This window comes from Paenibacillus sp. CCS19, assembly GCF_033239625.1.
Classification (GTDB): domain Bacteria; phylum Bacillota; class Bacilli; order Paenibacillales; family Paenibacillaceae; genus Paenibacillus_T.
Genome location: NZ_BTCK01000003.1, coordinates 173,015 through 230,685 on the forward strand (window position 1 = coordinate 173,015; position 57,671 = coordinate 230,685).

A 57,671-nucleotide genomic window follows, 5' to 3' on the forward strand; every position below is an offset into this window, starting at 1 on the left:
CCGATCATCCTGCACGTTCGGTAGCAGCGGTTGGCAGGCATGCCGCATATATAACGCAGGAGCATGACTTATGCAACATTGTCGGGGACGGTTCTCCGCTAGATAAGGTTTATCGACTGGACGGAAAAGTGCTCCTGATCGGCGTTGGCTATGACAAGAACACCTCGCTGCATCTGGCGGAGGCTCGTGCGAATTACGCTTCCAAGAGCATGAGCCAAGAAAGCAGCGCCATGCTGATCGACGGCGAACGGCGGTGGGTAACGTACGAGACGCTCGCCGTGAACGACGAGGATTTCGCACAGCTCGGCGAGGCTTATGATCGGGAGATGGGCACTGTCGTACATCGAATCGGCAATGCCGAAATTCGGCTGATCAGCCAGCGGTCGCTCGTCGATTGGGCTGTTCAGTGGATGGAGCAGCATCGTCTGTAGAATAGCGTTTGACGAGGCCATTTTCCGCAAATGTCACTACCCGCTGGTCCGGAACATCACGCCCAGCCTTGTCGGCAGACTAGACGAGGGGACGTGATGTTTTTTTTATTAATGGCACAGCCTGTTTCCAGCCCCGTAAATGTGTTGCTCACCCTGCACAGTTTGTCCTTGTCGTCCTCCTGTTGGATGCTGTACAGTAAATGGTAACAGCCTCTATCGATCTTTCTTAATTCCGTTGGAAACTTACCAATCCTATTCGGTTAACAAGCGATTCCTCTTACTCCTAATGAAAGCCTTCTCCAATTCGCACAAGAATCAATCACTTACCGACAACGAATCAGCGTATCTCGGCTCTGTACTTCGCTAACGCGTTCAACTCCTACGACGAACACGTTCTGTCATCAAAAATTAATATTAGTATCCTCGCGGCGGACGTTCTATTCGGCTAGGTTTGAAATAGATAGAAGTTATCAAGTTGTGGATTCATTCCAGTGCAAAGGAGTATGGCCGCTATGAGGAACTACCAATGGATTAAGTGGCGCAGATTTCTGATCAGTTTAGCACTAATAGTCGTTCTACTCATCTTCATGTGGGCGGGTGCTCCGACGACCTGGATGGTCGGTTTAAGCATTCTCGGCATCGTCGTAAATCTTCTCTATGCAATGGCGTTCATGATCATTCAATTCGTTGCGCTGTTCTGGTTCCTCGCGCGAGGGCGGACGTATTGGGTACTGCCCGGGGAGACGGGCGCCACATGGGATGATTACCGGGGCAACCCCGAGATTGTAGAAAATGCGAAGCGCATCGTTACCCTTCTGCGGGGCGTGAAGAGCTTCAAGGAGATGGGCGGCGAAGCGATCCGCGGTTTGCTGCTGTGCGGACCGCCGGGTACAGGTAAGTCCTATCTCGCACAGGTTATCGCGAACGAAGCGCAGGTGCCCTTCGCATACGCATCGGCACCGAGCTTCCAGAACATGTTCTTCGGTGTCGGCAACCTGAAGGTCATGCGCATTTACAAGAAGGCCCGCAAGCTGGCCCGCATTTATGGCGCTTGCATCATCTTCATCGACGAAGTGGATGCAATCGGCATGAAACGTCAAGGCAGCGGCGGAGGCGGCGCGATGGGCATGTTCGGCATGGGCGGAGGCTCTGGCCTGCTCAACGAGCTGCTGCTCCAGATGGATCCGCCGAATCTCGACAGCTCGAAGATCGCGAAGCTGCTGCGTCAGCTCGGCTTGCGTCGCAAGAAGGCTGAACGCCCTCCGGTGCTCACGATTGCCGCGACCAACCTGCCGGATGTGCTCGACGAAGCGCTGCTGCGTCCAGGTCGGTTCGACCGTAAGCTATGGGTGGATTCGCCGGACTATGACGGTCGGGTGGATGTTTTCAACTATTACCTCAAGAAGGTGAAGACCGATCCGACGTTCACGTCGGAGAAAGCTGCCCTCGATACGATCGGTTACAGCCCGGCTCAAATTAAGCATATCGTGAACGAGACGGTCGTCATCGCCCACCAGCGGGGTGCGCAGTTAACAAGCTACGAGGATTTCCGCGTTGCAATGGAGACGTACGAATGGGGCCTCAAGCAGCCGCTTCGTTCCATGAGCGCAGATGAGAAGCGGAACGTGGCGTACCATGAGGCGGGCCATGCGGTAGCGCAGTATTTGCTGAAGCCGCATGATCGGGTATGGAAGGTAACGATTGTGCGCCGCGGCGGCGCGCTTGGTCTGGCTGCTACGAAGCCGATGACGGAACGTTACAACCGCAGTGACAGCGAGATACTTGCTGAGATTCAAGTATGCTTAGCGGCACGAGCGGTCGAAGAAGAATTCCTCGGCAAGAAGCTTAACGGCGTCACCTCCGATCTGCAGCAGGCAACGACGCTGGCGGGCGCCTATCTCGGCATCGTCGGCATGGGCGATGAATTATTCAGCTGGATGGCGGTAGGCGGACGTGTAGAAGGATTCCGCGCCCTTCGTCCGAAGATCAACGAGCTGCTCAAGGATCAGATGAATCAGGTGAAGGAGCTCGTGAACAAACACTCCGATTTTGTACATGTGATTGCATCGGAACTTCTCCGCCAGGAGGATCTCACCGGTGAAGAGATCGAAGAGATCTACGTACGGCTGTATGGACAGCTTCGTCCAGAGCCGCCGACGGTGCGGCAGCTGGTGAAGTTCGATAAGCTGCCGGATCGGGAGACGGCGGCAGAGCTGGAGGAAGCGGCTGAGCGTACAGCGACAGCGGAGGAAGATCAGTCAGAAGGCGGATCCGAGGAGCCGGGCGACGGCGGACCGGAATCGTTTGAATCCTTTTATCTGAAATAAACGAAGAAGGGCGGAGACAGCGTGTCGCAAGACAGCTGCTCAGCCCTTCTGTTGTTAGCATGGAATGTTGTAAGTCGGAGGCTTAAACCTGCGTCGGTACCATGCCTGCGGAGACCATCAGGCGGTTCCAGTTGTTGATCGTGTTGATCGCCATAATGATCGTCAGGTACTCTTTCTCAGAGAAATGCTCGCGCGCCTTCCGGGAGACGTCTTCCGGGATGCCGCCCTTGGCGATCAGGGTAACGGCTTCCGTCAGCTCTAATACGGCCCTCTCCCTTGCGCTGTAGAAAGGCACTTCGCGCCATACGCTGATCAGGTCGATCCGCTGGTTCGTCTCGCCTTTGCTGCGCAGGTCTCGCGTATGCATGTCGAGGCAGAACGCGCAGCCGTTAAGCTGGGACGCGCGGATTTTGATGAACTTATACAGGGTGTAATCGAGGCCGGAAGCGGCGATAAAGCCCTCCAGCTTCAACATCATATTGTATACCTCTGGGTTTACCTCTTGGACATTGATTTGTGTAAGTGTGTTCATATTGGTTTCCCTCCACGATTTGTTATCGTCTGCGGCCGGCTGACATTAGTTAAGACACAATAGCCGTTGGATTTGTGACCGCGTAGGAGAGAAACATTCAAAATAATTTTTCGACTGCTTTTACTTGCTTATTGGCGCTGCCCCTTACCGCTAAGCGCGGTCAATTAACTCCGAATTCCCTCCATGAATGTGCTGTAATTTATCGGGATTCATAATGGTGTAGATACATGCAATCGCATGATCGGCAGTATAGCTGAAGCAAAATGCCCGCATATGTCCGTCCGGACGTACGAGCAGAACGCCGGGCTGACCGCTTATGAGCACATGATGGAAGATGCCATTGTAGGAACCTTTGCTGTGCAGCCCAGAGAAGAATGCGAGGATGCGGTCGCGTCCGAGTATCGGATTAACGGCCGTACGAACCTTGCCGCCGCCATCGCTAATGAGCACGGCATTGTCGGTCAGCAGACGAATGAAGGATTCGAATCGTCCGGTCTGGGCGGCCTCGGCGAAGGCTTGCACATAAGGTTCTGCCGTAACTGCTTGATTCGTCGCAACATCATCTTCCGTGCGGCTGTTCGAGCCGATCTTGGCGCTGGCACGGCTGAACAGCTTGCGGCAGGCTGCTTCGTTTTTCTGCAGCATGTGGGCGATTTCGTCGTACGGAAAGCCTAGCGACTCCTTCAAAATATAAACGGCTCGCTCCAGCGGCGACAGCTGCTGCAGCAGCACGAGCAGGGCATAGCCGAAACGCTCGCGCAGCACGAGCTGTTCGGACGGTTCATCCGCTGCAACCGCTGCGGCGAAACGGATGTCCGGCTCCGGCAGCCAGGTGCCGGGATAGACCTCCCGCTGACGGCGGGCGGATCGGATCGTATTGAGCGAACGGTTCGTGACCATTTTCATCAAGTAGGCCTTCGGGTATTCGATCGTATGCCAATCCAGATCGCGGACGGACATGAATACGTCCTGCACGATATCCTCGGCATCCGTTATGGAACCGAGCATGCGGTAAGCATAAGCAAGCAGCACCGGCTTGTAGGTCCGATACAGGGTATCTAGATCCATGGTTGGTTACTCCTTTCGCTTTCGCGGTGAGGCGGATTCAGCATGAAGAGACAGGTAAGTAAGAGGGCAGCTGCGGGCAAGGATGAACGAACGGAATGCTAAAGGCCGCCATAGAGCTTATTCGTTACTTACAGCTGATTGGCAGACGGTAACGGTTCCTATGGGGCTTAATTGCTCAGTAATGAGTCGAAACGCACGTATTTGGATCCAGTAACCGCTGTGTTAACCTTTACAGTTATTAAAAGACTATATACTGTGAAATAAGCTTCGTGACATCCGTTATTCCTACCACTAAACCAATAAATAAAAGTACAAGTACGCAAGGGAGAGTCAACTGATGTGCGCTATAGATAAGGATCAGCTTGTGAGTTCAATCATCCAGGAGGCAGAGAAATTCGCTCGTACCGAACTAGAGAATGACGCAACCGGCCACGACTGGTGGCATGTGCATCGCGTGGTGCGAATGGCAGAGCGTCTTGCTGAGGAAGAGGGCGCAGATCGGTTCATCTGCACCGTATCAGCGCTTCTTCATGATGTTGCCGATGAGAAGCTCAATGATTCCAAGGAGAGCGGGATTCAGAAGGTGCGCAGCTGGCTTGAGGCTCAGCCGATTGCGGAAGAAGACCAAGCCCATATTCTTGAGATTATCGCCACCATGTCCTACAATGCGGGCACGAACCCGCCGATGCGTACGCTGGAGGGGCAGGTCGTGCAGGATGCCGACCGTCTCGATGCGATCGGAGCAATTGCGATTGCGCGTACCTTCGTATATGCAGGCTTCAAAGGAAGTCCCATTCATAACCCGGCAATCCAGCCGCGCGATGCAATGACGGCGAAGGAGTACCGGGATCACCGCAATAATACGGCGCTTAACCATTTCTACGAGAAGCTGTTCAAGCTGAAGGATCTGATCAATACATCGACTGCCCGCAAGATCGCAGAGCAGCGGCATCAGTATATGGAGCAGTATGTTCGGCAGTTTCTGCTGGAGTGGGATAGTGTTCAATAGGCAGGGGTGACCAATTAGCCACAGCCAATTACGGGTTGAAAATCTCCATCCACTTCTCCGCGTGCCGCAGCTGCTCGAAGCCGTATTGGGCGTATAGCCCTTGCGCGTCGCCTGTAATGAGCATGAAGCGGCGCAAGCCCTGCAGGTCGGGATGCTCCTTAATGGTCTGCATCATCGCTTTGGACAAACCCTGTCCGCGGTAATCCTCGTGCACGAACACATCGGTCAAGTAGCCGAATGTCGCGCAATCCGAGACGACGCGCGCGAACCCGACCAGCTTGCCGTCAGCCGACTGATCGTAGGCGCCGACAACGACGGCCGTATTGTCAATCGCCTTCTGCAGACGTTCGCAGGTATAGGACACTGCCCATGGCATCGGACGGAGCTGCTCGTACAGGTCATGTACGTCGAGCAGGCTTCGGTCTGTTGAGATATGAATCGAATCGGATTGGTTAGGGTGTGACATGTTGGGCACGCTCCTTCGACATGAGATAAGGATACAGCAGAATAAGACCGGCTATGTATACGACAAGCACGAAATATGCAGGAAGCAAATGAATGAAATCCGTATAACCGATTGCAAAATGAACGCTCAATCCTGCGACAAATCCAGGTGCGCCGCTCCACAGCAGCGTCCACCACTGCCATCTTGCACCCTGCTGAAGTCCCCATAGAGCGACGATCAGGATACCGACAGCATCGGATAGAAGCGCTCCGCCGAAGCCGGCGCGGTCGTGGGCAATAAGCGGAACAAGCCGCGGATTGGCAACGTCAAGCGCATCGCTAGATGTGCATAGATAGCCGAGATCTGTCGGCACGAATACGTCGGTAATGCCGACGTAAGCGATGACGATGCCGCCTATACATAAGGAAGCTCCAACGACAATAAAGCAGAGCTGGCCCCATAGTCCCCGCCGCCACGCCGTGCTGTTGTGCAGGTTGACGGGCATGCGGTTAGGCCGGTCCGGGTTGTTCCGCATCGCGAGCAGGAACATCGGCAGCAGAATAACGGCGGCCGCGGCATGGAGCGGGTCGAAGAAGCCGTATCCTAAGTACAGGAAGAAGCTCGGAAACCCGACGCCGCACGAGGCCCACACCGCAGTTTTCGCCCAGTGAAGTCCGTGACGGAGTCCATGCCTTGCAAGCTGGCAGTACAAGATCCCGATCGACAGCATCGTGCCGGCGAGCGTAATCCGGTCGTGCGACATGAAATGCAGCAGATTGCCGTTAATCGCTGCCACTTGGCTGCGCGCCATATCGAGGAACGCCTCATCGTAGGGAAGCAGCACCGAGTTGGCCGCAATGATCCATGCGATGACGCCGCCCAGCATCATGCTGATCCCGAGCAGATACATCCATCCCCAGTTGGTCCACCAAGACGGCGAAGGCGGCGCCTCTTCCTTCGCCAGTCTATCGTATAGAATGGCCTCGTTGACCCGCTTAGGCAGGCCGGGTCCGCTATATACGAAGCCGCTGTGCAGCAGCAAATAGTCGGCGCCAGCCTCTATCAGCGCCAGCGCATCAGCCGGTTCATGCACGCCGGCCGATGCGAACAGCACAGGATTTCCCCTCGCATAGGCTCGGATCGTATGCAGCTTGGCGATGCACGCCTGTCGTCCGTCCCGCCCCGTGATGATGGTGCCCTCTTCAGCCCGAACGTAGTCCCCGATAACGAATCCACTCCATACTGAGGGATCTGCTGCCTGCACAATCTCTCGCAATGATGCTTCAGGTAAATCAAGTGGGATGTAAAGGAGCAGTGGTTTTTTAGCTGTGGCCTCTTGCTCGGCGAGGAATGTAGAAATTCGCTTAAGCAAGTGCCGTTCCGCAGCAATTTCTCCGCAGTTGCTCAACGCCTCGATAATAAGAGCGGATACGCCAGACTCGTCCGCGAACTGTTCGTACAGTGCTTGCAGCTCATCAGCCGCTTCGCTCGGGCCGGCTCTTGGTGACGGAGCAATACGTACGAACTGCGGCAGCCGATGCTTCGGATGGCGTATGCAATGCAGGACAGCTTCAGCGCCGGGGTTCTCGTACTCACATGGATAGATGATGCTCTCATTGGCTGGACTAATATGTATAGGCGAATCATTGGCGACAGGTCTGAGTGTAACGGGACCCATCTCTACGAAGCCGAATCCGAACTGGGAGATCGCTTTGACGGCAGTGCCATCAGCGTCGACTGCTCCAGACAAGCCGACAGGCGTGGGCAGATCGACACCCTGGAAGGTGCTTCGAAGAAGCGGAGACGGCTCCACATGGCCAAGTGTCTTGATGACGAAGGTGCCGCCGGGAATCCGGCTCAGGCGACCCATCGCTTGAAGCGTGAATCCGCGCGCGATACGCGCGGGAAGACGGAACAGGATTGGACGGAACAATGTTTGGTAAGACCAGTCGGGCATAGGGCTTCACCGCCTTTTGCAGAGCATGGTGTAGGTTAATCGATTACCAAAATCATACTATTATTCATGGCGCCATACTAGTATTCATTCTTGGAGAATGTCTCATCGGTTGTAAGGGGACAACCTATGTGATATAGCCAAGGAAAGGGATATAAACTAAGTTGATATTACAATCATTTCTATATTTATAATGAATAGTATATTGATTTTAATTAACTTTTAGGTAATTTAGCATATGGAATTATTGAACCATCACATTTTCGGTGGTAAAATTATGCACTATGGCGATAGACTCTGGGGCTAAAGTTCATAGTTTCATAGACTTATTGCAAATTGATCAAGGGGGAAAAATAGGTGAAACGAACGAAGTATGCATTGTCTCTTCTTCTTGCTTTTATGCTCGCATTCGGCGCTATGATGTCTTCTGCATTCGCGGCAGCACCAAAGGATGTCGAGAACCATTGGGCGTCAGATACCGTAACCAAATGGGTAGAGCAGGGCCTTATTAAAGGATATCCGGACGGAACGTTTAAGCCGAATGATCCGGTCAAACGCGGTGAGTTCGCGGCACTTCTGAACCGTGCGTTCAACCTGAGCGACGCAGATACGAATGTTACATTCAAGGATTTGACGGATAAGCACTGGGCATATCAGGACATTGTAATTGGTTATAAAGCTGGTTATTTGCAAGGAACAGGTGACGGCATCGTTGCCCCGAACAGCAATACGTCGCGGCAAGAAGCTGCCGTTATGATCGCGAAAGCACTGCACCTCGATACGACAGGGACAGACGTTTCCCAGTTCAAGGACGCAAATGAGATCGCAAGCTGGAGCAAGGGGGCAATTGCAGCCCTGGCAGCAGCGAAGGTATTCAATGGTGATAACAATGGCAAGATGAACCCGACGAAGCCGATTACGCGTGCCGAGACAGTGGCAGCTATTGATGCAGCGCTCGGACTGTCTTCTTCAGCGAATACGCAAGATAAGGTGTTCGATAAAGCAGGTACATACGGATCGGCTGACAAAACACAGACGATCGAAGGCAATGTCGTCATCTCTGCGGCTGATGTTACGCTGCAGAATATGGTGATTAAAGGAAACCTGACGATTGCGAAAGAAGTTGGTGAAGGCGATGTTACGCTGAACAAGGTGACCGTTGAAGGCACAACGCAAGTGAACGGCGGCGGCGAGCATTCCATTCACATTGAGGACTCTGTGCTTCTGCGCATTATCGTCGATAAAGCATCAGGTAAAGTGCGTATCGTTGCAATCGGTGCAACGACTGTAAATGATGTCATCGTTAATTCGCCAGTTAAGATCGAAGAGTCAAATGTAACGGACAGCGGCTTCTCGAATATCGAGCTGTCGGATGTGCTTCCAGCAGGATCTAATGTTGATCTCATCGGACAATTCGAAGATGTGCGCGTGCTGACGGCTAATATTCAAATCAGTCTGCCAAGCGGCTCGATCGACAATTTATCGGTAGGACAAAACGCGGAAGGCACTGCGATCGACGTAGGCAAAGAAGCGAAAATCGCTGAGCTTGTCCTGAACGCAGTATCCAAGCTGGTCGGTCAAGGCCAGGTAGACAAAGCAACCGTCAACGATGGCGCGAAGGGCTCGTCGTTTGAGACGAAGCCAAGTACGGTTGATGGTTCAGGCAAGGAACAAGATACGATTCCGGCTGGAACGAGCAGCGGTAGCAATAGCGGTAACAACGGCAGTACCGGCGGTTCCGACAATGGTGGCAGCAATGGAGGCGACAACGGCGGTTCCGACAATGGCGGCAATAATGGAGGCAACAACGGCGGTACAGATAATGGTGGTACTGACAATGGCAGCGGTACAGGCGACGAGACAGAGGCTCACCTTAGTTCGCTGAGCGCAGCGCTTGACGGGGAGCTGTCGTTAACGCAGAAGGATAGCTCAGGTAATTCGGTTGGAACGGGCTTTGAAGCCGATACATTCCAATACGAAGTGGCACTCCCTGTTGACTTCAAAGGCGGAGATTTTAAACTAAACGCATTAGCAGTTAATCCGAACGCAACTGTAAACGTAACGTTGTTCAGATCTTCTGAAGGAGTGTACACGAACCTAAAGGCAGATAAGGGAGATTATACGTTCCATCTGAATGCCAAAGAGGATGCGGAAGTCGCTATTTCGGTCAGAAGCCTTGATGGTATACGGACTAAGTATTACAATGTTGAGTTCTTCTACCAACGGAATATCCAAGAAGCATTCCGTATTATTAAGTCTGTCAATGGTGACAATGCTTCGTACTCGCTGAATTCGAACCTCCTTCAGGCTGGAGATGTAGTGACCGTGGATGTGTCCGGGGCGGACTCCAGTAGTTCCTCTGCTTTTACGGCAAAGGGTACGGCATATGGGAAGAGCATTGATATGCAGCTCTCTGACTACAGTGATGGTAATTACAATAGCTTTAAACCGACTGATCTTAAAGGAACCATCAATATCACAGTGATGCGTGGCGAAGAAGAAGTAATGAGCGGCGACTATCATTATGATCTCACACCTGTAACAACCATCACAGATCGCACAGGTATTGTAATTAATCGGATGACGACGGAAGAGCTGCGCAAACTGGATGCATACAACAATGAGGTAAATAGAACCTCGTTCGGCTTTGTAATCACAACCGATGCTTCCGTACAGGCTTATGCATCCACGATGAAATTTAGTTACGACGTAATTAGTAATGCTTCTCAGGCTCCAAGAGTGATGACGATGGAAGACACGAAGATCTCGTACGGCAAATACGAATCACTTCATGGTTTGTTCAAAGTAAATAACAGTTATCCGTACCAGCATACATTCCTGGGCTTCAACCCCGTACATGATATGTACATCTATTTGACGTTCTACGATGCGAATCAGAACGTTGTCGGCTACTATACGGAGAAAGTAACCTTCGATAAAGAGCATATTGGAGAGAACTCACAGTTGGCAGAGTACGCACCAGTTCCGGATGCAGTGCAATAAGCAATTATAAATTCATGCTCAACAAACAAGCCTCGTTGCGGATTCAATCCGCAGCGGGGCTTATTTTTTACATCGAGCCAGACCGTAGTGCCGCCATCGTTCATTTTGGTTGACAAACAATTGCCCTCGAACCCATAATTGATCCGTTCATACCATAAAATAGAATCCATTGTGGGGTCGTTGAATGAGTAAAGGCACATCGTTCGTCCTATTTGCAGTAACCGTTGTTTTATCGGTGGTCATTGGGGTGGCCATGCCGCTGCTGGTGTTCTTCGGAGGGTTTCCGCTCGTATTCGATTCGTACTATGATGCTAGCTCGGATCATGGTTTCGGACATGCGGTCGTCTCCTTCGCTATGGTCGTTGTCAACGCAGTGGCGTTTCCGATCATCAGCATCTTCTTCGTGCGTGGTTGGATCAAACGGCGGAATACCGCTCGGTTTATCATCTCTGTTGCTATCATGCTTCTCGTAAGTATTGTAGTCCAAGTGGCGTTCAGCATGCTCTTCGAGTTACCGGTTATCGAAGAGACGAAGATCTAGTCCGCCATCTATCATCTATGCTCGAACAAAGAAGCCTCGCCGAGGACCTATGGGTCCCAAGCGGGGCTTCCTTGTGTCTGTTACTTGATGCCGAACCGTACGAACGAGTCGACGATCTGGCGGCGCAGCAGCAGATAGATGAGCAGAATCGGCAGGCATGACACCGTGGTTGCCGCCATCAGCGAGCCCCATAGGTTCGTATCCGAGTTGACGAACAGCCGGAGACCGATCTGCAGCGGCGCATGGTCCATCGATTTTGCGATCAGCATGGGCCAGAGATATTCGTTCCATGCGTTGATGAACTGCAGAATGCCGAGCGATGCGATCGTGGAGCGGGTGTTCGGAATAATGAGCCGCGTCAGAATGCTCCAGTCGCTCATGCCGTCGATTTGCGCCGCTTCAATCAGCACGCCGGGGAACGATTGAAACGATTGGTACAGCGACAGAATGGCGAACGTCGAGACGCTGAACGGCAGCACGATGCCGAGCAGACTGTCATTGAGTCCGAGGTCGTTCACGAGCACGTAGTTCGGAATCATGACCGATTGGAACGGAATGAGCCAGGTCAGGCTTAAGATCGAGAAAATCAATCCTTTGCCGCGGAAACGCCAACGCACGAGCGCATAAGCCGCCAGCAGACTGGTCGCCAGCTGGAGCAGCGTCATCATGATCGATACGCCGAACGAGTTGAACGCCATCCGAACGATCGGCATTTCGGTGAACGCATACGTATAATTGCCGAATGTCGGCTTATGCGGGAAGAAGGACGAGGTGAATATTTCCGACTCGTTCTTCAGCGAGGAGTTCACCATCCAATACAGCGGGAACACGGCAAGAATGCACAGCAAGATCAACATCCCGTGCCGAGTGATCGATTGAATCGGGGAACGATGGAACATTTGCGCTCTTCTCCTTCACAGCCTTAATTGTCGTAAAATGCAAACCTGCGGGACAGCATGTTGAGGCCGAGCGCAATGACGCCGAACACAACGAAGAACAGCAGGGCTGCCGCGGAGCTTAAGCCCACGTTCAAACTCGAGAAAGCAAAACGGTACATTTCGTAATAGATGTTCGTTGATGAGCCGTACGGTCCGCCCGTAGTCAGCATGTCGATGTAAGCGAATGTCCATTGGCTGGAGAACAGGATGCTCATCGTGAGCATGAAAATAATCATCGGCGACAGAAGCGGGATCGTAATATGCACGAACTGCCGGAACGATCCGGCACCGTCCTGTGAAGCAGCCTCGTAGTATTCGCGGTTAATGCTCGTCAGTGCGGCGGAGAACATAATGGTGCTGAACCCGATCATTTTCCAACCGGTAATGAGCAGAATGATCCACTTGGCGAAGCTCGGGTCGGAGAAGTACGCAATCGGCTCTGTGATCAAATGCAGCTTCATCAACATATAGTTGACCAACCCGTTGGACGGATGGAACAGCCACCGCCAGATCGCGCTGACCGAGACCGGCGCCAGAATCATCGGAATGAAGAACATGGCACGATAGAAGTTCTTGGACTTGCTCTCCATTCGGTCCGTAACGACCGCCAGGATCATCGGAATGAGGATGGAGAACGGAAGCAGGCCGACCGTATAGAAGACCGTATTGCCGATTGAATCGATGAAGCTCTTGTTATGGAACAGGTGCTGGAAGTTGTCGAGTCCGACGAATGTCGGTGACGTGCCCGGAACCATGCTCCACTTCTGAAAAGCGAGATAGAATGTATACAGCAGCGGCCGGTACATCCAAATGCCAAGCAGTGCGACAGCCGGCAGCAAATACAGATACGGCTTGAAGCGCCGCAGCTTCTTTGCGCTCAGGCGTCTGCGCACGATTATGGACCCCCTCGATAAAGAGGGGGCGATTGTATTGTCCAACGATTGGCTCATAATCGTTCCTTTCTTGTTCTACCTTGCGGTAGTTACGGCATCATGCCGTTGATTTCGTTCTGTGCGGCAGTCAGCGTCGATTTCACATCGTCGTCGGCCATAACGGATTTCACGATCGCGTCGGTGAACACTTTCGCCATTTCCGTTGCGTTGTCGCCTGGCCAGATCGCAACCGGTTGAATGCGCGTCAATTGATCGAGGTTGATACGGTACAGCGGATTCTGCTCGACAAAATCTTTCAGGCCGTTCGGATCGTCAGCCAGAGCCGTACGGAGCGGCAGGTAACCGATCTGCGACGTAATGATCGTATAGCCGCGATCGCCTGTTACGAATTTAACGAACTCCCATACCGCAGCCGTCTTCACGGGATCGTTCGGACGAACCGCAAGCACGCTGCCGGAGTTAACAGGTACTGACGGCGTATCGCCGAATTGCGGCAGGGCTGCGCCATACAGTTTCCAGCCGCCAGCTTCGGAAGCTTTCTTCATCCCGCTGTGCAGGGAGGTCGAAGAGACATACATGCCAAGGTTGCCTGCCATGAACTGCTCCATGAGCTCAGCGTCGGAGCCTGGTGCGGAACCGCCGTTATGGTACAGGTCTTTCCACATGGAAATCGCTGCAACGCTGGCATCCGAACCGAAGTCGGCCGATTTGCGGTCCTTCGCAAGCACTTGGCCGCCGTTGCTTAAGATCAGGCCTTCCGTTACCCAGCCGTTGTTCGGCGCGAGGCCGAAGCCGTCTTTGCCGGTTTTTTGTTTGATCTGGAGCGAATCCGCTTTGATCTCATCCCAAGTCTTAGGCGGGTTCGAAGGGTCCAGACCTGCATCTTCGAACAGCTTGCCGTTGATGAACACGATCGGCGTGCTGAACGTAAAGGCTAGGCCGTACATTTTGCCATCGATTTTGCCAAGCTCGAGCGCGTTGGACGAGATGCCCTTCAGATGCTCGTCCAGCTCTTCTTTCGGGAAGATATCCTCGTAAGCCTTGAAGCCAAGGCTTAAGCGGGAGCTGTCGAGCGTACTGAATGTATGCTGTACGACGTCGACTTCCTTGCCGGCCGAGATGTCGGCTTTGTACTGCTGCATCGTCGTATCTGCAACGCCTTCGACGATGACGCCTTTCTCCTTGCCGATCGTATCGTTGAACTCCTTGATCAGCTGTTCCATGCCCGCCTTCATGGTCGGGTAAGCAAGCGAGTAGGAATAGAACGACACCTTCGTCGGATTGGCTGGATCGAGCGCTCCGAGCTCGGCAGCACCCGTAGATTTGGATTCCGAACCGCAAGCGCTGAGCCATACGATCGAGCTCATGGCCATCAGTGCGAGCGCGCCTTTTGCCAGACGTTTCATAATCAATAGAACCCCCACTTAATGAATGTTATGGTGCCCGATAGGAAAGCTGCATTTTTGACAAAATAGGCTCTCCTATCGGCGGTGAATGTCCTGAACGTGCGAGCGACAGAGGGTGTTATTCGAGGCAGTAGTCTTGAATCCGCGTACGGACTTCCTCGTCGATACCGAACTCCAGTTCCAGGTAACGTTCGAAGCTCCCGTATTCACGCAGGATGCTGTCCATGGACGCATCGAGGTACTTCTCTTGCAGACGCATCGCTTCTTCGAAGGAGCGCAGCTCCTCCACGCTGATGTACGGCGACACCATATCGAACAACGCCTGATGGTAGTCCGTCAGCGTAATGTTCGAGAGCAGGTAGTCTTCCATCACCGTCTCGTACGGTACGCCCAGCGTCAGCAGAATGAGCATGCTGCCTACACCCGTGCGATCACGGCCGCCAGCGCAGTGCTGAACGATCGGCAGGTTCGTCTCCGGCGAGGCGAGAAGCTTCATCAGCTCGCGGTAGGAACGGCTGCCGATCGGCAGGTTCGCATACATCTGGAGCAGCATGTCCTGCGAGAAGTGGTGATGAAGCCCTTTCTGGAACAGCTCGGCAAGGTCGATATGAGGCGCTTGCTCAGCCGCTTCGTTGGCAGGAACACGCGTGTTGACCGCTTGACCGATGACCGGGTCCGGCTTCTGCTCGGCTTCGCCCCGGTTGCGGTAGTCGAACACATGCTTGAGGCCAATCGCCTCAAGCTGGCGATGGTCATTCGGCGTCAAGCCGGTCAGCTCGGCAGCACGGAACAGCAGGCCGTGCTTCACGGTGCGGCCGTCCGTTGTACGGTAGCCGCCCATATCGCGGAAATTGAATGCCCCTTCGAGGGGGATCAAGCAGCTTGGCATGAGTTGATTCGGCATAGTTTCTCTACACTCCCCGATGCGTGATTTAGTGGTTGCTAGTCTCAGCAGCGAGCATCGAGACTGGGAAACGGAAATATTCTTCTTGGGTAGATGGCAGGACAACGGATTGGACCGAGATGCCTTCTTGGTTCACCGATACAAGGTTATAACCGCAGAAGTCGTACATGCGGAAGTTCTCAGCGTCAGCCATTTCGCCGGCGAAAGCAGTGCCCGTAGCAGCGACGCTGCAGATGCCGTGATACGAGCCGACGTTATTGGAGTGAACATGTCCTGCGAGGATGCCGACAACGTCCGTGCCGACAAGCGCATCGCCGAGCTGTTTGCGATTCTCGAGTACATGGTCGTCCGGCATGCCGTTAACGGAGAGCAACGGGTGGTGGAGTGCGACGATCGTGCCGTTCTCAGCAGGGACGCTCAGCGTTTCTTCGAGCCATGCGAGCTGCTGATCGTCGATGCGGCCGTGGTGCTGGCCTGGCACTTGCGAGTTCAGGCCGATCAGGCGCAGGCCGTTGATCGTAATGCTATAGAAATAAGCGTCTACGGAGCCTTCTTGTTGGAGGAAGCCCTCGCGGAAAGGGGTGCGGTGATCGTGGTTGCCCAGTACGACGTACACAGGAGCGCCAATGATCGCGGAGCCTTGATCCAGCACTTGGCGGATGTATGCATAGTCCTCAACATTGCCTTCGTGCGACAAGTCGCCCGTGATGATGACGAAAGCAGGTGCAACGTTCGTGTCGCGCAGGTGCTCGAACAGACGAGTCACTTTGCCGGCGAGATTGAACTTCGAGAACATGTTGTCCGTTTGGGGTGCGTTCATGTGCGTGTCCGTCAGGTGAACAAATTTGATCGTTTCCATCGTTTTTCTTACCTCCAAAGGTTGGGTTGGTTTGGTTGCAGATGACCTCTAGCAGGACAAGTTCATCTTGCATACAAGAAATGTACATCTTGCATGTAAAACCTGTGTCAACGCCATCTTTCGTTTTTATTAATGGTGGGAGGCGTGTTTACGCGGGCTTAATAGGTGAGGGAGAGCGATGGTATGACAAAAAGCCTCCCAACCTGCACGGGGTGCGGTGTGGGAGGCCAGGAGAGATGGCGTAATTTTGAAACTTGCACGGGAATGGGCATGGCGGAGTAGGCGTGCATAGCTAACGAACTGATGGGACGCTGTTCGATCGTAATGAGCTTGTACGAAGGATAACGGACCTTAGTGATGCTATTAGTCGATTTGGCAGCGCGAAATGATGAAATGCTGCACAATAGCGTCATTGAAGTCCGATAAAGAGCGCGTTGGCATGTTTCTCAGCCTAATAGCAGCGGCTTAGTCCGTTAGCCAGACGGGGGCGGGTGCGCTCGGTAAGCAGTTGCGAAAGGTGGATGGTGGCGGCGTCCTTGGGTGTACTGCGTCCAGTTAGACAGTCTCAGTCTAACGAACTGTGCTGATCTTATCCGGTCTGCAGCGGGGCGTTAGGGTTGTAACGAATCGAGCGGACGCTATTGGGCGTCCGCTCGATGGGAAGTGGTCATTTCCGTTGTATTAACGTCGCTGAGGTTCTTAAGTGCTGAATAAGGCGTGAATGTGGCCCAATAGCGTTACTGTGGTTCATTGGCGGTCAAATAGTGGCGGGTACAGAATTCGTTAGCGATTAGTGTAAGTTCTTATGTGGCTGATCGGATCGTTTGTTGAAAGTAGCAGCCAGGAAGCTAACTTCAGATGCATCAATGCATGTCAGGGTCGACGCTTGATGCCGCTGCTTTCAATTCTTGCAGCCAAGTCATATAACGCTCATCATGGGCAAACTCGGCAAATTTGTTTGTTAGTTTATCAATCGCATCTTGGCACGCGTGACCCGGAGTAACTTTGCCCATCTGGCCTTCCGTGCCGTCCATGAATTTGATCGCCGATTGCTCGTAGGAAGGATTAGCATCGAACCGCAGGGCATGATGGACGCCTTTGGCAAGACTGCCCCACATCCCATCGATATCGCCTGCATCACGTTGATCCTCTGCTAATCCTAAGAAGCTCCATACACAAATTAGATCGGCGTAGCTAGATGTTGTGCCTGTAAGACGTTCCATAAGTTCTGCATGAAGCTGTTGCAAGTCTATGCCAAGTGCAGGATTGCCGTCCGCCTTAAAGCATTCATTAAGACTGGCAACGAGGGTACCGAACGTGAAGGCAAAAGTCCACAAGTGCGACTGCAGTTTCGGCTTTGCATCCGAGTATTTTCCCGCCATTATCAAATAGCGGGCAATGTCCACGTTCATTACGCCTCGAACGTTGATCTCTTCGAGAATGGCGATGGCTTGATCGTACTTTCCATTATCGCCATAGGTGTATGCTATTAATATTTTCAATTGTTCGGGCCGAACGGGTGAGTTCGATGGCCTGACCGTCAATGCACGTTGGAAGCGGTCAACCGCCTGCTCGACAAGGCGCTCTTTCTCACCGTCTTCACGGTCGACGGTATTGGCTTTGAACATCTGAAGCTGGGCTGCATGCCGAAGGATATCAAAATCGTTCGGGTACTTCATCAGCGCCTCCTCTGCCAGAGCGAGTCCTGCATCTACCTTGAAAAGGTCGAAATACTGCATCAGTTGCTCCTTATAACGTTCGACTTGGCTGGACTGCACCTGATAACCGAGCAGCGCATCGACAGATACATCGAAGAACGTAGCAATCGCGGGAAGTATCGTAATATCTGGATAGGAGCTCTCGCATTCCCACTTGGATACGGCGGCAATCGATACGCCCACTGCTGCCGCAAGCTGTTCCTGCGTCATGCGTCTCTCCTTCCGAAGCTCTGCAATCATCGTGCCTATTCGAATCGTCATTTCGCTACATCCTTTTATATTGAGATATTTGTGTCAGCGCCGACAAGTTCATCATAGCACGCGCTTCGAAGACGCGTAATGGAGCAGCAAGAGAATAAGGTTGATTCCAAATTCAACTGCCGGTTGAAATGAAGCTAGGGGAGAGTCTAACGAACCGTGCCGACCTTATTCAGCACGTAGCGGTACGGTGTTCCCGTAACGAATCTAGCGGACGCTATTGGGCGTCCGCTAGATGGGAAATGGTCATTTATGACGTAATAGCGCTGCTGGAATTCGTTAGAGCTGTGAATGGAACAATTGAGGCGCGATAGCGTTTCTGTGGTTCGTTAGCCAATCGGTCGGCTGCATGTGTCATTGCATGTAGTTAGGTCGACGTCTGATTGTGGAACAGGTGGTTTGTATACGGGAGCCATCCTTTGCATTTAAGGCAGCATACTATTCCGCAGCAGATCCTCGCGCATGTTGCGCTTATGCTCCATAATCGCTCGTTTCGCCTCTTGGTATTTGCCTTGCGCAAGCCGGTCGTAGATTTCCTCATACAGCTTGCGTCCCGTATATGGCCGGTTGGCGCCTTGCGTCAGCCGGTAAGCCACGACGTAGAATAGCAGCTTGTCCCGATGCAGATTGAACGTCTCAATAATATAGCGGTTGCGGATGGATGCCAGCAGCGTGTGCATAAACATGAGGCCGTTCTCGTAGTATGCGCGGTATTGCCGATTGTCGCTCGCTTCGACAAGCTGATCATAATGCTTGCGCAGCTGCGGCAAATCCAGCTCGTAGTACATCCCTTGGTCGATGCAATCGAGCGCATAGGAGTATAGGGCATTGAGCAGGTCGAATATATGATAAAGGTCTTTGGCTTCGATTCCTCGGACAATGATGCCTCGCTTGTACAGCGTTTGAACGAAGCCTTCCTTCTCAAGCAGCGAGACGGCGGAACGAATAGGCGTGCGGCTCATGCCAAGCTCGCTGGCGAGCTCTGATTCCGTGAACTGATGACCAGGCAGGTAAACACCGTTCAGCAGCTGTGTGCGAATATGTTGGTAGGCAATTTCAACGAGAGGTACGTCCGACATGTTGATTCTCCTCGATCATAGATAGTGGAATTAGAGCAGGGTTTCTTTGCGATACGCATCGGGCGATTGGCCGATGAGCGATTTGAATGTTCGGATAAAATGCGCCTGGTCAAAAAATCCAAGCTGCTGCGACAACGTGATCCAGTCGGTCACACCGCCGTTCTCCATAAGCTCGGCTGCTTCCTGCAGCCGAAAACGTTGAATGACCCACTTCGGGCTTACGCCGACGTATCGGCTGAACAAGCGCTGAAGAGCCCGGGTGCTCATATTGAATTGTACAGCCATTCGCTCAACTTGTGTTAGCTCGCGGGTGCTGATCGCGGCCTCTACGATATCGTTAACGAGCTGTGTATTCGGGTCGGGCTGGGAAGGCAGCCGTGTGAGCAGCCATTGCTCTGCCAGTTGAGCCATCTGTTCGCCGCTGTCCTGTTCCCAGATCTGATCTTCAACATGTGAGATAGACTCTCCGAACAGTTGGTTGGCAGGAACGGTCTGGCCGGTAAGCTGCGAGGCGGGTTGCTGCGAGAATGGATAGAAGCCGCCGGGACGAAACTTGATGCCGAGCACCATGCCTGTATCCTTGAGATGGCGAGTATAGATCGTTCTTGGAACGCCGTATACGCCTGTGAAACGACGACCGCTCTCGTTCTCGAACGATAAATTGATGTTGGGATAGGACAGAACATTCTGGCTGAATGGTGGTTGTCCGCGCAAATCCCATTGAACGGTCCAATAGTGTTCAATATAGGGAGCGAGAGCTGTGGACGGGTTATACCGCATCAGTGCGAAATTGCGCATGCCCATCTCCGCTTTCAGAATGCCCCGATCTGACGTTTGCTCCTTCCGCCGCATTACCCACCTCCATCAATCATTGTCGCGTTTTTACAATACTAGTGAATTTTGCTTCTCTATAATGAGACTATCAGTTCATTGCTAAACGTGCAACGAAGAATGGATGACGAAATGGAGGAAATTTATATGACAGAGCTTCGATTCGAGCTGTATGTAGGAGCGCCGGTAGAGCAAGTGTGGAAGTTGTTTATCGAGCCGGAGGGTACGAAGGCGATTCTATTCGGCAGCGTGCTGGAGTCGACTTTCGAGATTGGATCGCCGTATCGTTATATCGGCCCAGGCAACGATGGAGACGAGACGGTTCATGTTTATGGCACGGTGCTGGCGTTCGAGCCGAACCGGTTCATGAGCTATACGGAGCACCCGGGTCCATCCTATCGGGAGAATCATGCGGAGCTGGAGACGCGCGTATCGCTTACGCTGGAGTCGGTTGGCTCAACTACGAAGCTGACGCTGGTGAACGACCAGTGGCCGGACAACCATCCGTCTTACGAGAGCACGAAGGCAAGCTGGCCGATGATTCTGAGCAATCTGAAGACGCTGGCGGAGACGGGCAAGACGCTGGATTTCGGCTGGTAATGCGCAGGCGAACATGCGCGAAGTTGTACGAAAGAAGGGTGTACACGGAATGCGTACACCCTTTTTGGCGTTTATATATTATGGCACGGAAGGGGAGGTGCGATATCCAAGAATGCAGGGCTAGCGTTTGCGCTTGTAGTCTCTGCCTCTACTTTCGCATGTTGATGGCTTGCACGGAGAAGCATAAGCATGCTCATGCTCCATACGGCGACGGTCAGTTCGAGCTGTTGACGCTGCGGTTTTCTCATCGATTCCTCATTTCCCGCCTACAGCTCGATCGGCCGATGGCGTGACTGTCCGCGACCGCTAATGAGCATCTCGGCGAACAGCAGGTTCGGCATCCAGCACAACCATCCGATGACGGCGAACGAATCGTTCGTATCGAGGCCGAATAGGCCATCGGCAAGCGGGGTATAGATGCGGAGCATAATGGCCGCGCAAGTTAGCGCATAGTTGCGGATAAACCAATGACTGTGTTCGATCTGGTTCCGATCCACTATAATGCTTTTGAGCCCCCGGAACAGGGTGTACAGCCATACAAGCGCGAGCGCAGTGAAGCCGATTCGGCCGCTTATCCCGCCATCGGCATACCATGCGACGTACAACCCCGTAACGCCTCCGACTGCTATGCCAGCGCTATACAGATATCCGACTATTCGATGTACATTCGGATTGCGGCGGCGGATTTTTCTTATGAACTGCAGCCAACCGATTCCGAGTGCCGTACCTGCAGAGATCGCATGCAGCCAGATGAAGGTATACCACAGATCCGGCAGATGATCATCTGCCTTGTTCTCGGCGAAACCACTGTTCTGCGCACTGTCGATCGTGCCGTAGAAGGCGAAAGCGTACAGGCCGATGCCTACCGCCAGAAAAGCAAGCAGTCCGAACAGCCACTTGCGGGCTGCTGCATTGCGAATGAACATGAATTAACCCTCCGTATCCAATCCTTGGATTGTTTCCCTGCCTCTACTGTAGCACTGAAACGAATGGTCCTCCCAGCGGCCGCAGTCGGGTTGCGTGATCATACGTAGGGTCAGCGGAGACTCCGCCTCTAGCTCTTTCTTGTATCCGACTTGAGTCGGGGTATAGGTCGCTGTGTTAATTTTCTTTTGTATAAAATAAGGGGCTGCCGAGTGGCAGCCCCTTATTAGCAAATTTGTTGTTAGCTAGTTTGCACTCAACCGGTAGTAATGATAGGTGCAATTATCGATGACGACATCATTTTGGAACACAAAGCCGCATTTCTGTATCACTTTATTGGATGAATGATTGCTGACCTCTGCGATGGCAATGAGCTTTGTGACATTGGTGTGTTCGAACAGATACTTGATTAATCCTTGCGCGGCCTGTGTCGTATAGCCTTTATTGCGGTGACCGCTTGAGATGCCATATAGAATCTCACGATTCGGGGCAGGGAGTTCGTACTTTATACCAGTCCCGCATACGCCAATGAATTGTCCGGTAGCCTTAAGGATAATGCCGAGCCGCAAACGCAACTCCCCGATATCGCTGCCTTGGGTTACCGCCTCTAGGAATCGTTGGTTATCCGGTATTTCATACTGGAGGAACCACTCTTCTCTTTGTTCCCGGGTCACGTTCCAATCGGTCAAATAAGCATGAAAGTGCGGCTCCCACGTAAGCGCGTGGAAATCATCCAAATCATCTTCTTGAAACTCACGTAGTACAATATCTTCGCACTCTATCGTAAAGATCGTTCTATTCTGGTCCTGTGAATGGCTCATTGCAATCCTCCTAATGGGTAGAAGGAACAAAGCACATCAGCTATGCAGGAATCACAAGGATCGTTGCAAGCTGGGGGAAAAGGCACATTATGCTTTGCATCCTTGTAATAGTTTTAATTGTGTCGTTGATAAACCATTACAAAGTTGTTGGCATACGGTTAGTCCTCCTCCAATGATTTCCTAATGAATTGCAGCAAAATGTATGCTTACGCAGAGCCCATTAGCGTCTCCGACAGCACCAGCTTCACCGGACAGTGGTCGCTGCCGAGAATGTGGCAGTCGATCTCCGCTTCGACGATGGCAGGGGCAAGCCTAGCCGATACGAGGAAATAGTCGATGCGCCAGCCGATATTGCGCTCGCGGACCTTCGGCATGAACGACCACCAGCTGAATGTGTCGCCGCGTTCAGGGTGCTGGTGTCGGAACGAATCGACGAAGCCGGCGTCGAGCAGCATCGAGAATTTGCCGCGCTCTTCATCGGTGAAACCGGAGTTGCCGATGTTCGACTTCGCGTTCTTGATGTCGATTTCTTGGTGGGCGACGTTCAAGTCTCCGCATACAATGACAGGCTTAAGCAGGTCCAGTCGGGTCAGGTGATTGCGGAACCGCTCCTCCCATTCCATGCGGTAATCGAGCCGCGACAGATCGCGTTTCGCATTCGGCGTATAGACGTTCACGAGGTAGAAGTTGTCGAACTCGAGGGTTAGAATTCTGCCTTCGTCCTCGCTGTCTTCTTCTATGCCGTAACGTACGGATAGCGGTTTTATCCGCGTGAAGACAGCGGTGCCGGAGTAACCTTTCTTCACCGCATAGTTCCAGAACTGAACATACTCCTCGCCCAGATCAAGCTCGATCTGCCCCTCTTGCAGCTTCGTCTCTTGTACGCAGAAAATATCGGCGTCTTCCGCGCGGAAATAATCGCCGAAGCCTTTGGTCACACAAGCGCGAAGGCCGTTTACATTCCAAGATATAAGTTTCATTGCGAGGTACTCTCCCTATCTATATATAGAATCGATAATGAAGTGTGTAAGAACTGCTCGTACAAGTGTAGCATATGTCGGATATTCTAGCGATGAGGGGGAGAATGGTTGACGGGCAGTCAATTGAGTTCCATGTTCTGGCACCGTATACTGATCTGTAATGGCGGTTATTAAGGTCTCATCGGGGGCATTTGGCGCCGAGCAGGCAATGGTTAATTGAGGATGGAGGACGGATGTGGATGAAGAAGCTGAGCATTATCGTAACGGGTGCAACAGGAATGGTGGGCGAAGGGGTGCTGCATGAATGTCTGCAGTCGCACGAGGTGGAGCGGGTGCTCGTCATTAATCGCAGACCGTGCGGCGTGAAGCATCCGAAGTTGACCGAAATCGTGCACCAGAGTTTTCATGATCTAGCGCCGATCGAGCAGCAGCTCACGGGATTTAACGCGTGCTTCTTCTGTCTCGGCGTATCCTCGGTTGGCATGTCTGAGGCTGCCTACCGGCAGGTGACTTACGACCTTACGATGCATGTGGCGTCGACGCTTGTCCGCCTCAACCCGGATATGGTGTTCACGTACGTAACGGGCATGCATACGGACAGTACGGAGAAGGGCAAGTCGATGTGGGCGAGGGTGAAGGGGAAGACGGAGAATGATCTGATGAAGCTGCCGTTCAAGGCCGCTTATATGTTCCGCCCCGGCTATATCCATCCGACACCGGGGCTTAAGAACGTGAATAAGTACTATAAATATATTGCGTGGATGTACCCGATGCTACGCCGCCTGTTCCCGAAGTACGCGCTGACGCTGCGCGAGTTGGGACAAGCGATGATCCGCGTAGCGGCGGATGTGCCGGATCAGCGCATATTGGAGGTTCCGGATATCGTCCGGGTGGCAGGAACACGGCGATAACCTTGCGTTGAGTTAGCAGGAGCTAGCTTGCTCTAGGCGTTCTGAACCGACGGATGATATAGATTAAATAGCCGAATACGGTGCCGAGTATAACGAGAGCTGCAATAATCGTGAAAATCCCGACGCCTTCTGCGCGGCCGTTCTCGGCGCTGCGTATCATGATGACGCCGATCGATGCGAAGAGCAGTACGATTTCGAATTTGAGCCAGACCAGCATTTGGACAGTGAGCCGATACAGCTCTGGGGCGTTCTGCTCCGTTATTCGTATTGGATAGTTAAACGTATGCGGAAAGCGGCTGATGGCCGTTATGATGCTATAAGGAACAATGGCCATAATCGGGAAGAGCAGCAGCGTTGCTCGGTTACCCCAGCCGTCCGCTTCACCAGAACCGTCAAAGTGAATCGGAATGTCCGACGGCAGATCCCACCAGCGAATGAGGAAGTAGACAACCATTCCGACAATAATGATGATATTCAGCACTTCGAGTAAAACTTCCAGCGGTGAACGGGCTAAGCGGATGACGGGTCGTTGATCCATCGTGATGCCTCCTTGTGCAGTAGGTAAGCAAAGATGCCAAGAGTATACCATTCCAGGGAATCGATTGAATACACAATCCTTACATTTGCAACCAATTGCATATTGCTGCCGTCTAGAGAACGAACTTATGTATGTTATCAAGGAGGTGAACTTGTGTCCGTTAAGCAAAAGCAGACCGTTCTCCTCGCATCTTTCGTTATACTGATGCTTGCCGTGGCTGTGACAGCAGTTGTTCTCCCTTATCGATCGAAGGATAAGGCGATTGAAAACGCAACGGCTGGGGAAACAGCGATGACGGAGCTCGAGTCGGGAACATTGGCTCCTGGGTATGACTTGCCGTCGTTACCGAACCGGTTTTTGGAAAGCCAGCTCTATGATGCGGCTTCTTGGCCAGAGAGCTCCAGTCGTGACATTGTGAACGACAGGGCGGCGCTTCGGGCGGCGGGTACGAGTCGATATGGCAAGCTGGAAGTATGGTCGCAGCCGGGCGAAGTCAGGCTGCAGGACGGCGCTCCGGCTAAGTATAAGGGGACGTACACCATACGGTATGTGGATCGATCGGGAAGGGAACATAAGCTGCCGGATCAGAAGGGTCAGGTGCTCCGTCAACTGCCAGAGCCTGCTGTGATGAAGGTGATCCAGCTGGATGGAATGGACGTGCTGTTATTCCAGCCAAGGTATTATCGCTTCGCTCAAGGGTATGGCTCCATGTATACAACCTATGCCTATGCCATCACGTCCGATCAAGAAGCGTTTCCGCTCCAGTTCGTATACAACGAGAAGAGCAGCGGGCTGAAGGGGGTGGATTCGTTCTTATTCGATATGAACGGTCCAATCGAGTCGATTGGGGAGGCATTGTCTGCTCAGACTTCGTACAATGGCGGTCGATTCGAGATTACATGGACATTGGATCGGGAGAGGCGGCAGCTGGTTGCTTCGGCGGTGAAGGATCGAAGCGAGGAATATATTCAATTAGCTGAGATTGTTGGTCATGCATCGAAACATATCGAGCAGGCGCTCGGACTAACGGAAGCGGATTACCCGGACGGTAAGCTGCCGGATAACAAGCTAGGCGAGTTGTTCACCAATCGAGCGTGGAGCAATCCGGGATTCCGATTCCTGCGAGATGAGTTCGCGAAGCAGGCGGAGGCCGGCAATACGAGCCGAGCTTTCGCTTGGCTTCCGATTGATGCGACGTATACGTCGGCAGACGCCATTCGGTTCACGTTCACGATTAACCTCTGGTATGCCATCGGGCTGGCGGGGCATCTGGAGGTCGAGCTGAAGCAGCAAGACGGCGAGTGGATGATCGATGATTTCGGCACGCTGGAGACGGAGAAGTTCGATGATCCGAATGCACCCTATAACGGCCTGTTTATGGAGGACCCGCTGGAATAGCGGTGGCACGACAACAATAAACCCCGCTCGGCGTATGCCGGAGCGGGGTTTCATTTTTTAAGAAATCGATTCTTCGCGTTGCGCTAGGTTGCTCTCGTAGAAGGCGAGCGCCGTTTGCATTTTGTCGATATAAGCAGACTCGTTGCCCGTACACATGAAGCGGACATGCCCGCTGCCGTGTCCGACGATGCCGAACCGGTTGAGAAGCGCCGACAGTCGGCGAACCGTCCCCGCGTTGCCGTCGACAATCTCAATGTGACTAGGAAGCATGCCGCGCAGAATGTTCCGATAGAACGGATAATGCGTGCAGCCAAGCACAATAATGCCATAGTCGTCGAGATTGTACGCCTCGAATTTGGATCGGAAGTACGCCTCCATCACCTGCGGATCGAACTGCAGACTCTCGCAATAACGAACAAGCTCCGGCAATGGCAGCGAATCGACGATGCCGCCTTCGTCTACTCGGGAGACGAGCGCATAATAGCGCGGCAGTTGAAGCGTAAGTTGTGTTGCGAGCACAAGCACGCGTTTACCCGTTACACGGTTCATCTCAACCGCCGGTTTAACGGCCGGCTCCATGCCGACGATCGGCAGATCATAAACGGAGCGAAGCTCCTCCACCGCAATGCTGGTTGCCGTGTTGCACGCTACGACGAGCGCGTCGATGCCCTGCTGCATCATCCGGTCGACCGCTTCGAATATATAATCTCTTACTTCATCCTTTGTCTTGGACCCGTAAGGAACATGCAATGTATCGGCCATATACAAATAATCCTGATCGGGCAGCCGCCGAAGTGATTCCGCAAGCACTGACAGCCCGCCAATGCCCGAGTCGAAGAACCCAATAGTCATATGCAATCGATCCCTATCCTATGTAGTCTAAGTCTTTACTCAGCATACCTCGATAGTCCCCGTACGGCAAGGGACAAAAGCGATAAAATCGCCCAAGTTCATCTGCTGCCAGCTCTTTCGAAAGATCCGTACTCCGATCTGAAGCGGATGATGCCTGGCCTTGAACGGCTTATTTAGAATACAGCGGATTGTGAATCGATGGGCCTTAAAAATAATGGAAATATCGGTTGCGGCAATCGCGATTCAAGCCATCATGGCTGAAACCTTAGAAGAAGCAGCACCGTCTACTTATATGTTAAATAATGGATTGTACATGGAGGTGTGCATTGTACGTGAAAACAATTCGACGAATTGCCAATGCCTGCATGACGTTGTTCCTTACCTGCAGTTTAGGATCAGCGGCTATCGCTGCCGATTCGGGTTCCGGCGGCAGCGGCAAATATTTGTCCAACATCAAGCAGATCGACGGCGGCGGCTACAGCGGCTATGCGCTGAAGTCGGACGGTACCGCATGGGCGTGGGGCGGCGCCTATACTTCACTGGGAAACGGCTACACGCAGCCGGCCTATTCGTCCGTTCAAATGCACATTGATCATGTCAAACAAATATCCGGCGGCTATCGCCATTCGTTAATGCTCAAGGAAGACGGCACCGTATGGTCGGTTGGCGGCAACGAACACGGACAGCTCGGCAATGGGAAGCAGTCGGCTGATATTTCGGTAGAGCCGACCCAGGTTGAAGGACTGAAAGATATGATCGCCGTCGCTGCAGGCGATGATCACAGCATTGCTCTATGTAAGGACGGCACGGTTTGGGCATGGGGCGGCAATCAGAATGGTCAGCTTGGTATTGAAGGCGCAGGCAATCAGCTGAAGCCGGTTCAGGTGAAGGGGCTGTCACGCATCGTCGCCATTTCCGCCGATATGTACGAGTCAGCAGCGCTGGATAGCGCCGGACTTATCTGGGCATGGGGCCTCGACCATAATGTCGACGCTGCCAACAAAGTGATACGGAAGCCCGAGCAGCTTCAGGTTCCGCCACAGCCGGGCGCGAGCAACGAGTTTGCCGCAATTGCGGCAGGGGCGACGTATGGAACGGCACTCGCCTTCAATGGAACGGTATGGATGTGGAAAAACGCCGAATGGGCACGTCCAGAGGTTGGAATGAATGAGCTGTTTCCCGTGAAAGGGCTGAAAGACGTCGTATCGATCTCAAACATGGCCGCAGTGAAATCGGACGGTACAGTCTGGACGTGGGTCGTCAACGACAAGCCGGAAGAGGTCAAACAGGTGGCAGGCATCACGAATGCCAAGGCGGTCGCGGCAAGCAATAACACGTATTATGTGCTGCTGAACAACGGATACGTCATGTCTTGGGGCTCGAACGGTCTAGGACAGGCCGGGGCAGGCGTGCCGGATATGACGATTCGGATGCCGCAGCTTGTGCGAACGTCCATCGATGTCTATCTATCAGGCGAGAAGGTGCTTAGCGACTCGCAGCCGCTGTTGGTAGGCGGTACTGCGTATGTGGCGCTCAGGGGAATTTTGGACCAGATGGGTATTGCTCTTCAGTGGGATCAACCGACTCGCTCTGTCATTGCGACGCAAGGGGAGACGAAGGTAGTGCTCGACTCGGTATCCGGCGTGACGACGGTTAATGGCAAGGCAATCGAAGCGAAGCTGAAGCCGATCATCGTCAATGGGCGCACCTATGTGCCGTTGCGGCTTATCAGCGAAGCGTTCGGCAACAATGTCGTATGGGATGCAGGCGCTAACGTCGTTCATATCGATTAAACAATAAGGCTGCCTCGTCACGCCATCGTTCCAGCACGATGACGCGCGGAGCAGCCTTTTCTCTCGAATGTATCAGAACCCGCGCAGCTATTCCTTATCCCCATGTCGTATGAACAGCCATACGCCGAACAGAATGAGCATGCCGGCTCCTAGCTGATAGCCGGTGAGCGCTTCGCCGAGCAGGATCCAGGCAAGTACGGAAGAGATGACAGGCTCGCCGAGCACGGACATAGACACCGCGGCGGTGTTCATAAACTTCAGCAGCCAGTTGAACAAGTAATGACCGAACAGCGTCGGCACGATAGCCAACAGCAGGAACACGCCCCATTCCTTCGGCTCGTAGCCGAAGAAGGGATTGCCTCGTACAACGTTGTATGCAGCCAGCGATGTTGCTGCCAGGAAGAATACAGAGAAGTTATAGACGAAGGCGCTCATATCTTTGCGAAGATGCTTGCCGAGCATCATGTGGATCGCGACGGCGAGCGCGCCGAGCATCGACAGCACGTCCCCGGTCAGCGCGTCGCCCGACAGGGCAAAATCGCTCGAACCGATAATGATCGACCCGACCATCGCAATGCCGATCCCGATGAGCATCATACGGTTAACGAGGGTGCGGAACAACACGAAGGAGGCGAGCATGACAAAAACCGGCTCCAGCGTTAGAATGACGGTAGAGCTTGCAACGGTCGTTAACCGGAGCGAGGCCATCCATAGCAGAAAATGCAGCGCGAGCATAACGCCCGAGGCGACTAGCAGCCCCCATTGGCGGAGGCGCAAGCGCATCCACTCGCGGCGGTAGCGCCATACGAACGGCAGCATAAGCAGATTCGTCAGATAGAGCCGATACATCGCGATGACGGCGACGTCGGCGCTGGACCAGCGTACGAAGATAGACGAGAACGAGATTGCGATAATGCCGATGACGAACAACAGCTCGTACGTACCGGCGGACTTGCGGTCAGTAGGCATAATGAATAGAGGTCTCCCTGGGTCTCAATAAAGTCACGTTTGTAATCGTACTATAATTGCCCTGTAGGAGGGAATGCAGACATTCATGTAATCGTTGGAAAAACAGCGGGAGGTGAGTACGAAGGATGAGGGGCAATGAACACGCATTCTGGCAATCCTATCTGCCTGGCATGAAGCTTCACGTAGCGATTGCGCATTATACGAAGGTTCCGCCATCGTGGAACGAGGATGACTACATCCCTGATGTGAACAAGCTGTATTGGATAGAAGAAGGCGAGGGCTATTTGAAGGTCGGCGACAGCAAGGTGCTGCCAAAGCCCGGCGAGCTATGCCTGCTGCCTGCGGATGTACGCCAGTCTTACGGGACAATCGGAGACAATACGTTCGGCAAGTACTGGTGCCATTTTACGGCGAAGGTCGGTTCATTCAATCTGTTCGAGCTGCTGAAGACGCCGATAACAGTGCGAATCTCGGACAGCGAGCGTGTGCGCGAGTCATTCAAACGGCTGGTGCATTACCATAACAGCAAGGAGTGGACGGCCGCCATCCACGTGCAGTCCGCGATGCTGGATCTCATTGCGGCGTTCGTCGAACATGCGGATCCGATTGTGGTTCAAGCGCCTGCGTCTGGCGCGATGGACAAAATGAACGTCGTACTCGCTTACATCGACGAGCATCTATCCGAGAGCTTGTCGGTCGATCAGCTGGCGCAGCTGGTTCATTTTCACCCCAATTACTTCATTCGTCTATTCAAAAATACAACCGGCTTATCGCCTATTCAGTACGTGAATCACAAACGAATGGGCAAGGCGAAGCAGATGCTCGCCTTTACGAATATGAGCGTCTCGGCAATCGCCGAGACGCTCACGATGGATGCGCCGTATTTCAGCCGGCTGTTCAAGGAATACACGGCGTTATCGCCGTCCGACTTCCGAGAGCTGGCTCTTGCAGGTGCAGCCCCTGCGACGCAGGGGTGAACCATAGATCAAGGATAGAACGTGTTCGCCGGCGTTGTCGTCGCACACCAGCGGGCTTGGAACAAGGAATGGATAAGGACATCCTTCGCTTCTTCTGTTCCGATGTAGCGGAGCGCTTCCAGCGCATGTGCGCGCACATAGCGGTTGTCGTCATCCAGCGCGACAGCGAGCGCAGGGACGGCTGCCGCTGCATGACTTCCGATACGGGACAACGCGAGGCCGGTCATGAACCGCACCTGCACATCCGAATCTTGCAGGGCGCGAACGAGGCTGCTGACGGCTTCGTCGACATGAGCCTTTTCTTGAGCCGAAGTACCCGCAGCTCCGCCGATCATGCCGAGCGATTCCACGGCTGCGCTGCGAACGGCAGGCGAGCGGTGCGACAGCAGAGCGGCCAGCTTTGGAACAGCCTGACCTGCAGCGGCGCCAAGCTCGCCGAGTGCGAACGCCGCGTGCTGAACGGTCTCGTCTCTCTCATCGTCGAGCGCGGCGGCCAGCGAACCGGCAGCGCCTGCACCTGCAGCGGCAAGTCCGTATGCCGATAGGCGGGATACCGCAGCGGACGAATCATGCAGCCCATTCAGCAGAGCCGCAACGCCTTCCGCGCCGCTTCGTGCCAGCTCATACGCCGCATTGAGCGCAGTCGGCTCAAAGGCGTCTCTTAATCCAGCGGTCAGCTGAGCAAGCTGCTCTGCACTCACAGCAGCGGTATCGGCAAGGCTGCCAGTCCGCCCCGTCAGCCAATTCCACGTATCCTCCCACATCGCTTCATGCCGAGCGATCGGCAGCGTTGCTTTCGCAGGTTCTCTCCATTGCAAATCCGAACAATTCCAAGTCGGCTCCGTTGGTGCCGCCGTACGCATAAATTCGAACTTGAGCATATACCGCGGCTTGCCGAGGATGTTCGCCGTGGCGCGGTGCCAGATATCATAATGGATGAGCGCGAACGTACCCGCTTGACCGCTGGCATATCCTTCGCCTTCGACCTCATCGGATTCGAAGGTGCGTGTCTCATAATTTTGCGTGCCTGGCAGGATGCCGGTTGGTCCAAGCTCGATCGGCGTGTCCTGCGGGAAGTACATAATCATCGCCCACCATGGGCGGTGATGGCGCATTTTGTTATAACCCCAGTAGCTGTCCTTATGCCATCCGCCTGCAGTCGGCTGCGCATTGTAGTGACCATGGCGGTGCGCATGCAGCATGTAGTTCGGTCCGAGCACACTCGTAAGCGCGCCGGTGATGATTGGATGGTCGAACACCTGTTGAATCTCGCGAATGCGCGGCAGCAGGTTGTTGCCTGGATTGCCTTCCTCTGTATAAACGCGGTGCAGCTCTTGGGTCATCGCCTCATGGAAGGAAGCGGGGAAGTCGGTCTGCAGAATAAGGAATCCCTCTGTTACGAAAGTTCTCATTTGCTCGTCGGTCAGTCGAATCGGCTCGCGGTTCATCAATCATGTACCTCCTATAAGGAAATGTTCGCTGTGCTTGATTTGATTATAGGAGCGTGCGCGTCCGATCTACATACACGAAACTAAGAGATGCTTGCACAATATTAAGGTGGCGCTCATGTAATTTTAAGGTAAATATGCTATCGTAATGCAAGTATCTCAATTTGCGTTATTCGATAGGAGAGGATTCCTCTGAGGAACAAGTCGGCGTTACTCGCGGCTTCGGTCGTCATCGCAATCGCTATGTTGAGCGGCTGCGGCAAATCGGACAAGTCCAGCGAAACGGCATCCACAGACCAAGCGGCATCCACGACGGCAACTACGACGGACAGCAAGGCAGACGTAGTAGAAGTGAAGGTAAGCGCGAAGGATTGGGAGTACGATCAGAAAGAGATTCACGTGAAGAAAGGCGACAAAGTTCGCATTACGCTGACTAGTGATGACGGCGGACACGGGCTCTCGCTTCCTGTCTACAACGTTGACATACAAGGCAATGACAGTGCGGAATTTACTGCCGATCAGGTGGGTCAATTCGAGTTCCGCTGCTCGGTTCCGTGCGGTCAGGGGCATATGGAGATGAAGGGCACGCTGATCGTAGACGCATAAAGCATAAGCAAATATAGATCTAACTCAGCATTTCAAACTGCTCGCGATCCGTCTCTGGACACTGCTCCGGAGACGGTTTTTTATTGTTGACTTTCCAACTTTTATGTGCAAATATAATACCTAGTAAACTGATAGGAAATAAAATAATCCAACCGACCAGAAAACTGGAGGCACTTTATAGCAGCTTGAGGGCTGTTTCATAAAGTGTCTTTTTTGCGTGTCCAAGCGATGTGCGGGTCTTGTTGTAGAGAAAGGATGAGACGGAATGTCTACACCGGAAAGCAAGCTTGTTCTGACGAAGGTCAGCGCACGCCAAGCGGATGTGGTGAAGCGAAATACGGCTCTGCGGTATGTGTGGAAACACCGGTATATGTATCTGATGCTTATTCCGGCTGTAATCTACTACATCGTATATCACTACGTTCCGATGTACGGTGCCATTATTGCTTTCAAAGATTTCAGTATTACCAAAGGGATCATGGGCAGTCCTTGGGTCGGCTTCGAGCACTTCAAGTACTTGTTCGGTCTCGATAAGTTTTGGAGCGTATTCTGGAACACGGTTCAGATCAGCCTGCTGAGGCTGGTGTTCGGATTTCCGCTTCCGCTCATCGTCGCGCTGCTGCTCAATGAGGTGCGGCAGCAGCTGTTCAAGCGGAGCATACAGACGATTATTTATTTGCCGCATTTCATCTCGTGGGTCATATTGGGCGGTCTGATGGTCAACCTGTTGGCGCTTGATTCGGGCGCGGTGAACGCCATGCTGCACAGCATCGGCATTGGTCCGATCGGGTTCATGAGTGACGCGTCGTACTTCCGAGGAACGCTGATCGGCTCGATGATGTGGAAGGAGTTCGGTTGGGGCACGGTCATCTATATGGCGGCGCTGGCGGCTGTCAATCCGCAGCTGTACGAAGCGGCGATGATGGACGGGGCGAATCGATGGAAGCGAATGCTTCACATTACGCTGCCAGGCATCAAGAGCACGATCATCATTATTCTTATTCTGCGGCTCGGATCGATGATGGAAGCTGGCTTTGAGCAAATTCTTATTTTGTACAACCCAGCGGTCTACTCGGTGTCGGACATTATCGATACATACGTCTACCGGATCGGAGTTACAGAAGGACAATTCAGCGTAGCGGCGGCGGTAGGACTGTTCAAGTCGGTCATTAACTTCACGCTTCTCATTATCGCGAACCGATTGGCCAGAATGACGGGCGAGCAGGGCATTTACTAGGAGGGGAACGATATGCAGAGCAGATTTTATGGCAGCAAGTTATTCGACGGCTTCAACGCGATCATTCTGATCGTGCTGGGGGTAGCCACGCTCTACCCGTTCTGGGATACGCTCGTCGTCTCGCTTAGTCCGCTCAATGACAATTTAGGTTCATCCATTCATTTGTTCCCGCGTCATTTTACGCTGGAAGCTTATGAATACATCTTCAGCATGAAGGAGTTGTGGCGCTCCTACGGCGTTACGATATTCGTAACGGTCGTTGGTACATTGATCAGCATGCTGTTCACCGTATTGGCGGCCTATCCGCTGTCCAAGAGCAGCTTGAAGGGTACGCGCGTCATCATGTTCCTGTTCGTATTCACGATGATGTTCAGCGGGGGGATTATTCCGACTTATCTCGTGGTCAAAAATACCGGGCTCATGAACAGCGTCTGGGCGCTTATCATTCCGACGGTCATCTTCACCTACAACCTTATTCTCATGCGTACGTTCTTCCAGACGATTCCCGAGAGTCTCGAGGATTCAGCGAAGATCGATGGGTGCAGCGATATAGGGGTGTTATTCCGTATCGTATTGCCGCTGTCGATGCCGTCGCTTGCGACGATTACGTTGTTCTATGCGGTAGCCCGTTGGAATGAATATTTCAACGCGATCTTCTATATTACCGATCACGATCTGTGGCCGCTGCAGTTATTCCTTCGGGGCATGTTGTTCCAGAATGAAGCGGCCTATATGAGCGGGGGAGAGAGCACGTTCCTGCTCGGTCCATCGGTGAAGATGGCATCGGTTATGGCGGCGGCGCTCCCGATTCTGCTGCTGTATCCGTTCTTCCAGAAGTATTTCGTCAAGGGAGCGATGCTGGGCGCGGTGAAGGAGTAACGGAGTAAGATCCATACGAAACGCACTTATTGGGGGTATTTATCGATGAAGACGTGGAAGAAATTATTGACGACGGCTTTGATGTTCACTTTGGTTGTGTCCTTGCTCGCGGCATGCGGCAAGTCCGATTCCAAATCCAGCTCGGAAGCAGCATCTGCATCCGGCGAGGGTGCGGCGGCATCCGAAGAACCGGTTGAGCTGACGTATCTGACGACGGGCGACCTGGTTGCAGCGCCGCTCGTGAAGGATGACCGCATTATTGCGGAGATCAATAAACGGCTTGGCATCAAATTGAACGTAAAGGTCGTGCCGTACGGCGCGAACGATCAAGTCATTGCTGCCTTCGCTTCCGGCGATTATCCGGACGTCGTAACGACGAACTATCCAACGCAGGCTGTATCTCAATGGATCGATGAAGGCATTCTGGTGCCGATCAACGATTATCTAGACGAGATGCCGACTGTGAAGCAGAAGCTGGAGAACCTGCAGTGGACGGCAATTGACGGCAAGTATTATGGTTACCTGTATCAGGTTGGCGGAGAACATTCGAACTATACACTTGTCTATCGTCAAGACTGGCTCGATAAGCTGAACCTGAAGCTGCCTACAACGCTTGATGACCTGCACAATGTTCTGAAGGCATTCGCAACGCAGGATCCGGATGGCAATGGCAAGGCGGATACGTACGGTCTTACGACGACGAAGCCGGGTGCGGGCAGTCGCATCAGCACATTCGACTTTGCGTTCTATGCTTATGGACTTCCTTATGCGGACTATGAGTTGGATGCGCAGGGCAATGTCATTCCACGGTTCGAGCACCCGGCCTTTAAGCAGGGCATCGAATATTTGAAGCAGCTCAACGAGGAGAAGCTGATCGACCCTGAGTTCCTGGTCAATGATAACGGCGGCAAAGAGCAGAAGTTCTATCAGCAGAAGGCAGGCGTAATGGATGATGCGTTGTTCCGCAACGTCAGCCGCATTGAAGGCAGCCTGAAGGCCGTTAACCCGGATGGCGTACTCGGCTGGACAGCACCGCCTGTTGGACCTGAGGGCAAAGGCGGCATGTGGACGGTGCCGAAGGGCGGACTGCTGACGGGCGTTACGAAGGAAGCCAAGAATAAAGAGAAGGCTGCGAAGTTCATCGAGTTTATTTTGTCGCCGGAAGGCCGCGACTTGCTGCAGCTCGGCATCGAGGGCATTCACTATACGAAGAACGGCGACGCCATTACGTATAACGAGGAAGAGCGTGCCAAGGACGGTTTTGCGAAGAACGGCTGGTCGCATCCGCTTGCATGGGGCAACGTGATCTATCCGCTCGATGCCAGCTACCTTCCGCAGACGGAGCCGAATCGTGACCGTGCCATTCAATCGGTCGAGATTTCGTCCAAGACGCAAATTCCGAACCTGGTCCCTACCATCGGTCCGGCTGAATTGAAGAATAGCCCGATCGTGAACGAGATATACAATCAATACTTCCTTGATATGATCAACGGCAAGATTGATATCGACAAAGGGATTGAGGAGCTCGGCAAGAAGTGGCGCCAGCAAGGCGGCGACGAGATCCTGAAAGAGATTACGGAAGCGTACAATAAGACGAAGTAAAAATGTGCCCCGCCAACCCCTATTACAATAGGGGTTGGCGGGGTTGTTATTATATCGCTGCCGCGTCCGGCTGCTGCTCCGATGTTGGCTTGTACCAGGCGGCCTGAGCGCGGAAGGCTTCGGCGTAAAGACCGTTTTGTTGAATTAGCTCTTCGTGGCTGCCGTCCTCGGCGATGGTGCCGTCATGCAGGACGAGTATTCGATCGGCATAACGGGCCCAGCCGAGCCGATGCGAGACGAAGACGGCCAGCTTGCCGCGGAAGAGCGATTTGCACATGCTGTACAGCTCCAGCTCGCCGCTCGGGTCGACAGCGGAGGTCGGCTCATCGAGCGCAATGACTTGACTGCTGCGCAGGGCAGCGCGGCTGATCGCAAGCCGCTGCCATTGTCCCCCGGACAGCTCGCGTCCGTCTGGCCATGCGTCGGTCAGCTTCAGATCCAGTGCATTGTCACCTTCTGATAAAGCGCGAAGTCCGCACGATGCCAGCATTTGACGAATGTCGCTGTCACTGGGCGAGGTTCGGGTTGAAGCTGAGGCTTCTCCAGCCGTGACATACTCGCGCAGCTGGAGCGGGTAATGGCCGCAGTCTTGGAAGACGGCGCTAAGCTGCCGCCGCAAGCTGGACCGATCAAGATTGCGCATATCATGTCCGTTGATCAGAATGCGGCCTTCTGTTGGTTCGAATAAGCCGAGCATCAGCTTCACGAAGGTTGATTTGCCTGCGCCGTTAATACCGACGAGCGCTGCCGTCTCTCCAGCGCGCAGGGTTGCATGCAGTCCTTGCAGCACGTTGGTCTGTGATCCTGGATAGCGATAGCTGACTTGGTCGAAGACAATAATATGGATCGGTTCCTTCAACACGATCTGTTGCTGTACGGGAGTGTTGACAGGCTCGTTAAGGAAATCCGTTAAATCGGCAGCCATCGCGCCTTGCACATAGAGTCGGCCTAATGACCATGACATTTGAAGCGGGATCTCCTGTGCTTGAAGTATAGTCTGGAATACGATCGCGACGGTGCCGACAGTCACCGCATGGCGGTCAAGCTGTCCGAGCATAATGGCGAGCGATGCGAACAGCAGCAGGAGGAAGGCAAGGCCGAACCATGCGGCCATGCGCCCTTCGCGCCTTCGGTAATTGTTTCGCGTAATCTCGTACGTGCTCGCTCGTCCGAACCATTGCTCGGTCATATAGGAGAGAGCGCGGAACACGCGCAGCTCCTTGATGACCGCCGGCTCAGACAGCGATTGCTTCAAGTAGTCGGCCATTCGTCCGTCCGTCGTCAGCGCTCTTGCTGCTTGCTTCACCATGATTTCAAGCCGCACTCGCTGAATGAGGACAATTATGCTGACAAAGAGCAGTAATGCAGCGATTGACCAGTGTCCAGCTGCCACGACGACGATCATGCCGACAAGCGAGCAGGTTAGCCGGACGGTTTCGGCGGCGGCGAATAGAATGCTCGTCAAAGCCTGATCGGCTGCGGATTGGGCTCGGCTCATTCGATCGTAGTATTCGGGGGTTTCCAGCTGCTCAAGCGGTGCATGGATAGCGCGGTTCTGAATTTCAGTGAATAAATGCCTGGCTGCGCGATTGGCCATATAGGTATCGGTCAGCTTCTTCATCATGCTCAAGATAACGGCTCCGACTGATGCTGCGGCAAGCATAATGAGCGCGGGCCATGCCGCATGGAGGATGCCTGATCTGTCATGGCCGACGTATCCGATAGCCGTGTCGATTAGATGCCGCTCGGCATTCGCCAGAGGGATGATGATAAGACCCGACAGCAAGGGGACGAGGAGCCATAGGAGCGTGAGCACAGGATGCTGACGAACAATAAGCTTCAGCAGCCGTAAGATGCCAGCCGCTCGTTGCAAGTATAACGCCAAGAGAAGACCTCCTTCTGGATGGGGTGAAGCGTTGTTAGATATTATTAGGCATACCATGCCGCTTGCAGACGATAGAGCCGTTCATACTCGCCTTGCGCTGCCATAAGCTGTTCATGCGTGCCTTGCTCTACTAGATGACCATCCTTCAGCACTAGTATGGTGTCGGCCAGCTTAGCGGCACCTAATCGGTGGGTCACGAGAATGGCGGTCTGCCCGTCGGCCGCGTGCAGGAAATGTGCGAACGCTTCCCGTTCCGCCTGAGGATCGAGAGCGGAGGTGGGTTCATCGAAGACGAGGAAGCTGTCGCCGCGCATGAAGGCGCGGGCGGCTGCGACCTTCTGCCATTGCCCGCCGGATAAGTCGAAACGGCCGAATGCGGTGCCGACCATGTCGTCCAGCGATGTATGCGAGTAGTTCAGCCCTGACTTAGCAAGGGCGGCATGGATGGCGGCGTCATCGTCGATCTTCGTCACATCACCGATGGCGACGTTATCGCGAAGCCTGAGCTGGTAGCGATTGAAGTCTTGAAAGACGGCGGCTGTCCGGCACGCTGGATGGCCTGCTTCCAGGCAGCCTTGACTCAGCAGCCATTGAACCTTGCCTTCATCCGGCTGGTAGAGGCCGAGAAGCAGCTTGACGAGTGTGGATTTGCCAGAGCCATTGTCCCCGACAATTGCAATCTTCGTACCTGGCTTCACCTCGAAACTGATAGCGTTGAGTGCTGCAGGGTGCTCGGCGGTGTGATCATAACGAAATGCTAATTGCTCTGTGCGCAGACCGATCGGGTGGCTGCTCTCGGCGGCATCGTCTTGGTATTGATGAGCAGTGAGGTCCTCTGGAAGCTGGATGTAGGTGTTGAAGCTGTCGTGGTGCACAGCCATTTGGGCTAAAGAGCCAACCTGTTTCACTGCGCTCGGAATGGCGCCGGCCAGCAGCGCGACGCATTGGAACAGCACTACATAATCGCCGGCCGAGCTGGAAGATGAGGCGCTCGAGAGCATGATGATGAGAATCGCCGCACCGCTAATGAGGGAGAAGGAAAGCTCGGGAAGAAGCTTCTGCCGTTCGCTCCGGGCAACAGCCTGTTCTCGATGCTTGCTTGCCTCGTCGTTGTAGTCGAGCCAACGCTGCTGAAGCAGTGTGTGGAGGTTGAAGATTCGGATTTCCTTCGCTGAGCCCTTGGCAATTAGCAGACGATGAAGGTGGTCAGCGAGACGGAGCGAGGAGGCCTGCTTGGTCTGGGAACGCTCTAAGCGTGTGCCGATCGCAGCGTAGAGCCAGCTTTGCCCGCAGCCGAGCAGCAGCATGCCGACCGCCAGCGGCCAATAACCGAGCCAGCAGATGAATCCGGTCAGCACAATGGCCTGCACGCTTTGGATAATGAAACTCATTGCTTCGATGCATACGGCATCCGGCGCATATTGCAGCGCACGACTTCGAGCGTCCTGCACCGCTGGCGATTCGATGGCGCGAAGCGGGAGTCGGGTTGTTTTATCCACGATCATGCGTTCCTTGAGAAGGGTGCCGATTTCATAAATGCGGGTATGCATAAGCAGAGAAGAGGAGCCCATGAATGCAGCTGCGGTCATGAGTGCAGCGAGTGCGGCGCAGAAGAGCAGCAAGGCCTCGCGTGCGCTCGTCGACTGGTCCCATAGTTGAATACGATCCATAACAAGCTTGATCAAAAACAACCGGAGCGGCAGCATGAGCATGCTAACGGTGTCGAGCGTCGCTTTGCGCACGATTGGGCGTCGGTCTTCACGGCTGAGCATGGTGATTGCATGGTGAAAAACGCGATAGAGGTTAATCAGTGGGGGATACCCTCCTTTGAATGATAGGCTGCCTAAAGAAATGTATCCCATAATCGAGAAAAATTGTAGACTGATAATTTTCCATGATTTATAATAATATTATGAAAGGCGAGGACGCCTAGGCTCTGCTTGAAGTCACCCTTTTATCCTTATTTGAACGCACAGACACCTTCGGGTGTCTTTTTTGGTTACATCGAAATAAGCCTCCGACATCCGGCTATAGCGGACGTTGAAGGCTTATTTGTTGTGGCGGTGAAGGAATTATTGCTGCGCCATGAAAGCAGCGATGTCGATCTTTTGACCGGTCCGCGCGCTCTCGAGCGCAGCGAGCACCATCGCCATGCTGTAACGGTTGTCGTGACCGGAGGTGCCGGACGGACGGCCTTCGGCCAGCGAGGCAAACATCTCGTCGATGCAGCCGTCGTGGAAGACGCTCTCGAGTACCGGCTTCTCCGTATTGACGCGGACGTAATCTCGGATGAACTTGCCCGTCTGATCGCCGGGCGCGACCACTTCTGCATAAGGCTCGTCTTTGCCGTTCCAGATCGCGGTGCCCGTCTCGCCTGTAATCCGCCAATCGGCTTCCCACGAGGTTGGCTGACCTTCTGCGCACCAAGAACCGCGATAACAGAACACGGAGCCGTCGGACATTTCGAAGATGCAGATGGCTGCCGCGTTGCCTGCGTACCAGGAGCCTGCAGGATTGAATTCCTGGCAGTAGACCGATACCGGATCGGCACCGATGATGAAGCGTGCTTGGTCGAATGTATGAATCGACATGTCGAGCAGCAGCGGGCTGTCCATCGCATCGCGGAAGCCGCCGAAATGCGCGCCGATGAAGAAGTCTGCGCCGATGTAGCCGGGCTTGCCGATTGCGCCGTCCGAGATCAGCTTCTGCAGTGCGCGGATGCCTGGCTCGTAACGGCGGTTCTGCATGACGGCATGCGAGCGTCCCGTCTGTTCGGCGCGTGCAACGAGATCGTTGCACTGCTCCATCGTCTCTGCCATCGGCTTCTCGCCGAATACGTCACAGCCATTCAGCATGGCGATGCGGCGAATTTCGTAATGGACCGAAGGAATCGTAATATCGAGTACGAGATTTGCATCCGTTGCTTCGATGGCTGTCTGCAAATCGGTGAACGTCGGACAGGACAGCCCGTATTTCTCCGCCATGGCTTTAGCCGATTCTTCACGAACGTCAATGAGCGCGACGACGGACGTGTCTTTACGCTGAAGGACGTTTTTCATCCAGAGATTCGCAATGCCTCCACAGCCGACGAGCGCAATCCGATAAGTGTTAGTCATAGTCGAGCTTCCTCCGCTTATGAGTTAGACCGGGTTCGGAACGATGCTTCCGCCGCGGCAATTTTTGAGATAGTTCAGTGCATGGACTTGTCCTGTCATCTCCAGCTCGCCTCGATAGACGGGGTCATGCCAGCCCTCGATGTCGATCGTGCCTTGATAGCCTGCTTGGCGAAGGATCGTGATGATGTCCGACCAGTTCGTATCGCCGAAGCCCGGCGTGCGGTGCCAGACAAACTCCTTCGGACCGTGAATGCCGTATTCCTTAACAATATCCCATGCGATCGTTGCGTCCTTGCCGTGCACATGGAACACCTTCTGTACCCATTTGCGCAGCTGCGGGATCGGGTCGATCAAGCTGACCATCTGGTGGCACGGCTCCCATTGCAGGCCGATGTTGTCCGAAGGAATCGCGTTGAACATCATCTCCCAAGCGGTTGGGTTGAGCGCGATGTTCCAGTCGCCGCGGGTCCATGTGCCGCCCATGTCGCAGTTCTCGAATGCGATCTTAACGCCTTTGTCTGCTGCACGGCGGCCCAGTTCGCCGAATACTTCCGCATAAGCGGGGATCGATTCGTCGATGGAGCGGTCTGTCAGTCGTCCCGTGAAGCCGGAGACGATGTCCGTTCCGAACAGGTGCGCATGATCGATCAGGCGCTCCCAGCTTGCTAGTGTATCCGCGTTGTCGCCCGAGCCCGTCAGCGGATTGCCGAAGATGCCTAGCGTCGATATAACGAAATTGTGCTTATCCGCCAGCTCGCGAACCCGAGCCGCCGTTTCCTTCAAATCAACGGAACCCGTCGTCTGCCAGAAGGTGAGACTGAACGATTCGAAGCCGTGACCTACGATCTGGGGAATGACGCGAACCGCGTCCCCACCGCCAACCAGCGTGCCGATGCGCAGCAAATTACTCATCTTGTGTATCACTCCAATATTGGCTTATAGTAGTACTGAATAACTTCATAATAGCGCTATCATTTCTTGAATTCTCTATATAATCTTGGGGAATAGTAGTCGGATCTTGTGGGGGGTGGAACGCATGACGCATCCGCAGGCACTATGGGAGAATACACGGCTCGCGCACAAAACCTATCCGTACATGCTGTTCGACAATCGCTGTCCGGACGCGAGAATGGATCAAAATATATTGTTTCTGCACTGGCATGAGCACTTCGAAATCATCATCATGCAGCAGGGGAGTGCGGTGTTTCATATCGACAGCCGTCCCTATGAAGTGGATCCGGGCGATGTGCTGTTCGTACCAGCGGGCGGTCTGCATGTCGGCTACAGCCAATGCAACGGGGATATTCGGTTTATGTCGATTGTGTTCAACGGGGCGCTGTTCAGCGATTGGTCGCATGATGCGATTCATGCCGAGCTCGTGGCGCCGTATGTGGAGGGGAAGCTGCAGCTGCCGGTGCAGCCGGACAAGCTGAATGTGGACTGTGCCGCTCACTATGTGCTGCTTGAGCAGATGATGCGGGAGTTCGAGGCAAAGCAGACGGGCTATCCGCTTGTCATCAAGTCGCACCTGCATATGCTGTTCACGCAGCTGGCACGTACGCTGCTGCCGCATCAGGCAGAAGGCCGAGTGGGCAGCGATTCGCAGCACAATCTGAACCGGGAGCGATTCAAGCCGCTGCTTCGACAGGTGGAGGAGCGGTATGCGGAACGATGGACGATCGAGCAGGCGGCGAAAGTCGTGAGCCTGAACCCGTACCATTTCTGCAAAATGTTCAAGAAACTTACCGGCCGCACGTTTGTCGAATACGTCAACCTGTGCCGAATGAACGAAGCGGAACGTTTGCTGCGCGACACGACCGACACGGTCACCGAAATCGCAGGCCAAGTCGGCTGCGATAATCCGAACTATTTCACCAAGCTGTACAAGCAGTATAAGGGTGTAACGCCTTCGCAGGTTAGACGGTAGGACGGAATGGAAGTGGTAGAGATGGAGCTGTGTGACGGTAGAAGATGTAAGGGGTTGCACAACATTGTTGTCGGAGAAGTGTTAGCGCTGCAAACGAGTATACATTTTAATAGAAGAAACACGTCGAAAATAGCATAATAAACAAATAAAAACGCCCTTGAGCCCCGGAGGCTCAAGAACGTTCTTCGTCTGCCTTTAGTATACCACGGGCCTATGGACAAGCCAACCACAATCAGACAGGAATATACATAAAAGGACCGTTTGTGTCTGGATTTGTTCACAATTAGCAGTACAAAAAAGACCGCGCACAAGGCGCGGTCTCTTCATTGTATAAGGGCGGTTATTAAACTACGCCGTGAGCGATCATAGCGTCTGCAACTTTCGTGAAGCCGGCGATGTTAGCGCCAACTACGAGGTTGCCTGGGTGGCCATACTTCTCAGCAGCAGCTGTGCTGTTTTTGAAGATGTTTTTCATGATTTGGTGCAGCTTCGCGTCGACTTCTTCGAACGTCCACGACAGACGCATGCTGTTTTGGGACATTTCGAGAGCGGAAACGGCTACGCCGCCAGCGTTTGCTGCTTTTGCAGGTCCGAACAGAACGCCACCGTTCAGGAACACTTCAATAGCTTCGAGCGTCGAAGGCATGTTAGCGCCCTCGCCGATTGCTTTAACGCCGTTCTTAACGAGCAGCTTAGCGGACTCTTCGTTGATTTCGTTTTGCGTTGCGCAAGGAAGAGCGATGTCGCAAGGGATCGACCAGATGCCCGTGCAGCCTTCCGTGTACGTTGCTTGCGGATGCGATTTAACATACTCGCTGATACGTTTGCGCTCAACTTCTTTCAGTTGTTTAACGAGCGCAAGGTCGATGCCGTTCGGATCGTATACATAGCCGTTCGAGTCGGAACATGCTACGACTTTAGCGCCGAGCTGCGTTGCTTTCTCGATTGCATAGATCGATACGTTACCGGAACCGGAGACGACAACCGTGCTGCCTTCGTAGCTCAGGCCTTTGGATTCGAGCATTTCGTTTACGAAGTATACGCAGCCGTAGCCCGTTGCTTCCGTACGCGTCAGGGAACCGCCATACAGCAGACCTTTACCCGTCAGAACGCCAGCTTCGTTGCCGGAGCGAATACGTTTGTATTGGCCGAACATGTAGCCGATTTCGCGGCCGCCAACACCGATGTCGCCAGCTGGTACGTCAGTGTCCGGACCGATGTAACGGTACAGTTCCGTCATGAAGCTTTGGCAGAAACGCATGATTTCGTTATCGGATTTACCTTTAGGATCGAAGTCGGAGCCGCCTTTGCCGCCGCCGATTGGTTGACCCGTAAGGGAGTTTTTGAAAATTTGTTCGAAGCCGAGGAACTTGATGATGCTAGCGTTAACGGATGGGTGGAAGCGAAGGCCGCCTTTGTAAGGTCCGATTGCGCTGTTGAATTGAACGCGGAAGCCGCGGTTAACTTGTACGTTGCCGTTGTCGTCCAGCCAAGGTACGCGGAAATAAACAACGCGCTCAGGCTCAACGATCCGCTCGAGGATGTTGTGCTTGATGTACTGAGGATTAGCCTCGATTGCTGGGATCAGAGAGTCGAAGATCTCTTTAACTGCTTGATGGAACTCGCTTTCGCCCTGGTTACGGCTAATCACTTTGTCATACACAGCTTGTACGTATTCTTTCGCGGTTTGTTGTTCTTTCGTAATCGTACTTACCACGTTTCTACACTCCCTTTACTCAGTAACTGCGAGGACGTGTCCTCCAGCTCTTTTATAGTTTTTCGCACATCGTTTATACTATCATCCCGTGATAATTACAAAGTTTAAAACATTCGATTCCCCATTCGCCAATTAAAAAAACCTTTCACCCCTGATTAATTTGCTCTATTCGTTCGGGTTTTTCGTCTTTCTTCTATTATATAGTACAAATAAAATGTATATGAGTGCAAAAAAAGTACCAGAAAAAACCCCCGATCGCGTAGCGACGGGGGTTTGTGAGGTGTTAAAAATTTTTAATTGCTATATGTTTCTGCGACAAATTACAGCAGTTCGCGGCGAAGTTCTTCGCCGGATTTTGGCGACAGGTAAGCGAACGGAATGTCGAATACCGTTTTCGCACCTTTTTGACCATCGCGGCTGAGGCGGATCGCAGCGCGTGCGTAAGCAACAAGCACGCTTGCAGTAAATTCAGGGTTGCTCTCGAGTTTCAGACCGAACTCGATGATTTGTTTCGTGCTTTCGCCCGTGATGCCGCTGCGGATAACGAAACCGCCGTGCGGCATTCCTGCGTGATTCTCTTTGAGCTCTTCTTCGGAGATGAACGTTACCGTCGTATCGTAGTCGGAGAAGTAGTTCGGCATCGAAACGATCGTTTGACGGATCACTTCTTGGTCAGCGCCTTCTTCAGCAACAACGAAGCACTCGCGAAGGTGCTTCTCGCGCGTCGTGAACTCAGGCGTTTCACCGGAACGGATGCGGTCGATTACGGATTCAACCGGAACCGTGTATTGAACGCCGCCTTTAACGCCTGGTACACGGCGGATTGCATCGGAGTGGCCTTGGCTTACGCCTTTGCCCCAGAACGTGTAGTCTTTGCCTTCCGGAAGAATCGATTCGGCGAGCAGACGGTTCAGCGAGAACAGGCCTGGATCCCAGCCGGTGGAAATAACGGACAGGTTGCCGCCTTGGGTTGCCGCAGCGTTAACCGTGTTGAAGAACTCAGGAATCTTAGCGTGCGTATCGAAGCTGTCGACCGTGTTGAACATGCTTGCGATAACTGGCGTTTGCTCTGGCAGGTCCGTTGCGGAACCGCCGCACAGAATCATGACGTCGATCTTGCCTTTGTATTGCTCAGCTGCCGAGATGTGCTCGAACTTTGCTGCTTGTCCTGCGAAATCCTCTGGTTGTCTGCGTGTGAAGATTGCAACAAGCTCCATGTCTGGGTTTTGTGCAATTGCTTTTTCGACACCTTTACCGAGGTTACCGTAACCAACGATGCCGATTTGAATCTTACTCATTTGGTTTTTCCTCCCTGAATTCGAATAAAACGCATAGGTTCTAGTATATAGAGATGTCAAGAAAAAAGTAAACTGACAATGTTGTCAAGGAGACCTTTTGTAGAAAAAATTAATTTGCAAAGCGCTCCGATTAGCATGCGCTCTTCATAGTGCGTATATGCAAAAAATAGTATTTTTGAAACCTCTATCGAAATCTACGAAAACATTGAAAATATAAGGTTTATAAAGGATAATACTCAGACTGAAGAAGGTTGCTATTCTATCATTTTCAAAAGTGAAGAAAGGCATCCGTTTTAAGCTTTTTTAAATATTAGAGTGATACAATGAAAGGGTATACATACAATTGAATTTTCCAATGTTGGTAGTTATTAATACCCGTTAGGGGGTTATCGGGTTGACGAAACTGTTAGATCGGATGCGCAGAGGTTATGGTCGAAAGCTCGTCATGCTGCATGCATGGAACGGCTGGATCGTCGTCGCATTAGCGGTGACAGGACTAATTCTGCTTGGGGGATTCTGGCGTGGCGTATTAGGAGAAGGGCGAGTATGGATCAAATGGGTTCATATCGTCGTTGGCTTAGGCTCATTAGTGCCGGTTATCTACTATCTGCTGCTGGCCGGGAAGCATTGGAAACAGCTGCGAGGCAAGCCGTGGCAGCGGTTCAACGTGTTGTTCGTCCTTGCATTATTGCTCGGTTGGCTGGCTTCCGGCGTGCTGCTCTGGCAGTTCAAGGCCGTTGGTCCGCGTTGGTCGAATCCTGCGCTGACGATGCATGATTTGCTCACATGGATCGGGCTGCCGTATATCATTTATCACTCCATTACGAGGACGCAATGGCTGAAGGAACCGAATCGCCGCACCGTAACGTCGGGTCGACAGTCGGCAGCCGGCGGGCTGCATCCAGCGTCTATGCATCAGCCGTTCTACTCGCGCCGCTCATTCATTCGAGGCTCCATTGCTGCGGGACTGGCTGTGCTGATAGGACCTTCTTTCTTAAAATGGCTCGGCCAATCGCTCGGCGGCTCCATTGGCGGCAGCTCGCTGGAACAGCTGGTAGAGAACGATTCAAACCATCTGGTGCCCGCGCCGCAGCCGCTTGCGGCATCAAGTTCACCCATAGGCGGCGGGTCGTCTGGTCGATTCCGCGTCTATACGGTAACGCCGATTCCGAGCTTCGACAATAACAATTGGTCCTTCACTGTTGATGGATTGGTAGAGAAGAAACTTCAGTTCACGTGGGATCAGTTCGTGAAGCTCAAACGATCCGTCCAAGTGAGCGACTTCCATTGCGTGACGGGTTGGTCGGTCTATAAGAATACGTGGGAAGGCATTCCGCTGCGGACGATTCTGGCGGAAGCAGGGGTCAAATCCGAGGCGAGATACATTAAATTTTACTCCGGTGACGGGGTGTATACGGATGCATTATCGCTCGAACAGGTACAGGTGCAAATGTCGGATGTCATGGTTGCGGTTATGCATGACGGCAAGCCGATTCCGAGCGACTTGGGCGGACCTGTACGGCTTATTGTGCCTGCGATGTATGCGTACAAATCGGTCAAATGGCTCGTGCGAATCGAGCTAATAGCCGACAGCCATATCGGCTATTGGGAAGAACGAGGCTATAGCAACGATGCTTGGGTGTAGTCGCCGGTAAGACAACCTTCACGAGAAAAGGAAATGATGTGATTGTATATTTATGCACTATGTTGTATAAATAATTATCATCATTCTTTTCGGGGGAGGTTGTTTTTCTATGTCTGGATCATCTGTAGTTAAGCCGCACATGGGGGACACGCAGCAGCTGCTTGAAGCGGCGGAGCAATCGGTGTTATTCACGGCTGCACGTCCTGCCGTCATCATGGAGAAGGGCGAAGGGATGTATCTGTGGGATACGGAAGGGCGTTCGTATCTCGACTTCATTGGCGGCTGGGCGGTGAATGCGCTTGGGCATTCGCCGCGTGTTATACAAGAGGCGCTGGCGGAGCAGTCTGCGCAGCTGGTGAATGCGAGCCCTGGCTTCTTCAACAAGCCCATGGTCGAATTCGCGAAGCAGCTTACGGAGCTGTCCGTATTCGACCGCGTGTTCTTCGGCAGCAGCGGGGCGGAGGCGAATGAGAGCGCCATTAAGCTGGCGCGCAAGTACGGAGCGCTGCACCGTGGCGGGGCCTATGAAATTATTACGACGCTCGGCGGCTTCCATGGGCGAACGCTGGCGATGATGTCGGCGACGGGCAAGCCGTATTGGGAGCCGTTGTTCGCACCGAAGGTACCCGGATTCCGGCATGTACCGTTCAACGATCTGGATGCCATGCGCGAGGCGATCAGCAAACAGACTTGTGCGATTATGATCGAGCCGGTGCAGGGCGAAGGCGGCGTGCATCCGGCCGATCCCGCGTACGTGACGGGGCTGCGAGAGCTGTGTGACGAGCATGGAATTTTGCTTATTTTCGACGAGATTCAGACGGGACTGGGGCGCACGGGCAAGCTGTTCGCGTATGAGCATTATGGCATTGAGCCGGACGTTATGACGCTGGGCAAAGGAATTGGAGGCGGCTTCCCGCTGTCGGCTATGCTGACGAAGGAGAGGTATAACCTGTTCGAGCCGGGCGAGCAGGGCGGTACGTACACGGGCCAGCCGCTGGCAATGGCAGTCGGAAAGGCGGTTGTCGGCGCTATTGTGGAGCAGCAGCTGGCGGTGCAAGCGGCTGATGTCGGTGCTTACATTCAGGTAGAATTGAGCAAGATTGCGGAAGGGTATGGACTGACGGGCATACGTGGAATGGGCTTGCTGATCGCTTTTAATCTGCCCCAGCCTAGAGGCTCTGAGCTCTGTGCAGCCTCTATGGCGAACGGCCTGATCATTAACTCGTCGAGCCCGTCGGTTATTCGGCTAATACCGCCTTTAATTGTTTCACGTTCGGATGTTGATGAGATGCTCGCACGTCTGCGTCGCTCACTTAATGACGTATTGGATGCATAATGGCAATCCGCCCTTAGACATGCTAAAGTACGGGTATAACGATCGATTGTGAAGGGGCGCAGCGTATATGGTTACCAGATTTGCACGAGAATCGAGATGCTACAAGACATCGCGGGTATTCCCGACGGATGTGAACAACCACAACACCTTGTTCGGCGGCAAACTAATGTCTTACATCGACGATATCGCATCTATTGCAGCGACGAAGCATTGCCGCCGGCCCGTCGTCACCGCATCGACGGACTCGGTTGACTTCCTGTCCCCGATCCGCCCGACTGACGCGGTATCTCTGGAAGCATTCGTTACATGGACTGGCCGTTCTTCGATGGAAGTGTTCGTGAAGGTCATCAAGGAGGAGCTGTTGACCGGGGAACGGATGATTGCGGCGACTTCGTTCCTGACGTTCGTCGCGCTTGACGAGAATCGCCGGCCGATTGAAGTGCCGGATGTCGTGCCGGAGACGGAAGAAGAACTCAAGCTGCATGAGACAGCGCCGCAGCGGGCTGAGGCGCGTCGCCTTCGCCGCCAGGAAAGCAAGCGGTTCGCGGACTATCTCACGGTTACGCAGCCTTGGGACTAGCATGTAGGATGCGTTATTTGCGAATCGACATTTTCTTCACCTTCACGCCTGTCCGCAGATACGCTATGATGAGAAGGTATCGGAAATAAGCGTATGCTTGCGAAGCGAGCAATTTTGCTTAGCTTCTGCTTAAGAAGTTTCAATTTGCTTACCAGCAGCAGTATCGAAGGGGCACGCAAATTGATTTCAGGAGGCGAAGAACGATGGCAGATCAGCAATCTCGCATTATCCATTCGGTTATTTTCACGCTGAAGCATCCGCGCGAATCTGCGGAGGCGCAGCAGTTTCTGGCGGACGGACGCCGCATTCTGAGCAGCATTCCGTCGGTCGAGCAGTTCGTGGTGAACCTGCAGGTTAGCCCGAAGAACGACTATCAATACGGCTTCTCGATGGCATTCGCCGATCAAGAAGCATATGAAGCGTACAACAATCATCCGCTCCATACCGCTTTCGTTGCGGAGCGTTGGGAGACTGAGGTTGAGCGATTCTTAGAGATCGACTACGTTGAGTGGGTTTAGACGTACATAAGTGGCAAGTGGCAACATATGAAGGAGCAGCTCCGCAAGCGCATCAGACGATGGCATGGGGAGCTGCTCCTTTTGCATAAAATCAACTATTCTACTGGCACCCTAATGGTTAGTCCTTCAATCGGCGTTTCCTTCCATTCCGGCTCGCCGTCGACGGTCACCATCGTTCGGATCATCGGTATAATCGTTATAGTGGAACCGCTTGGGACAGGCGGGGTATACAGCCATTTGTCCTCGACATAAGCGGAATCAGGCGTTGCGTTGATGGGTCTATCGGTGTTATGCGAGGCCCCCCACTCGCCAGTAAGCTCAAGTGCCTTGCCCTTCTCATCTTGAATGCGATAATGAAGAAATTCGCCTTGCTGGAGCATCGCTTGGTGCCTCAAAAGCGGTATTTGCAGCTTCAGATGCCATTCCGCGGCCGTATCAGACATTCGCAGCCGTACCACTTCGAACGAGTTTTTCTCATGCTCGGCGCGCAGCGGCTTGTCCCGCTGGATCGTGCGAGAGTGATCTATACCTGAGAGGGGGAGCTCGAAGCCCCAATCGCCAGGGATGACGCTGTAGGGTCTCTCGTCGGAGTGCTGGACGCCGAACTTCGGTACGTTAATCGCTAATGTGAAGGTGTCTGGCAGTTTTTTTTGCACAAAATATTTGACCACTCCAGCCTCGTAGCCATCGTATAAGCCTCCATGGTCAAACTTATACGTGTAGCCGAGCAGCGACTTTGTAGAAGGCGCAAGCTGAAAGTCGGGTATCACATAATCCCCTTTAGGAATCTCGCCTTGCTCCTTTCGGAACGTGTAGCTGAAAGACACTTGCAGACCGTCGTAGAACGCTTCGTGAATACGCAGGATATACCCGTTGTTCTTCACTTCCGCTAGAATCGGCAGCTCACCCGTGTTCTGAACCGTCAGATGCTGCCTCACGCCTTCATCGCCGATCCAACCAAAGATAGACGACAAATACGGTTTCATGGACTCCACCGTCTGAGGGCTCGATGCAATCCACACGCTCGCGGACAGCAGGAGGAAGACGATCGCAAGCGCTAATCTTCTCATTCGATGCGTAGAGCGGATAGCCCGTCTTGGACTAGGCAGCTCGGCGGCAGCATCCTGCTGCTCTTCGTGAACCGCATCGAACGTCGTCGGCATATTGTGCTGAGCGGCTGTATCACCCACCAGCTCAACAAGCGTCTCATCGATTCTTCTTCTCACCGCGTCCGGAATCGGGAGATCGCGCTCGTCCGTCGTTCCTCTTAGTTCCTTGCGGATCAAGTCTTCGAAGCTCATAGCAATCCCTCCTCTTGCACAGGTCCCGTCAGCAGCATCGCAAGCTTTTCTCTTGCCCGATACAGACGTGATTTGATCGTTCCATCCGACAGCTGGAGCAGCTCACCGATCTCCTTGAGCGGCATATCCTCGAGATAATGCAGCATAATGACCTCTCGTTGTTCAGGTCCGAGCAGTCCGATCGCATGATACAGATCAAGCTTGTCCTCGCTCGGATGATCGACAGCAGGTACGGTGACAGCGTCATTCTCGTACAACGGGATGACTAGGCTTTTACGCTTCAGCATGCCGTTGCATTGATTAATCAGGATGCGTACCAGCCAGGTTTGGGCATAGCGAGGCTCCTGAAGCTGATGGATTTGGCGAAAAGCTGCAACGATCGTCTCCTGTATAGCGTCCGCCGCATCGTCATCCGACCGCAGCATGCCGAAGGCAACACGGTACAGCGTCTTCTCATACATGCGGATCATACGGACAAAATCGTCCTTCGATCCCTGTCTTGCGCGAACGACAATATCGATGAGTTCGTTCAATGTGGCGTCTCCCTTCAGCCAAGCTTATACCTATTAGAGAATGAATCCGCTCGAAAGGTTCCCTGCCTTGTCAAAAAATAGCGGATGGATGCAAAACAATCCGTCTCCCAAGAAGGAAGACGGATGTGTGCTTGCTCGATTATTGCGGATACATCTTCGCGTGCAGCTGCTGGCGGAGCGCTTCAAGCTCGGCCTTCAGGTCATCGTTAGCGTTCGTGCTGTAACGATCATTCGACGATGCTGGCGCCGGTGCGTCCGGATCAAAAGGTTCGAACGGCAGCGAATCGAGCGTATAGTCTGCTGAAACTTTCGTATGATCATTGTAAGCGCTTTGTGTAGCCGAAGCAGCTGCCGTTTGATAGAGCGTATCGGCAGGCACTTCGTGCACTTCTTGAGAAGCAACGACTGGAGCTTCTTGTTTGCTCGCTGGACGTTGCGGCTGTGCTTGCAGCAGAATAGCTGTGCGATTGGCCTGCACATGCGTCAGTCGTGCGAGTACGCTCCAGCCGATCAGGATGAACACGAGTCCGACGCCGGATCCGATGTAGGAACGCTCGAGCGGGGACAGCATTGGGAAGATCGTATCCATCACTACATCATCTTGATAAATTTCAATGTCATATTGCTTCAGCACTAGATAGACAACCGGCGAGAGCAGGGCGGCAATACCGGACAGCGGCAGCACAGCAGCAGCGGCGAATTGCAGGACTGCAGCCGGCAGCTTGACGAGCCAGTAGCTCAGCGGCAAGTAAGGTGCCGTAGAGGTGAACAGATCCTTGTACGTGAAAGGACCGAATGCATGTTTATACGGCAGTGCAGCAGCGTACTTCTCAGGCAGCAGCATGCGAACGCGGCGGGCATCCTCCATCATGAGTACATGCGACAGATGAACGCTTAGCTTCAGAATCGGAAGGCCGATCAGCAGCGGTGTTAAACCGAAACCAAGCGCCGTCAGCGTGACCGACAGGACAAAGCCGATAATCGAAAGCGGCAGCGTAATGAACAACATATATATCGTTTGACTTACGTATCGGCCGATCGGGCCTGCCGGCGGCAGCGGGATCGACTGGTTAGGCACAGGTTGTTTTATCATATTCTAACTCCTTCAATGGGAATAATCCGTTGAATTCAGTATAGAAGAATGGATGGCTCCCGCATACGGTCGCTCGGCGGGATGATTCCCCCATCTAGAGTCGAGGTTTCAATCATACGATGGAATGAGGTGGGAAGGCAGAGAAGCCGATCATGTGACAGGAATCACCGCAAACAACGGGGTTCCATATTAGAATGAAAATGGAAACTGAAAAATGAAAAATGAGAAAAGGATTTGTAAGACAACCGTTATATGAAATTAATCTCATGAAACACTTCTTGGCAGTTCAGGTGATATAATTAAAATAATTGAACTTTTCAGAGTACTTCGTCAATACAAATCCGGATCCAAGGCAGGAGGTATTGTAGATGCGTGAAGCTAACGGGAACTCGAATGAAAGGTTGACTAAGGTTCCGATCCAGATTCCGAACGATGCACGTTACATTGATCCTGTGGTCGATTATATCCGTGATATCATTAGACCCGATCAACTCGTGAAGTCGGATACGCATTGGGACTACTACTTGGGCGAGAGTGTCGAGTTTACGAAAGACGGAGTTGAGATGGCCTATGAGTGGAATGAGTCGTGGGGCCATGAATTGACGACCAGGGCTGCAACGGAGCAGGCTGCTAAGGCTGTACGAGAGATGGCGGCCAGTATCACTTATCATATCAAGAAGGTACAGTAAGGTTATATGGCGGTACAAGAATGAAGATCCCCTCATTGCGAGCGGGATCTTTTGTAATTTCAGGGCTTTTCTGATCACGATCGGAAGAGGGGGACTAAGTGCGATTTATAATTTTTGGTTAAAATGGATTAGAATGGTGTGAACGTCTCTGACATATGTTCATTCGGGGGACAAATAAACGGACTGAAAGGTGGATGATTAATGAAAAAGAAGCTGCTCGCTGCGTTCGCTATTCTATTGCTTGCGGTGCTCATGAGCTTCACGGTGTCCGGCTCCGCTGCACCAAGCCCCTATGTGCACGGCGTATTCTCGACCAACCCGCTCTATGTGAAGGATGGCGTAACCGGCAGCTGGCTGACAGCGACAAGCGGCAACGCGATTGCAAGCTGGACGGACGATCCGCTCAGCTCGGGCAATCAAGGCTTTTTCAATGCGATTGTGTATGTAGGCAGTGTGAAGTATGAATTCCGGCTCGTTAGTCTAACCTCTACGACCACCGACACGATTGACGGCACCTTCGATATTTATGTCAATAATTCACTGACCGCAACCGTCAATGGCACCGTGTACGGCTTAAGTCAGCCAGTGGGCAACTACTTCAAGTTTTATGACAGCGTATACAACTGGCATGTCTCCGCTTATATAACAGATCGGCTCGATTATTAATCGCTGAGGCAGCACGGGCTGCTAGCCGTCGGCGGCTGCCCCCGCCGCTGTGCGGCACGCGCTTTTCGCGGCTGCTGCAAAGCAAAGGTCCATCTCGACAATGAGATGGACCTTCTCGATTGGATCAGATAACGGTCAACAATCAGTTTCCTGCGCTCTCATACTTCCGCATTCCGATTCGGAACAGCATATAGGCAACCGCTGCGCAATAAATCGCGGCCACTGGCGGCGCCAGCCAGATCCACGGACTGGTGCTTTTGTCGAACAGATAATAGGCAGGGAAGAAGCTCACGAATGCGAACGGTACGAGGACAGCAACGAGAAGCTGGATGCCCATTGAGAAAATCGTAATCGGGTACTTCGCGAATTCGCCTAGATTATGAATCATGATCGGGAAGGCGTTGCCAGCGTTCTTGATCCAGAACGCGCTTGTGTTCGCCGCTAGGTTAATCGAGACGCGGATCGCAACGGCTGTGATAATGAGCAGGATGGCGATAACTATTTTGCCGAAGGACCAATGTACATCGACTTTAGTAAGCGCCTGTCCGATCATAATGAAGCCGATGACGATGTTGCCGATGCCGTTCATTCCGATGCCGTTGGTCAGCACCTGCAGAATAGGGGATACCGGCCGCAGCAGCATAACGTCCAGCTCGCCGCGGTTGACGAGTCCGCCAAGCCGCCAAGTGCCCTCGAAGAACAAGGAGCCGAACCCTTCAGTTAGATAGATCATCGCGTACATGAACACGACTTCCCAGAACGTCCAGCCGTTAATGTCAGGAATCCGATTGTAGACGACCCAGAGGAACACGATGCCGAGCAGCTGCGTCAGAACAGCTGAGACGATCATGATGAAGAAGTCGGTCTGGTATTCCAGAATGGCTTTCAGTTGGGTGCCGAACAGTCTGCGGTATAGGAACAAGGTACGTCTTGTTGCGCGTACAATGGACATGCCAGATCAACCTCCATGAATCGTAATCTGCCGCACCGCCCATGACCACATGAGCTTCACAGCACGCATGCCCATGCGCATTGGAGGGCGAGCAGGCCGAGTGCGCCCCAAGGACTGACCTCTTCGAGGTAGATGGCAGCAGGTGTATGCACGATGCCTTGGAAGGGCAGCACGAGCGACAGCTTCTCCAGCCAGCCCGGGAAGAAGGAGAGCGGCACCAGCGCGCCAGAGAACAGGCTTGTCACAGCCATGCGCGCCCACACGATGCCGAGCGAACCCGTCGACCAGAAGCAGAGCAGACCCGCCATGTAGACGATACCGAACTTGACCATCAATGAAGCGAGCACGCTTAGAATAAACAGCAGAGTGTGAATGAAGTCTGGCTTGAGAATGCCGGAGGCCGCGATTAGAACAATGGCCGTTATGATGACGACGAGACCGCCCTCTATGACGGTTGAGCCGAGCGTTTCGGCAAGTCGGGCTTTCTGAAAATCGAGCGGTTTAAGCAGATCGGCGGAGACGCTGCCGTCGAGAATTTTGCCGGAGATACGGGTCTCGGAATAGTAGGACAGCAGCGAGTTGCTGATGAACGAGATGATCAGGTATGTCTTCATCTGCGTCCATGACATGCCCGCGAGCTCCTCGCGTCCGGCATAAATCGCGTTCCATAATGCGTACATGGCGATAAGCAGAACGAAGCTGGATGCAAAGTTGACGACGTAGGATAGCCGGTAGGCCAGCGTGTTCTGCATCGCTCGGGTCGCAATGCCCGTATAGGCCCGCCATGAACGTGGAAGCCGAAGCCATGCGTTCATCGACGGTTCGCCTCCCTTCCAGCGGCTGTTTGTTTGCTTCCTTGCTGCTCGTCGAGGGAGATGTGGCCCTCGTATACTTGCTTGATGACATGCTCGATGCCAGGTTCGTCGATCCGGAAGTCGACGACTTCCCCGCAGCGCATGACGGCAGAAGCGACTTCGCTCGCTGTAATGTGGAAGCGGTCGAATCGCAGCGATACATGCTGCCGTTCCAACTTCTCTGCCGTTACCTTCGGCATACGGTCCAGCGCTTCGCGAAGCGCAGGCAGGTCGGCGCTCTCCAGCTGGAAGTGAATGACCCGCTCGCGGGCGAAACGGTCTTTCACCGCAGCAAGCGTGCCATCGTAGATGAGGCTGCCTTGGTCGATAATGACGAGACGGTTGCACAGGTCTTCGATGTCGCCGAGGTCGTGCGTAGTCAGCATGACGGTCGTCCCGCGTTCTTTGTTGGATGAACGGATAAATTCGCGTATGCGCTGCTTCACGGCAATGTCGAGACCGATCGTCGGCTCGTCAAGGTAGACAGTGCGCGGATTATGCAGAAGTGCAGCGGCCAGATCGGCGCGCATCCGCTGACCGAGCGACAGCTTGCGAGCGGTCAGGTGGAGGAAATCCTCCATGCCGAGCAGCTCGATGAATTGATCCAGGTTGCGTTTGTACAGCGCTTCTGGAATCTCATAAATATCTTTCAACAGCGAGAACGTTTCGGAGATCGGAATATCCCACCACAACTGCGTTCGCTGACCGAACACGGCGCCGATTGTACGTGCATTCTCCATTCGGTTGCGATACGGATCAATGCCGCCGACGCTGATGGTGCCGGAACTTGGGATGAGAATGCCGGTCAACATCTTGATTGTTGTCGACTT

The 57,671-nt window shown here is 53.3% G+C and carries 52 protein-coding genes (2 of these 52 running past the window's edge); 21 read left to right on the plus strand and 31 right to left on the minus strand.

The window, feature by feature from the left end; genetic code table 11:
* Together SBI19_RS04370 and SBI19_RS04375 are read left to right on the plus strand one after the other, a co-directional pair.
* A protein-coding gene (locus SBI19_RS04370) for an AAC(3) family N-acetyltransferase (protein WP_317965311.1) crosses the window boundary here: on the plus strand, positions 1–431 show its 3' portion. The gene continues 376 nt to the left of window position 1, outside the view; the window shows 431 of its 807 coding nt (coding positions 377–807); its start codon lies off the left edge, out of view; it ends in the stop codon at positions 429–431.
* A gap of 512 nt (positions 432–943) precedes the next feature.
* On the plus strand, positions 944–2,758 hold the full coding sequence (locus SBI19_RS04375; RefSeq protein WP_317965312.1) for an AAA family ATPase: 1,815 nt from the start codon (positions 944–946) through the stop codon (positions 2,756–2,758).
* Positions 2,759–2,840: 82 nt separating this feature from the next.
* Here the strand turns inward: SBI19_RS04375 and SBI19_RS04380 are convergent, their stop codons facing one another.
* Entirely contained in the window at positions 2,841–3,290 is a 450-nt protein-coding gene (locus SBI19_RS04380) for a carboxymuconolactone decarboxylase family protein (RefSeq protein WP_317965314.1), read from the minus strand.
* Positions 3,291–3,440: 150 nt separating this feature from the next.
* A complete protein-coding gene (gene sigJ, locus SBI19_RS04385) occupies positions 3,441–4,358 on the minus strand; it encodes an RNA polymerase sigma factor SigJ (protein WP_317965316.1) in 918 nt (305 codons plus the stop codon).
* Positions 4,359–4,695: 337 nt separating this feature from the next.
* Here sigJ and SBI19_RS04390 point away from each other — a divergent pair, with 337 nt between their 5' ends.
* Positions 4,696–5,367 carry an HD domain-containing protein gene (locus SBI19_RS04390; RefSeq protein WP_317965318.1) on the plus strand — a complete coding sequence of 224 codons (672 nt, stop codon included), beginning with the start codon at positions 4,696–4,698 and terminating at the stop codon, positions 5,365–5,367.
* A gap of 28 nt (positions 5,368–5,395) precedes the next feature.
* On the opposite strand, the gene SBI19_RS04395 is transcribed toward SBI19_RS04390, so the two are convergent.
* A complete protein-coding gene (locus tag SBI19_RS04395) occupies positions 5,396–5,833 on the minus strand; it encodes a GNAT family N-acetyltransferase (protein WP_317965320.1) in 438 nt (145 codons plus the stop codon).
* Positions 5,820–7,769 carry a dihydroorotate dehydrogenase gene (locus SBI19_RS04400; protein ID WP_317965322.1) on the minus strand — a complete coding sequence of 650 codons (1,950 nt, stop codon included), beginning with the start codon at positions 7,767–7,769 and terminating at the stop codon, positions 5,820–5,822. Before SBI19_RS04400 ends, SBI19_RS04395 begins: the two co-directional genes overlap by 14 nt.
* A gap of 354 nt (positions 7,770–8,123) precedes the next feature.
* On the opposite strand from SBI19_RS04400, the gene SBI19_RS04405 reads away from it, so the two are divergent.
* Positions 8,124–10,769, plus strand: coding sequence for an S-layer homology domain-containing protein (locus tag SBI19_RS04405; protein ID WP_317965324.1), 2,646 nt, complete (start codon positions 8,124–8,126; stop codon positions 10,767–10,769).
* A 184-nt stretch (positions 10,770–10,953) separates the two neighbouring features.
* Positions 10,954–11,310, plus strand: coding sequence for a hypothetical protein (locus tag SBI19_RS04410; RefSeq protein ID WP_317965326.1), 357 nt, complete (start codon positions 10,954–10,956; stop codon positions 11,308–11,310).
* 80 nt (positions 11,311–11,390) lie between these two features.
* On the opposite strand, the gene SBI19_RS04415 is transcribed toward SBI19_RS04410, so the two are convergent.
* The 8 genes from SBI19_RS04415 to SBI19_RS04450 form a co-directional block, all read right to left on the minus strand.
* Positions 11,391–12,209 carry a carbohydrate ABC transporter permease gene (locus tag SBI19_RS04415; protein ID WP_317965328.1) on the minus strand — a complete coding sequence of 273 codons (819 nt, stop codon included), beginning with the start codon at positions 12,207–12,209 and terminating at the stop codon, positions 11,391–11,393.
* A gap of 23 nt (positions 12,210–12,232) precedes the next feature.
* Complete coding sequence (locus SBI19_RS04420) at positions 12,233–13,141, minus strand: carbohydrate ABC transporter permease (protein WP_317965330.1); 909 nt, start codon at positions 13,139–13,141, stop codon at positions 12,233–12,235.
* Between the two features lie 89 nt (positions 13,142–13,230).
* Complete coding sequence (locus SBI19_RS04425; RefSeq protein ID WP_317965332.1) at positions 13,231–14,547, minus strand: ABC transporter substrate-binding protein; 1,317 nt, start codon at positions 14,545–14,547, stop codon at positions 13,231–13,233.
* A 118-nt stretch (positions 14,548–14,665) separates the two neighbouring features.
* A complete protein-coding gene (locus SBI19_RS04430) occupies positions 14,666–15,451 on the minus strand; it encodes a tyrosine-protein phosphatase (RefSeq protein ID WP_317965334.1) in 786 nt (261 codons plus the stop codon).
* Positions 15,452–15,479: 28 nt separating this feature from the next.
* The gene (locus SBI19_RS04435; RefSeq protein ID WP_317965336.1) at positions 15,480–16,310 is read right to left on the minus strand and encodes a metallophosphoesterase family protein; all 831 of its coding nucleotides are present in this window, start codon (positions 16,308–16,310) and stop codon (positions 15,480–15,482) included.
* Positions 16,311–17,173: 863 nt separating this feature from the next.
* Entirely contained in the window at positions 17,174–18,289 is a 1,116-nt protein-coding gene (locus SBI19_RS04440) for a helix-turn-helix transcriptional regulator (protein WP_317965338.1), read from the minus strand.
* Between the two features lie 422 nt (positions 18,290–18,711).
* The gene (locus SBI19_RS04445; protein ID WP_317965340.1) at positions 18,712–19,365 is read right to left on the minus strand and encodes a GntR family transcriptional regulator; all 654 of its coding nucleotides are present in this window, start codon (positions 19,363–19,365) and stop codon (positions 18,712–18,714) included.
* A 30-nt stretch (positions 19,366–19,395) separates the two neighbouring features.
* Positions 19,396–20,217 (minus strand): helix-turn-helix transcriptional regulator, encoded by an 822-nt coding sequence (locus SBI19_RS04450; RefSeq protein ID WP_317965342.1) that lies wholly within the window; start codon positions 20,215–20,217, stop codon positions 19,396–19,398.
* A 126-nt stretch (positions 20,218–20,343) separates the two neighbouring features.
* Here SBI19_RS04450 and SBI19_RS04455 point away from each other — a divergent pair, with 126 nt between their 5' ends.
* Entirely contained in the window at positions 20,344–20,796 is a 453-nt protein-coding gene (locus tag SBI19_RS04455) for an SRPBCC domain-containing protein (RefSeq protein ID WP_317965344.1), read from the plus strand.
* Positions 20,797–21,062: 266 nt separating this feature from the next.
* On the opposite strand, the gene SBI19_RS04460 is transcribed toward SBI19_RS04455, so the two are convergent.
* The 3 genes from SBI19_RS04460 to SBI19_RS04470 form a co-directional block, all read right to left on the minus strand.
* Positions 21,063–21,722, minus strand: a complete 660-nt coding sequence (locus SBI19_RS04460) for a DUF2306 domain-containing protein (protein WP_317965346.1) — start codon at positions 21,720–21,722, stop codon at positions 21,063–21,065.
* A 243-nt stretch (positions 21,723–21,965) separates the two neighbouring features.
* Positions 21,966–22,541 (minus strand): GNAT family N-acetyltransferase, encoded by a 576-nt coding sequence (locus SBI19_RS04465; protein ID WP_317965348.1) that lies wholly within the window; start codon positions 22,539–22,541, stop codon positions 21,966–21,968.
* Between the two features lie 206 nt (positions 22,542–22,747).
* Positions 22,748–23,521 carry an exodeoxyribonuclease III gene (locus tag SBI19_RS04470; protein ID WP_317965350.1) on the minus strand — a complete coding sequence of 258 codons (774 nt, stop codon included), beginning with the start codon at positions 23,519–23,521 and terminating at the stop codon, positions 22,748–22,750.
* A gap of 239 nt (positions 23,522–23,760) precedes the next feature.
* Between SBI19_RS04470 and SBI19_RS04475 the strand changes: the two genes are divergently transcribed.
* On the plus strand, positions 23,761–24,432 hold the full coding sequence (locus tag SBI19_RS04475; RefSeq protein WP_317965352.1) for an NAD-dependent epimerase/dehydratase family protein: 672 nt from the start codon (positions 23,761–23,763) through the stop codon (positions 24,430–24,432).
* A 22-nt stretch (positions 24,433–24,454) separates the two neighbouring features.
* On the opposite strand, the gene SBI19_RS04480 is transcribed toward SBI19_RS04475, so the two are convergent.
* Positions 24,455–24,970 carry a DUF1648 domain-containing protein gene (locus SBI19_RS04480; RefSeq protein WP_317965354.1) on the minus strand — a complete coding sequence of 172 codons (516 nt, stop codon included), beginning with the start codon at positions 24,968–24,970 and terminating at the stop codon, positions 24,455–24,457.
* Positions 24,971–25,123: 153 nt separating this feature from the next.
* Here SBI19_RS04480 and SBI19_RS04485 point away from each other — a divergent pair, with 153 nt between their 5' ends.
* Positions 25,124–26,368 (plus strand): hypothetical protein, encoded by a 1,245-nt coding sequence (locus tag SBI19_RS04485; RefSeq protein ID WP_317965356.1) that lies wholly within the window; start codon positions 25,124–25,126, stop codon positions 26,366–26,368.
* Positions 26,369–26,425: 57 nt separating this feature from the next.
* Here SBI19_RS04485 and murI read toward each other — a convergent pair whose 3' ends face one another.
* Positions 26,426–27,220, minus strand: coding sequence for a glutamate racemase (murI, locus tag SBI19_RS04490; protein ID WP_317965358.1), 795 nt, complete (start codon positions 27,218–27,220; stop codon positions 26,426–26,428).
* Between the two features lie 332 nt (positions 27,221–27,552).
* On the opposite strand from murI, the gene SBI19_RS04495 reads away from it, so the two are divergent.
* The gene (locus SBI19_RS04495) at positions 27,553–29,013 is read left to right on the plus strand and encodes a stalk domain-containing protein (protein WP_317965360.1); all 1,461 of its coding nucleotides are present in this window, start codon (positions 27,553–27,555) and stop codon (positions 29,011–29,013) included.
* An 87-nt stretch (positions 29,014–29,100) separates the two neighbouring features.
* On the opposite strand, the gene SBI19_RS04500 is transcribed toward SBI19_RS04495, so the two are convergent.
* Positions 29,101–29,982: a DMT family transporter gene (locus SBI19_RS04500; protein WP_317965362.1), complete on the minus strand. Its 882-nt coding sequence runs from the start codon at positions 29,980–29,982 to the stop codon at positions 29,101–29,103.
* A gap of 125 nt (positions 29,983–30,107) precedes the next feature.
* Here SBI19_RS04500 and SBI19_RS04505 point away from each other — a divergent pair, with 125 nt between their 5' ends.
* The gene (locus SBI19_RS04505; RefSeq protein ID WP_317965364.1) at positions 30,108–30,959 is read left to right on the plus strand and encodes an AraC family transcriptional regulator; all 852 of its coding nucleotides are present in this window, start codon (positions 30,108–30,110) and stop codon (positions 30,957–30,959) included.
* An 8-nt stretch (positions 30,960–30,967) separates the two neighbouring features.
* On the opposite strand, the gene SBI19_RS04510 is transcribed toward SBI19_RS04505, so the two are convergent.
* The gene (locus tag SBI19_RS04510) at positions 30,968–32,407 is read right to left on the minus strand and encodes a HEAT repeat domain-containing protein (protein ID WP_317965366.1); all 1,440 of its coding nucleotides are present in this window, start codon (positions 32,405–32,407) and stop codon (positions 30,968–30,970) included.
* Between the two features lie 243 nt (positions 32,408–32,650).
* Here SBI19_RS04510 and SBI19_RS04515 point away from each other — a divergent pair, with 243 nt between their 5' ends.
* The 4 genes from SBI19_RS04515 (at position 32,651) to SBI19_RS04530 (ending at position 36,731) form a co-directional block, all read left to right on the plus strand.
* Positions 32,651–33,013 (plus strand): cupredoxin domain-containing protein, encoded by a 363-nt coding sequence (locus tag SBI19_RS04515; RefSeq protein ID WP_317965368.1) that lies wholly within the window; start codon positions 32,651–32,653, stop codon positions 33,011–33,013.
* A gap of 265 nt (positions 33,014–33,278) precedes the next feature.
* On the plus strand, positions 33,279–34,250 hold the full coding sequence (locus SBI19_RS04520) for an ABC transporter permease (protein ID WP_317965370.1): 972 nt from the start codon (positions 33,279–33,281) through the stop codon (positions 34,248–34,250).
* Between the two features lie 12 nt (positions 34,251–34,262).
* Positions 34,263–35,129: a carbohydrate ABC transporter permease gene (locus tag SBI19_RS04525; protein WP_317965372.1), complete on the plus strand. Its 867-nt coding sequence runs from the start codon at positions 34,263–34,265 to the stop codon at positions 35,127–35,129.
* 45 nt (positions 35,130–35,174) lie between these two features.
* Complete coding sequence (locus SBI19_RS04530; RefSeq protein WP_317965374.1) at positions 35,175–36,731, plus strand: extracellular solute-binding protein; 1,557 nt, start codon at positions 35,175–35,177, stop codon at positions 36,729–36,731.
* A gap of 49 nt (positions 36,732–36,780) precedes the next feature.
* Here SBI19_RS04530 and SBI19_RS04535 read toward each other — a convergent pair whose 3' ends face one another.
* From SBI19_RS04535 to SBI19_RS04550, 4 genes are all read right to left on the minus strand, one after another.
* Complete coding sequence (locus SBI19_RS04535) at positions 36,781–38,616, minus strand: ABC transporter ATP-binding protein (protein WP_317965376.1); 1,836 nt, start codon at positions 38,614–38,616, stop codon at positions 36,781–36,783.
* Positions 38,617–38,660: 44 nt separating this feature from the next.
* Positions 38,661–40,388 carry an ATP-binding cassette domain-containing protein gene (locus SBI19_RS04540; protein ID WP_317965378.1) on the minus strand — a complete coding sequence of 576 codons (1,728 nt, stop codon included), beginning with the start codon at positions 40,386–40,388 and terminating at the stop codon, positions 38,661–38,663.
* A 300-nt stretch (positions 40,389–40,688) separates the two neighbouring features.
* Positions 40,689–41,732 carry a Gfo/Idh/MocA family protein gene (locus tag SBI19_RS04545; RefSeq protein ID WP_317965380.1) on the minus strand — a complete coding sequence of 348 codons (1,044 nt, stop codon included), beginning with the start codon at positions 41,730–41,732 and terminating at the stop codon, positions 40,689–40,691.
* Between the two features lie 24 nt (positions 41,733–41,756).
* A complete protein-coding gene (locus SBI19_RS04550; RefSeq protein ID WP_317965382.1) occupies positions 41,757–42,644 on the minus strand; it encodes a sugar phosphate isomerase/epimerase family protein in 888 nt (295 codons plus the stop codon).
* Between the two features lie 124 nt (positions 42,645–42,768).
* Between SBI19_RS04550 and SBI19_RS04555 the strand changes: the two genes are divergently transcribed.
* Positions 42,769–43,659, plus strand: coding sequence for a helix-turn-helix transcriptional regulator (locus SBI19_RS04555; RefSeq protein ID WP_317965384.1), 891 nt, complete (start codon positions 42,769–42,771; stop codon positions 43,657–43,659).
* A 343-nt stretch (positions 43,660–44,002) separates the two neighbouring features.
* Here SBI19_RS04555 and gdhA read toward each other — a convergent pair whose 3' ends face one another.
* Entirely contained in the window at positions 44,003–45,376 is a 1,374-nt protein-coding gene (gdhA, locus tag SBI19_RS04560) for an NADP-specific glutamate dehydrogenase (RefSeq protein WP_317965386.1), read from the minus strand.
* A gap of 320 nt (positions 45,377–45,696) precedes the next feature.
* The gene (locus tag SBI19_RS04565; protein WP_317965388.1) at positions 45,697–46,674 is read right to left on the minus strand and encodes a diaminopimelate dehydrogenase; all 978 of its coding nucleotides are present in this window, start codon (positions 46,672–46,674) and stop codon (positions 45,697–45,699) included.
* 394 nt (positions 46,675–47,068) lie between these two features.
* On the opposite strand from SBI19_RS04565, the gene SBI19_RS04570 reads away from it, so the two are divergent.
* The 4 genes from SBI19_RS04570 (at position 47,069) to SBI19_RS04585 (ending at position 50,753) form a co-directional block, all read left to right on the plus strand.
* The gene (locus tag SBI19_RS04570) at positions 47,069–48,319 is read left to right on the plus strand and encodes a molybdopterin-dependent oxidoreductase (protein WP_317965390.1); all 1,251 of its coding nucleotides are present in this window, start codon (positions 47,069–47,071) and stop codon (positions 48,317–48,319) included.
* 109 nt (positions 48,320–48,428) lie between these two features.
* Positions 48,429–49,655, plus strand: a complete 1,227-nt coding sequence (locus tag SBI19_RS04575; RefSeq protein ID WP_317965392.1) for an aspartate aminotransferase family protein — start codon at positions 48,429–48,431, stop codon at positions 49,653–49,655.
* Positions 49,656–49,722: 67 nt separating this feature from the next.
* Positions 49,723–50,235 (plus strand): acyl-CoA thioesterase, encoded by a 513-nt coding sequence (locus SBI19_RS04580; RefSeq protein WP_317965394.1) that lies wholly within the window; start codon positions 49,723–49,725, stop codon positions 50,233–50,235.
* Between the two features lie 203 nt (positions 50,236–50,438).
* A complete protein-coding gene (locus tag SBI19_RS04585; RefSeq protein ID WP_317965396.1) occupies positions 50,439–50,753 on the plus strand; it encodes a Dabb family protein in 315 nt (104 codons plus the stop codon).
* A gap of 95 nt (positions 50,754–50,848) precedes the next feature.
* On the opposite strand, the gene SBI19_RS04590 is transcribed toward SBI19_RS04585, so the two are convergent.
* The 3 genes from SBI19_RS04590 to SBI19_RS04600 form a co-directional block, all read right to left on the minus strand.
* The gene (locus SBI19_RS04590; RefSeq protein ID WP_317965398.1) at positions 50,849–52,054 is read right to left on the minus strand and encodes a DUF4179 domain-containing protein; all 1,206 of its coding nucleotides are present in this window, start codon (positions 52,052–52,054) and stop codon (positions 50,849–50,851) included.
* On the minus strand, positions 52,051–52,587 hold the full coding sequence (locus tag SBI19_RS04595; protein ID WP_317965400.1) for a sigma-70 family RNA polymerase sigma factor: 537 nt from the start codon (positions 52,585–52,587) through the stop codon (positions 52,051–52,053). Before SBI19_RS04595 ends, SBI19_RS04590 begins: the two co-directional genes overlap by 4 nt.
* A gap of 139 nt (positions 52,588–52,726) precedes the next feature.
* Positions 52,727–53,680 carry a sensor domain-containing protein gene (locus tag SBI19_RS04600; RefSeq protein WP_317965402.1) on the minus strand — a complete coding sequence of 318 codons (954 nt, stop codon included), beginning with the start codon at positions 53,678–53,680 and terminating at the stop codon, positions 52,727–52,729.
* A 368-nt stretch (positions 53,681–54,048) separates the two neighbouring features.
* Between SBI19_RS04600 and SBI19_RS04605 the strand changes: the two genes are divergently transcribed.
* Together SBI19_RS04605 and SBI19_RS04610 are read left to right on the plus strand one after the other, a co-directional pair.
* Positions 54,049–54,369: a hypothetical protein gene (locus tag SBI19_RS04605; RefSeq protein ID WP_317965404.1), complete on the plus strand. Its 321-nt coding sequence runs from the start codon at positions 54,049–54,051 to the stop codon at positions 54,367–54,369.
* Between the two features lie 201 nt (positions 54,370–54,570).
* A complete protein-coding gene (locus tag SBI19_RS04610; protein ID WP_317965406.1) occupies positions 54,571–55,035 on the plus strand; it encodes a hypothetical protein in 465 nt (154 codons plus the stop codon).
* Positions 55,036–55,177: 142 nt separating this feature from the next.
* On the opposite strand, the gene SBI19_RS04615 is transcribed toward SBI19_RS04610, so the two are convergent.
* The 3 genes in view from SBI19_RS04615 to SBI19_RS04625 are tightly spaced (at most 56 nt apart) and all read right to left on the minus strand, a layout consistent with a single transcriptional unit that may run on beyond the window.
* Positions 55,178–55,987, minus strand: coding sequence for an ABC transporter permease (locus SBI19_RS04615; protein WP_317965408.1), 810 nt, complete (start codon positions 55,985–55,987; stop codon positions 55,178–55,180).
* 56 nt (positions 55,988–56,043) lie between these two features.
* Positions 56,044–56,802, minus strand: coding sequence for an ABC transporter permease (locus SBI19_RS04620; RefSeq protein WP_317965410.1), 759 nt, complete (start codon positions 56,800–56,802; stop codon positions 56,044–56,046).
* Positions 56,799–57,671 carry the 3' portion of an ABC transporter ATP-binding protein gene (locus tag SBI19_RS04625; RefSeq protein ID WP_317965412.1) on the minus strand. 186 nt of this gene lie beyond the right edge of the window, so 873 of the gene's 1,059 nt are visible here — the last part of the coding sequence; its start codon lies beyond the right edge, outside the window — the gene reads right to left on this strand; the stop codon is at positions 56,799–56,801. The genes SBI19_RS04620 and SBI19_RS04625 overlap by 4 nt, the downstream gene beginning before the upstream one ends.

Excerpts from the sequence above, each read along its gene's own strand:
- SBI19_RS04395 (WP_317965320.1), bottom strand. The coding sequence starts at position 5,833 with ATGTCACACCCTAACCAATCCGATTCGATTCATATCTCAACAGACCGA.
- SBI19_RS04470 (WP_317965350.1), bottom strand. The coding sequence starts at position 23,521 with ATGAAACTTATATCTTGGAATGTAAACGGCCTTCGCGCTTGTGTGACC.
- SBI19_RS04530 (WP_317965374.1), top strand. The coding sequence starts at position 35,175 with ATGAAGACGTGGAAGAAATTATTGACGACGGCTTTGATGTTCACTTTG.
- SBI19_RS04410 (WP_317965326.1), top strand. The coding sequence starts at position 10,954 with ATGAGTAAAGGCACATCGTTCGTCCTATTTGCAGTAACCGTTGTTTTA.
- SBI19_RS04440 (WP_317965338.1), bottom strand. The coding sequence starts at position 18,289 with ATGACGATTCGAATAGGCACGATGATTGCAGAGCTTCGGAAGGAGAGA.
- SBI19_RS04545 (WP_317965380.1), bottom strand. The coding sequence starts at position 41,732 with ATGACTAACACTTATCGGATTGCGCTCGTCGGCTGTGGAGGCATTGCG.
- SBI19_RS04380 (WP_317965314.1), bottom strand. The coding sequence starts at position 3,290 with ATGAACACACTTACACAAATCAATGTCCAAGAGGTAAACCCAGAGGTA.
- SBI19_RS04580 (WP_317965394.1), top strand. The coding sequence starts at position 49,723 with ATGGTTACCAGATTTGCACGAGAATCGAGATGCTACAAGACATCGCGG.
- SBI19_RS04515 (WP_317965368.1), top strand. The coding sequence starts at position 32,651 with ATGTTGAGCGGCTGCGGCAAATCGGACAAGTCCAGCGAAACGGCATCC.
- SBI19_RS04605 (WP_317965404.1), top strand. The coding sequence starts at position 54,049 with ATGCGTGAAGCTAACGGGAACTCGAATGAAAGGTTGACTAAGGTTCCG.
- SBI19_RS04620 (WP_317965410.1), bottom strand. The coding sequence starts at position 56,802 with ATGAACGCATGGCTTCGGCTTCCACGTTCATGGCGGGCCTATACGGGC.
- SBI19_RS04540 (WP_317965378.1), bottom strand. The coding sequence starts at position 40,388 with ATGCTCAGCCGTGAAGACCGACGCCCAATCGTGCGCAAAGCGACGCTC.
- SBI19_RS04450 (WP_317965342.1), bottom strand. The coding sequence starts at position 20,217 with ATGCGGCGGAAGGAGCAAACGTCAGATCGGGGCATTCTGAAAGCGGAG.
- SBI19_RS04520 (WP_317965370.1), top strand. The coding sequence starts at position 33,279 with ATGTCTACACCGGAAAGCAAGCTTGTTCTGACGAAGGTCAGCGCACGC.
- SBI19_RS04600 (WP_317965402.1), bottom strand. The coding sequence starts at position 53,680 with ATGATAAAACAACCTGTGCCTAACCAGTCGATCCCGCTGCCGCCGGCA.
- SBI19_RS04465 (WP_317965348.1), bottom strand. The coding sequence starts at position 22,541 with ATGAGCCATTCACAGGACCAGAATAGAACGATCTTTACGATAGAGTGC.
- SBI19_RS04375 (WP_317965312.1), top strand. The coding sequence starts at position 944 with ATGAGGAACTACCAATGGATTAAGTGGCGCAGATTTCTGATCAGTTTA.
- SBI19_RS04475 (WP_317965352.1), top strand. The coding sequence starts at position 23,761 with ATGAAGAAGCTGAGCATTATCGTAACGGGTGCAACAGGAATGGTGGGC.
- SBI19_RS04565 (WP_317965388.1), bottom strand. The coding sequence starts at position 46,674 with ATGAGTAAGATTCAAATCGGCATCGTTGGTTACGGTAACCTCGGTAAA.
- SBI19_RS04500 (WP_317965362.1), bottom strand. The coding sequence starts at position 29,982 with ATGCCTACTGACCGCAAGTCCGCCGGTACGTACGAGCTGTTGTTCGTC.
- SBI19_RS04525 (WP_317965372.1), top strand. The coding sequence starts at position 34,263 with ATGCAGAGCAGATTTTATGGCAGCAAGTTATTCGACGGCTTCAACGCG.
- SBI19_RS04510 (WP_317965366.1), bottom strand. The coding sequence starts at position 32,407 with ATGAACCGCGAGCCGATTCGACTGACCGACGAGCAAATGAGAACTTTC.
- SBI19_RS04430 (WP_317965334.1), bottom strand. The coding sequence starts at position 15,451 with ATGCCGAATCAACTCATGCCAAGCTGCTTGATCCCCCTCGAAGGGGCA.
- SBI19_RS04445 (WP_317965340.1), bottom strand. The coding sequence starts at position 19,365 with ATGTCGGACGTACCTCTCGTTGAAATTGCCTACCAACATATTCGCACA.
- SBI19_RS04575 (WP_317965392.1), top strand. The coding sequence starts at position 48,429 with ATGTCTGGATCATCTGTAGTTAAGCCGCACATGGGGGACACGCAGCAG.
- SBI19_RS04415 (WP_317965328.1), bottom strand. The coding sequence starts at position 12,209 with ATGTTCCATCGTTCCCCGATTCAATCGATCACTCGGCACGGGATGTTG.
- SBI19_RS04435 (WP_317965336.1), bottom strand. The coding sequence starts at position 16,310 with ATGGAAACGATCAAATTTGTTCACCTGACGGACACGCACATGAACGCA.
- SBI19_RS04455 (WP_317965344.1), top strand. The coding sequence starts at position 20,344 with ATGACAGAGCTTCGATTCGAGCTGTATGTAGGAGCGCCGGTAGAGCAA.
- murI (WP_317965358.1), bottom strand. The coding sequence starts at position 27,220 with ATGACTATTGGGTTCTTCGACTCGGGCATTGGCGGGCTGTCAGTGCTT.
- SBI19_RS04550 (WP_317965382.1), bottom strand. The coding sequence starts at position 42,644 with ATGAGTAATTTGCTGCGCATCGGCACGCTGGTTGGCGGTGGGGACGCG.
- SBI19_RS04610 (WP_317965406.1), top strand. The coding sequence starts at position 54,571 with ATGAAAAAGAAGCTGCTCGCTGCGTTCGCTATTCTATTGCTTGCGGTG.
- SBI19_RS04425 (WP_317965332.1), bottom strand. The coding sequence starts at position 14,547 with ATGAAACGTCTGGCAAAAGGCGCGCTCGCACTGATGGCCATGAGCTCG.
- SBI19_RS04480 (WP_317965354.1), bottom strand. The coding sequence starts at position 24,970 with ATGGATCAACGACCCGTCATCCGCTTAGCCCGTTCACCGCTGGAAGTT.
- SBI19_RS04555 (WP_317965384.1), top strand. The coding sequence starts at position 42,769 with ATGACGCATCCGCAGGCACTATGGGAGAATACACGGCTCGCGCACAAA.
- SBI19_RS04615 (WP_317965408.1), bottom strand. The coding sequence starts at position 55,987 with ATGTCCATTGTACGCGCAACAAGACGTACCTTGTTCCTATACCGCAGA.
- sigJ (WP_317965316.1), bottom strand. The coding sequence starts at position 4,358 with ATGGATCTAGATACCCTGTATCGGACCTACAAGCCGGTGCTGCTTGCT.
- SBI19_RS04460 (WP_317965346.1), bottom strand. The coding sequence starts at position 21,722 with ATGTTCATTCGCAATGCAGCAGCCCGCAAGTGGCTGTTCGGACTGCTT.
- SBI19_RS04400 (WP_317965322.1), bottom strand. The coding sequence starts at position 7,769 with ATGCCCGACTGGTCTTACCAAACATTGTTCCGTCCAATCCTGTTCCGT.
- SBI19_RS04585 (WP_317965396.1), top strand. The coding sequence starts at position 50,439 with ATGGCAGATCAGCAATCTCGCATTATCCATTCGGTTATTTTCACGCTG.
- SBI19_RS04505 (WP_317965364.1), top strand. The coding sequence starts at position 30,108 with ATGAGGGGCAATGAACACGCATTCTGGCAATCCTATCTGCCTGGCATG.
- SBI19_RS04390 (WP_317965318.1), top strand. The coding sequence starts at position 4,696 with ATGTGCGCTATAGATAAGGATCAGCTTGTGAGTTCAATCATCCAGGAG.
- SBI19_RS04590 (WP_317965398.1), bottom strand. The coding sequence starts at position 52,054 with ATGAGCTTCGAAGACTTGATCCGCAAGGAACTAAGAGGAACGACGGAC.